A 57671-nucleotide genomic window follows, 5' to 3' on the forward strand; every position below is an offset into this window, starting at 1 on the left:
GGCAACGGTGAACAATGCACCCGCCGCAGCCAGCATCGGCCATGCCGGGGCACACCATTTCATGAAATGGTCAATGCTTGCGAGTGAAAGATGCAGGCTTGCCGCCGCCTGCAGGCTCGCAAGCAAAAGAAAGATCACCATCATGACCGGCATGAACCGGTTCAGGACTGGAAGCAGGCTTTTCATCCTGTGATTCTCCTGCAAATCCACATCAGGTCAGATTTTGTAACCTGACAGGGTGAGCGCGTCCCGTTCATTGTGCAATTACGGTCATGGTCAGATATTCATCGTGATGAATCGTTGGCAAAGCCATTGGCCCAAGAATTGTCAGAGCGCCGGGTTCAAGGCCCGCAGCGCCCGGGTCTGATACCGGGTTTACCTGCACCTCGCCGCTGATGAGGATGGGCAGGATGACAGAAACGGGCTTTCCGGAGAGCGGCACGATGCGTGTAACGGGGCCGGACTGAACCGAGACTGCTCCTCCGTGCCCGCCAGCATCGAAGAACGGCAAATTCACAAGCCGGTATTCACGCCTTTTAATGCCCGCAAGGATTTTTGCCTGCTCAGAGACTGAATAGCCGGCATCGCGTAAGGCCTTTGCCGCATGTTCGGGAGCGATAAGCGCAAATTCCGCCGCCACTGCTGGTCCCGCATGCACTCCGGGTGCAGGCTCGCTTACCCGTTGTGTGAGCGGTGCCGGGGATGGAGTTGAACTTTTACTGTTTATCCAGAATCCGCCGCCTGCGAGCACACTGATGCCCGCGATTGTCGCCACCATAACACGCAGTCCGGCGCCACTGCTTTCGGCTTCCGGGTTGGCCTTGCGAAGAGGATCGGGTGGCTGATTCATAATAACATCAATCAGACATCGCGCAGCATCCGGGCGCAAGAGAAGAGCGTTATAAATTCCGTGTAAGGTCGTGCCTTATCGTAACTGAATGTCGTGCGGGTGGGGTGTTCCATCATCATTTGAGTGACGGGGAGGCCGTCACTCTTGCGGTTGGCGTGAAAATGCCCTATCTATTGGAAATTCCTTTCATCTTCCGTTTTTTGGGGGGTGGCCCTTGTGGCCGCCTTTTTTGTTTTGGACGACGATCTTTCGACGCATACTGGTCTTGAAGCCCGGATCGCAGAGCAGATTATTCCGGGGCTTGCTGATCTTGGTTTTGAGCTTGTTCGCATCTCTGTGCTGGGGCGTGAAACGCCGACGGTGCAGGTTATGGCGGATCGTCTCGACGGGTCTTTGATAACCGTGGAAGATTGCGAGCGCATCAGTTATGCGGTCGGTGCCATCCTTGATGTTAATGACCCGATTCCCGGTAACTGGACGCTGGAGGTTTCGTCGGCTGGCATTGATCGTCCTCTGACGCGGCCAAAAGACTGGGATCGCTTTTCCGGGCATCTCGCGAAAGCGGAGATACTGGTGCCGATAAACGGACGGCGTCGCTTTTCCGGTGTTGTGCTCGGATCGGACGAGGTGGGCGGGCGTCTGCGTCTCGATGACGGAAGCGAGGTTGTTCTTCCGTTCAGGGAGTTGCGGAAAGCGCGGCTAATCCTTACGGATGCGCTGATTGAGGCGACGCGGCAGATGATGCCTCCTCCGAAATCGCCGCCTGAAGGAGGGTGTCCGGATGTCGTAGAAGCATCTGGTGCCGGTGAAAAATAAGTTGCGCCGGCGGCAGTAAGTCGCGAAGCGGGTGTGAGATTGCATATGAGTTATCGTATGCAGTTAAACGTAAAGTTCGGATTATTAGGTTTATTCTGATATTTTGCCGGTCTGGCCGGTTGAGTTTTCAGAATCTGATCTGTCTTGGAGTTCTGAAGAGTTATGGATACCTCCGTTTCACGTCCCGAGTTGCTTCTGGTGGCTGACGCTGTAGCGCGTGAAAAGCTGATCGATCGCGAAGAAGTCCTTGAGGCGATGGAGCAGGCTATCCAGAAGGCGGGTCGCGCTAAATATGGTCATGAAAAAGATATTCGGGCTACGATTGACCGTAAGACCGGTGAGGTCAGGCTGTCGCGCTGGACAGAAGCAGTCGAGGCTGTGGAGAATGAGGAAACTCAGATCCCGCTTCATATTGCACAGAAATTCAAGCCGGAAATACAGCTTGGCGAGCATCTGATTGATCCGCTGCCTCCGATAGATTTTGGTCGGATTTCTGCTCAGACGGCTAAGCAGGTTATCGTTCAGCGCGTGCGTGAATATGAGCGGAAACGTCAGTACGATGAATTTAAGGATCGCGTTGGCGAAGTTGTCAACGGAACGGTTAAGCGTACTGAGTATGGTAATCTCATGGTTGAGATTGGCTCAACCGAAGCTCTGTTGCGACGGGATGAGCTGATTCCACGTGAGATGTTCCGGAACTCGGATCGTGTGCGTGCCTATATATACGATGTGCGCGATGAACCTCGTGGTCCGCAGATTTTTCTTTCGCGTACGCATCCGGCTTTTCTGGCGAAGTTGTTTGCGCAGGAAGTTCCCGAGATTTACGATGGCATCATTGAGATCAAGGCAGTGGCGCGGGATCCGGGGTCCCGTGCTAAAATGGCAGTGATTTCGCGGGATGCTTCAATCGACCCTGTAGGTGCGTGTGTCGGTATGCGTGGTTCGCGTGTTCAGGCTGTCGTTGCTGAGCTTCAGGGAGAAAAAATTGATATTATTCCATGGAGTCCTCAGGCGGCGACATTTGTAGTCAATGCCCTTGCTCCCGCAGAAGTCTCAAAAGTTGTGATGGATGAAGATGCGGGCCGTGTTGAGGTCGTGGTTCCGGACGAGCAGCTCAGCCTGGCTATTGGCCGTCGGGGGCAGAACGTGCGTCTCGCGAGTCAGCTCACGCGTTGGGATATTGATATTCTGACTGAGGCCGAAGAATCGGATCGCCGGCAGGAAGAGTTCCGTCGTCGTTCGTCTCTCTTTGTTGAGGCGCTTGATGTAGACGATGTTATCGCAGGACTGCTCGTGACAGAGGGCTTCGATACAATTGAAGAGCTCGCTTATGCGGATGCAGACGAACTTTCCGGAATTGAAGGTTTCGATGACTCTGTAGTCGAAGAGCTGGTGCGCCGTGCCGAGGGATTTCTTGTTCGCAAGGAAGAAGAGCTCAATACGAAGCGTGCGGAGCTTGGAGTCACTGATGACATTGTTGCTTTAAACGCTTTCACAAACCAGATGCTCGTGACGCTGGGGGAAAGCGGCATAAAGACGCTGGACGATCTCGCTGATCTTGCTGGTGACGAGCTTGTCGAGATTCTTGGCACGGATGCGATTGATGAAGATGCAGCTAACGAAATTATTATGTTAGCACGTGCTCATTGGTTCGATGACGAAGTCGCGCAGGATCCGGATGCCGGGAAGGAGGTGTCTTCTGAGCACGAAGTCCCTCAATGAGAGCGAGTATCTGACAGGCACCAGAGAGGCTGTCCACGATGTGTTGTCAGGTCAATGCGACTCTGATGGCACGCCGGGTGATGTCTGTGATGCAGGAGAGCGTGGCTCATTGCGGCGTTGCTTAGTGACGCGCGTTTGTGGCCGGCCGGAAAGCATGTTGCGCTTTGTGGTGGGGCCAGGTCAGATTTTGGTGCCTGATTTGAACGCGCGGCTGCCCGGACGGGGAATGTGGTTGAGTGCGCGGCGAGATGTGCTAGAAACCGCCCGGACTCGTGGAGTCTTCGCGCGTGCTGCGCGATCGCAGATTATAATTCCACCAGATCTGCTGACTGTTATCGAGTTCGGGCTTCAGCGCCGTGTGGTCGAATTGCTTGGCCTTGCCCGCAGAGCCGGTCAGAGTGTGAGTGGCTATGCTAAAGTTCGTGAGTGGATTGATTTGCGGTGTGTCGGACTGATCGTGCAGGCATCGGACGGAAGTCCCGATGAGCGAACCAGACTTCTGTCAGGTGCGCGCGATTTGCCGGTTGTTATGCCTCTGGCGGCTGCGTCGTTAGGGCATATTTTTAGTCGTGAGCGTGTTGTGCACGCGGCGTTGCGGAAGGGAGCTCTGGCTATCCGACTGCAGCAGGAAAGTGAACGTTTTGCAGGGGTGGCCGGTACGGTTGCCTTGTGCGCGCCGGATATTGCCGGCGATCGGGTTGAACAGGCGGATAAATGAGCGAAGGCAACGATCAGGATCAGGGTAAGGGGCGGCTGTCCCTGCGGCCAGCAGGCCGTTCGGAGGTAGGGCACACGGTTGACGCTGGATCCGTGCGGCAGAGCTTCAGCCATGGTCGTTCAAAAGTGGTCCAGGTCGAGGTCCGCAAAAAAAGCAGACCAGGTCCTGGGGCGCCCAAGGCAGGGGTTTCCGGTGGCGGGCGTGGTCCTGGTGGCGGTCGCGCCGGTGCAAAGCGAGGATTGACGGACGCCGAAGTGGCGGTGCGTCAGCGCGTTCTCGATGAGCAGCGTCGCGAGTCGGCGCTTCGCGAAGCTCAGCGTGTCGAGCAGGAAAAGATTCAGATTCTTTCAGCTGCGGAAGAGGCTCGCAGGAAGGAAGAGGACGAACGTCGGCTTGCCGAAGAAAAGGTGCGCGAAGAAGCTGAAGCCAGAGATACTGCTCAGCAACAGGCAGAAAAGCCGGCATCTTCCGTTGAATCGATCGCTGATGAAACGGGTCCGGTTGTTTCTGACAAGCCAATTCCGGGGACAGTGACACTGGCTCCGCCGCCGGGTCGGCTGCGGCCTCTGGCGGAGCGTGCTATCCTGCCAGCAAAACCGCTGGTTCAGACTCGTCCTCCGGCTGCTCAGCCTTCCGCTCCTGCGGGTGAGACGTTGCGGCTGCGGGGTAATGGCCGGGATGGCGAAGATGATCGCCGTGGTCCGCCACGCAGAGGCGCAGCCGTGCCTCCGCGTAAAGGACCCGGGGCAGCTAAAAAAGACACTGGTCGCAGATCTGGCCGCATTGATGTTCAGGCCGCGATTGAAGGCGACGACGATAAGACACGCTCACTTGCGTCTGTCCGTCGGCAGAGGGAGCGGGAACGTCGTCAGGCGGAACTGGAGCGTCTTCGGACAGACCAGGTTCGTGTTGTACGTGATGTTGTTCTTCCGGAAACTATCACGGTTCAGGAACTCGCTAACCGTATGGCTGCCCGTCAGGGAGAAGTCATCAAGGCCCTCATGAAAATGGGTGTCATGGCGACGGTAACGCAATCTATCGATGCGGATACAGCGGAGCTGGTAGTCGAAGAATTTGGGCATCGCGTGCGCCGTGTCGCTGACAGCGATGTGGAGATCGGTATCGAGGGCGTTGAAGACAAGGATGAAGATCTGTTGTCACGGCCTCCGGTCGTCACCGTTATGGGGCATGTCGATCACGGCAAGACTTCATTGCTTGATGCATTGCGCACGACAGATACTGCTGCCGGCGAAGCTGGTGGCATCACTCAGCATATCGGCGCTTACCAGGTGAAGCTGGCGTCCGGTGCTAAGATCACGTTTATCGATACGCCCGGCCATGAAGCATTCACGGCAATGCGGGCGCGTGGCGCAGCTGTGACGGATGTGGTGGTTCTGGTTGTTGCCGCCGATGACGGGGTAATGCCGCAGACGATTGAAGCGATTAAACACGCCAATGCAGCGGATGCGCCTGTCATTGTTGCAATCAATAAGATGGACAAGCCCGGAGCCAATCCTGCCCGGGTAAGGCAGGATCTGCTCAGTCACGGTATTGTGGTTGAGTCGATGGGCGGCGACGTTCAGGATATCGAGGTATCTGCGCTTAAAAAGACAAATCTCGATAAACTGGAAGAGGCTATCCTGCTTCAGGCTGAAATCCTTGATCTGAAGGCAAATCCTGACAGGGCCGCCGAAGGTGTTGTCATTGAAGGGCGCCTTGATCGTGGGCGTGGCCCGGTTTCCACCGTGCTTGTCCAGAAGGGTACGCTCAGGAAAGGCGATATTGTTGTGGCTGGTGCGGAGTGGGGCCGTGTTCGTGCTCTGCTCGATGACCGTAACAGGACAGTGGCTGAAGCCGGACCGTCTATGCCGGTTGAGGTGCTCGGTATTGCGGGCGTTCCTGAGGCTGGTTCGCCGTTTGTCGTTGTTGAAAATGAAAATCGGGCACGCGAGATTTCGGAGTTCCGTCAGCGGAAGATCAAGGAACATGCTGTTGCGGGTCAGACTGCGGCTCGTGGAACACTGGATCAGATGCTGGCCCGCATTCAGGCTGGTGTGCAAAAAGAAGTTGCTGTTCTTGTAAAGGCGGATGTTCAGGGGTCAGCCGAAGCGATCAGGGCAACTGTCGAGAAGCTGGCACATGAAGAGGTTGCTGTTCGTGTATTGAACGCAACAGTTGGTCAGATAACCGAAAGCGACGTTCAGCTCGCTAAAGCATCTGATGGTATCATTATTGCCTTTAACGTTCGGGCGACTTCTCAGGCAAGAGAGATGGCGCAGCGCGATGGTGTGGATATTCGTTACTATTCGATTATCTACCAGGTGGCGGATGATATTGAGCAACTGGTCAAAGGTAAAATTGCACCTAAACATCGTGAAAAATTCTTGGGTTATGCTGAGATCCGGCAGGTATTCAACATCACGAAAGTTGGCAAAGTTGCCGGTTGTTACGTCACCGAGGGTCTGGTCAAGCGCGGTTGTGGTGTCCGTTTGTTGCGTGACGGTGTTGTGATCCACGAAGGTGATCTCAGCCAGCTGAAGCGCTTTAAAGATGATGTCAAAGAAGTGGCGCGCGGATATGAATGCGGCCTTTCTTTCGCGGGGTACAATGATCTGCGCGAAGGTGATGTTGTCGAGTGCTACGAGATGGAGCTCGTCCCTGCGTGAGCCACGGATCGTATCGTAAAGCAGATGGGAAAGGGCCAGCGGGGCGACTCGCTGGCCGTTCTGCGGCTGGTCCGTCACAACGTCAGTTGCGCGTCGCTGAAGAGGTTCGTCGGGTGCTTGCTGAGGTATTCGCAAGAACGACATTCCGGGACCCTGATCTTTCCGATGTGACAATTACGGTCACTGAAGTCAGAATTTCTCCTGATCTGAAGCATGCAACGGCTTTTGTGGCCCGTCTGGGCAGGACTGATATAGAAACTATTCTGCCTGCGTTAAAACGTGTGGCGCCTTTTCTGCGCACGCAACTTTCGCATACTCTTCGATTGCGTACAGCGCCGGAAATACATTTCCAGCCTGATACTGCCCTTGATTATGCTATGGAAGTTGATGCTCTTTTGCGGAAGCCGGAAGTTCAGAGAGATCTGAAAGACTAATAACCTGGTTTTTCTGCATGTGTTTAGTTCTGATCTCGATTTTTATATTTTGCGACTATATAATCCGCTCTGGATTTAATTGACCTGATGAAATTGTTTTAATTAATAAAACACTCAGCATTAATACCGAATCTTTCTGCTATAAATTGTATTGCTGAGATAATATGCGAGCTGCGGGACTCGAACCCGCACGTCCTTTTAGGACTCGAGATTTTAAGTCTCGTGCGTCTACCATTCCGCCAAGCTCGCCGGAAGTCGGTGGGGGCTTTTAGCATGACCCGACAGGGGCGTGAATAAGCGAAAATAAGTGTCTTAACCAGAGAGTCTTTTTGAGCCGGCGTGCATGAGTGCGGCGCCATGTAATCTGAGCCAGAGTTCAGCATCCATGCGATGCGGTGTCATTGAATCAAGCTTCTTCCAGAATGCAGCACTGTGATTCAGATGGCAAATATGTGCCAGTTCGTGAAAAATAACATAATCCTGAACTAATGGTGGTGTCATGATCAGGCGCCAGGAAAGCATGATACGGCCTGTGGCCGTACAACTCCCCCACCGGCTGGTGGTGTCGCGAATTGCAACCTGTGCAGGCGTGATACCATTTTTGCCAGCAAGCTCTGTGACACGCTTATTGAATTGTCGGGTTGCCATCTGGCGGAGGAAATCAGTGATCCGTCGGGGGATAAAATCCAGTTCACCGCTTACGTGAATCTCATTCTGTTCAAGCCAGGCGCCCCCTGTTCCCAGCGGACTGTGGCGAATGAGGTATTCAGCCCCATTGAGTGGGACGAGGCCGCCAGCCTCAAAGTCCGGAGCAAGTTCCCGACGCTTCAGTTGTTTTTCAATCCAGTCCGTGTGTCTTTGGAGAAATTTCAGGCCCATCTCTGCTGAGGCAGAGGCAGGGAGTGTAACGATAATCTGCCGCGCACGGGGACTGACCCGCAGTGAGACACGTCGTGCCCGGGTTGACTGGCGCCATTCGATCGGGAGCGGACCATCCGACATGGCGATGCTGCACGGAACTGACTGTGTCGGTTTTTCTGAATATGGACCGGACGACCGGATCATTACTGCTTATTTCTCCCGGTCACCGTCTGTGTCACAGGCACACTTCTTTTTTGGAGAAGCCTGTTTTGTGGGATCAAGCCCGGGCCAGGTTTCAATATAATCTTCGAGCACCCCTGCCTCACGCTCACTGATGCAGCGCCCTGCTGCCGATATGCCTGCCTGAACCACACTTTCGTAAGTTCCGGAGATGAGTGGATGCCATTCCGGCAGGGACTGCCCTTCAGAAAGAAGCCGGTAAGCGCATGTTGGCGGCAACCAGTCGATAGTACGAACCATTGCCGGCGTCAGTGTCACGCAATCCTGCACCTTACGATGTCTGCCTGCATAATCTTTACAACGGCATGTCGTGGTGTCGAGGAGTCTGCAGGCTACATTGGTATAATGCAGGCTTTCGTCATCTTCATCGCGTAACTTATGCAGGCAGCAGCGCCCGCAGCCATCGCATAGCGATTCCCACTCAGGAGACGACATTTCATCAAGGGATTTTGTTTCCCAGAAAGGCAACGCTTTTATCATGATTTTGATCATAAACGTGCCGCAGTTCCATCGGAACAAACTTTTTTGCCTTTGTCCGCGTGGCAAAGGCAAGGTTCCTGTCTCAGATCATTTCGAATTGCATATCAGCTGAATATTCTGAGGTGAGGCAAACGGGAATCGCATACGTGACAGATCAAAAAAGACGTAAGACCCGAAGATCCACAAGGTTGCTCGCAGTCATTTTTCTCTGTGCCTTCGGGGCAGGATGCGAATCGACGCGACAGGTGACGACGGATCGGGAAAATCATCTTGTAACTGCGGGTTTTGTGTCGCGTCCTGCGGATACGCCGGAAAGGCAGCTAATGCTGCGGCGGATGCCGGCTCATCGGTTTGTTATGCGCGTTTCGGGTGGCAAGACCACTTATGTATTCGCCGATCCGCTTGTTTGCGCCTGCCTCTATGTGGGTGATTCCATAGCTTATCGCCGTTACCGGCAATATCAGCAGATGCAGCAACTGGCCGAAGAACGTCGCCTGTCAGCGGAGACGTATTCTGATCCTGCATGGGACTGGGATGCCTGGGGTGGCGTTGGGCCAGGTTACGGCCCTGGCTTTGGCACAACAGTGGGGCCAACTTATGGAACAGGCTGGTAGGCGTAAGAAATTAGCGTATGCGCCATCAGGCCAGCAAGGAGCGTCCCGGAGGCAAACCCAAAAAGCAATCGTTTCCTGAGTAAAGGAAGCCAGAGAAAACGAATCCGTTCGAAGCTGTCGGCTCCGAGTCCTTTTGCTGTTCGTGAAAGATCAGGATGTGCGTTTGACAGTGCCATCATTGCTGGCAGTCCCAGAGTCGGACTGAGCAGAAGCCCCTGTAGCAATGAGACCGAAAGTGTAAGAAGCCTGCTCGTATCAGTCTCGTGTACATTAAGAAATAACGGGATCTGAAAAGCGATAATAATTGCCGGAATCCAAAGAGCAATAGATATTGTCAGCCAGTAATTCTTTCGGGCGAACATCAGAGAGATTGCGGCCGCTGCTGCTGCCGCCATAAGAGTTACGGTCGCATGGAGAAGGATGGTCAGGTCGGGGGAAAGATGAAGTGTCACGTATTCGCTGCCAGATCAGTGCTCAGCGAGCCATTGGCGGAACTGCTCCTGGAGGGCGGGCAGATGATCGCGCCAGAACGAGTTACTGAACAGAGATGCCGGGGATTCATGAGAAGCATCAGGATCCCGATTGTTCCTGTTTTCTGTCAGAAGTGATATTCGGGAGCTGAAGGTTTCCCGCTGTTCGGGTTTGATGATCCATGTGCGTAGTGCCTGAGCTGCCGCTTCTCCGCGCATAGTTCCTGCCGGAATAACCCAGTCATAGTTGATATAAAAAATTGACGACGGCAGCAGACCGAATCCCGGATTTGGGTGTTTGCTATTTGTTATGAAGACGTCGGCTGTGGCTGCAACCCCCATTAATGCGGCTCCGGTCGTCAGAATGCGCATTGCATCTCCCGGTGCCGTCCACCAGACGATGTAGGGGCGGAGCTGATTAAGACGCCTGAAGGCACGATTAACGCCTTCGGGCGTGCTCAGTACGCGATAAATTGCATCGGGGGGGACGCCATCAGAGAGGAGGGCAGCTTCCAGAGTGCCACGCGGATCAGCGCGAAGTCCGCGTTTTCCGGGGTGTCTTGCAACGTCCCAGAAGTCTTTCCAGTCCGGTTTGCCCCTAAAACGGGATGTGTCCCATGCGAGAGTAAAATCGAGGGAGAAGGCCGGGACATTACAGGAAGACGACTCACGTGTTGCCGGGTCAGCAGCATCAGTATCAGAAGACAAAAACGCGCCATCGTTGCATCCGGCCTGAGCGACTTCATCTTCCGTAAGAGCCAGAGACCAGCTGCGTTGAGGTGTGCCTGTTTTTTTTTCCAGTGTTGTCAGGTCGTTGTTCCGGATAATGGTCGTGATACGCTGACCGGTGATCCGGGTGAACGGTTGCCAGAAGATATCATTCAATATCGTATTAAGCGCGCCTGGAGGTGTGGCAACGATAATTGCGTTTAAATGAATGCTGCGAGCCTCGACACGGTGGCCACAGTCTGCCGTTATCACCAGAAAGAGTGCAGTTGCGCTTAAAAGACAACGGCGGGTAACAGACAGATGTCTGACCGGTGGATTGCCGTGTAGAGGGACGTGCTGGGGCTCGCGTTGCAATGGATGGCCTGAAACTCAAAATATTCTCTGAAGTTAACCCGGTTTTCCGTCCGACGGAAAGGCCAGTGCATTTTCGGCTCTCCAGGCAAGAAGAGCCGGGCTTCCTGCGGATATTCCCGGTCCAAGGCCACCCGGTGGACGATGGACAATCATTTCCGTCCCGTCTTCCAGCCGGAAACGCAGAAAAATGAAGTCGCCGAGGTGAACTGCTTCAAGAAGAGACGCGGAGAGGTAGCCGTGCGATTCTTCCGGAGAAGCGTCTCGACCACGCTGGAAAAGGGGAGCGATCTGGCCGGGGCGAACACAAAGGTCGGTCAGGTTCCCCCCTTTGAGCGCCGGGTCGGCTATGGCCTCCATTTCGCCGCCGCAGGCAAGCCGGACGCGTGCGATATCATCCTCAACGGACAAAACGATACCGACCAGGCTATTGGCGTTGCCCATTGAACGCGCAATTCGCGATGAGACAGGACGTTCAATAAGGTCCGAAGCTGTGCCGAGCTGAAGCATCGCGCCGTCCGCCACCACGCCGATGCGGAGTGCGGCCGTGAGCGCATCCGATCTGTCACGCGTGATAAGCAAAAGACTCAGCGCGCGGGCACGGCGTAGCCTTGTCAGCCTCAGATGGATATCACGGCGTGTTTCAGCATTCAGGCCGGCAAAAATATTATCGAGAACGATGATGGCGGGATCAGAGGCCAGAACCCGGGCCAGAGACGTTCTGATATATTGTCCGTCTGACAGGGCGGGCGGAAAGAGATCCGCGAGGCTATCCAGTCCAAGAAGAGCAAGATGTTCGTTTGTGAGACGACGGAGATCGGATGGCGCGACGCGTCTGACCCGTAACGAAAATGCGACGTTTTCACGCACGGTCAGGTGGTCAAATAACACTTCCCGGTGGCTCACGATGCCGATGCTGCGTTTTCCGGGAGGCCGGGCTGTAATGTCCTTGCCGGCAACAGTGATCTGTCCTGACAGAAGTGGCAGATACCCTGCGAGCATGTCAGTCAGTAGTCCGGGAGCTCTGGCCGGGTCAGATAAATCGAAAAGAGCCAGACACTCTCCCCTGTGCATGGAAAACGTCAGTGGTGCACAGCTGTAAGGGGTGGTGGCGTTGATGACAGAGAGAGAACTGCCTGCCTGCTCGGAAGGTTTGTGGCTTGTCATAAGGGTGTGCCGGGTCATCATGAGCATATGGAACCACAGACACGGGCGGGCGTTAAGATGTATACCGGTTGCGCCGGGGTGTAGCGTCTGCTCTCCGGTCATGTGGCTGAATTTTTAGGAGCAGGGGCATATGTCCGCTGAGAAGATCAGAAAGAATGCTGAGCAGACTGTCAGCGAAGCGACTTCAACCGCTCGTGAGGAACTGGAGTCACTTAAATCCCAGCTCGAACAGTTCCTCAATCACCATGTGGTTCCTACTCTTTCCGAAGCCGCGAATACGGCAGTCTCAAGCGCTCGTGATATTGCCGGGCATCAGAAGAAGAGTGTTGAGACAAATGTGAGCGCTAAACCACTCCTCTCCATTGGAATATCTGCGGTGGTCGGGTTTGTCCTGGGCAGGCTGTCGCGTTAAGGTCTCGCCCTGAGACATCCCTCTAAAGGCTGTCCGGGGCTGAATTATGGTATCTCTTCCCTTGAGGGGGAGATGAAACAATCTGCTTCGGGCGCTTCGGGGAGGTGATTGGTAATGGAAATGCCGGTTCATCTTCGATGCCGGCCTGAAGCAGGGTGGCCCGGGATTTATGCGCATCTTCGAAGTAGGCAAAGCTGCCGCAGTCGCGGAAATTGAGCTCCTTCAGCAGAAGGCAATGCGCATCGGACGGCAGGCGGCACTCCTGATTGTGGGAGCCGTTCTGGGTTTCTTTTCGCTGATTACGGGCCATGCTCTCTTATGGGCAATTTTTCTGTTTAAGTTTGGTTTCGGCCCTGTCGGCGCGCCGGCGGCAGTATTCGGCCTTGATATTTTTCTCGCGCTTGCATTTGTGTTTATGGGGCGGCGCTCTTATCTCCTGCCGGCTGAAGTTGAAGCGCGCATGAATCGTGACCGGCATTTTAATGAAATGCGGCAGGCTGCTTCTATCGCGGCGGTCGCGACAACAATGACGGGACCAGTCGGACGCTTCGCTGGTCGCAAAGTCTGGAATATCGTGGCGCGTCGCCGTCGCAACTGACACCAGCTTCCGATTTTGTTTGCGTGTAATAGTGAGCGGGCCTTCTGGCCCGTTTTTTGTGTGTTGCGGGTCTCTCTTCGAGGCGTGAATGAGAGCCATATAAGTATGCTGGCTGGAGCGATTAATTCTTGTCGGGCGTATATTGTTAGGATACGAATAATTCGTCTCCTTTCATTTTGGTGTCTGAAATGATTTCGTTGTGAGCGACTCCGTGAAAGAAGCAGAAGATATTGCCCGGGATATGCCTTTGCTCCGGCGCAAATTCGGCCATCGGCTTGCGCGTCTGGCGACACTCTGGCGACGTGAAATCGACCACGATCTTCGTCAGTTTAATCTTACCGATGCCACATGGCGCCCACTTTACTACCTGCGGTCACTGCCTCCGCCTGTGCGGCAAACGGATCTTGCCAGAGCCCTTTCTGTCGAGGCTCCATCGCTGGTCCGTGTTCTGGATGTGCTTGAAAAACAGAATTTTGTGTCTCGGGATGTCGATCCGGAGGATCGCCGATCTAAACTGATTGGTCTGACGGAGGCCGGTGCGAAAGTGGCAAACCAGGTTCTTCATACGGCTGATAGTGTCGGAGAGCGGTTGCTGGCTGGCGTATCGGAGTCCGCTCTGAATGAGTGCCTTTCCGTCTTTGATCAGGTTCGGTCCGGACTGCAGGAGGATCGGGAGCGGAACGCGGGGGAATCCGATACAGGTCGCGGCCAGCCCGGTTCACGGTTTCCTGTTCTGTGAGTGAAGCCGCGACCACATCTGAATCTTTATCCGCAAGCATCTTCCTGCGATTTCGTGCAATCGGAGATGCCATTGACAGAGAATGGCGATCCGACTGGGCACGTTTGAGCCCGACCGTTCTTTATGCTTTTCGTGTCGCGCTTTCGATCGGGCTGGCATTATGGCTTGCCGGTTTTTTTATGCTCGGTCAGCCAATCTCTGCGGTGACCACTGTGCTGATCGTTGCCAATCCGACGCCGGGCGCACTGATTTCAAAGAGCATCTGGCGTATTGTCGGAACGCTCATCGGTACGACACTCGGCGTCATGCTGATGGCATCATTTCCACAGCAACCCGTTCTTTTCTTTGCGGGACTTGCGAGTCTGATCGGCATGGCGTGCTGCGTCGCGACGTTGCTGCGTTTCTATAGAGCTTATGCGGCCGTTCTGTCCGGTTATACCATTATCATCATATCAGTGGGCGCTTTCGATGATCCTGACCGGATTTTTCTGAGCGCCATGTCGCGGCTGTCCGTGGTGGTGGTTGGTATCATTAGTACGGCCGTCGTCTTTCAGCTGACCTCCATGAAAAGTCCGAATACCGCCACGGCACGTATCGAACTTCTTCTTCGTGATGTCCTGGCGCAGTTCGCTGCGCTGTCGTCCGTCGAACGTGACACCGAAGCGCCGCGTTCCGACGAGGTCGGGCAGGAAGGGGCATTCCGGGAGATGGATACGGTCGCGTATGGCGCGCGTGCCCGTCTTCTGGCTCAGGCTGCGGCGGTGACGGAAGCAATCGAATATGCATCTTCTGTTGATTACGAAGTCAGCCGCCGGTCAGCAGCGCTTCATCAGGGAGTGTCACGACTGCTCGGCCTGCTGAGTGCTCATCATGCGGCCTGGCGACAACTTCCACCAGGCGACTCTGATCGCGTGATCCGTGCCCGCCTGATCTCAGGTCGTCTGATGCGGGAACTCGCAGATATGCCGGCAGACATGCTGCTACACGCCGATCCTGCCCCGATTCGTTCGCGGATCAGTTATGCGCGGGCCGAAATCGAATTTCTGGCGCGGGAAACATCAGATCTTTCCGGGCTGGCGGCTATCGACACGGAGCGCGATATTGTCGTTCAGCTCGGGCTGGCCGTGGATAATCTTTCAGACATAGCCTGGCGTGAGCCTGATGTCAGACTCATGCCTCTTTTTGAATGGCCTGCTGCCTTGCGCAATGCAGCACGAGCCGCTCTCGTCACGCTGACGGGGTGCCTGATATGGTATGTTCTGCGCTGGTCAGCCGCGCCGAGTATGCTGGTTTATCTGATTGCGGCTTCATGCCTGTTAGCCACGGCGCCCTCGGCAACGCGCGGTGCGGTCCTGCTCGCATCCGGTACTGTATGTGCTGTTCCGGCCTGCTACGTTTTCCAGACTTTTTTTCTGCCTCAGACTGACGGTTTTCCGCTGCTCTGGATTTCTCTGGTACTGAGTCTGCTGCCAGGGATATGGATTCAGTTCCATCCAAAATATGCGCTGTGCGGGTTTGGTTACGCAGTCTTTTTCAATGTGATGGCCAGAGTTCAGAATCCGGTACGTTATGATGATATAGCGCTGCTGAATGGCTGGTACGCATTCCTTGTCGCGGCGGCTTTGCTAGCGCTTGTATTTCGCGTCATTCTTCCTGCCGATCAGCGTCTGGATGCGGCTCGACTCATTACGGCCCTTTGTCGGTCCGTTCAGGCTTTTGCGGTTCTTCCACTTCGGGAAAAAGTCAGCTGGCCAGGGTGGGAGTATCTGCAGATGCAAAGGGTGCTCAGGCTGAATCAGCGACTGTCATTTGTTGAGTCGAGCGAGCGTGTATTTCACGTCACGGACGCAGCTCTGGCGGCAGTCGCTCTCGGGCGCGTGGTGATGCGCCTGCGAACATTGCTGCGTGAAGGGGGGGCGACTTCTGAACAGAAGGCGATTGTCATAAGCGCGCTTGTGTCATTACGTAATCTGAGGCGTGACCCTTTAGCCACAGCAGCAAACTTACGTGCGGCAGCGTCTGCGGTAAAGCCTGATCTCGCAGCTTCAGGGGCAGAAGAGCCATCGGCAGAGACCCGGACCTTTCGTGGTCTGGCGGAGGCGGCTTTCTCGCTGGAAGATGAGGGGGCCTCGGGTGATCGTCCGGCCACTGCAGCACGGCGCGCGCAGGAAAGACTACCTGCCCTGAGCACCGCCAGACGCATGGCAGCCTGTCTCGTACAGGCTGCACAGCTTATCGACGCCGCTCCGGGTTTCTTCCATAAGGAAGGTCCGATGCAGCAGGGCGCGGATGATCCCCGTGCTCATGCAGATTTGCGTTCGTTAGTAATATCACCTGCGAGACGATCTGACCCGAGAGTTGCCTGATGCTGACCGAGTTTAATCTGTTCGGCGTATTCATGGCGCCGATCGTGGTTTATGCGCTTGCTGCGCTGCCTGTTACGATGTTTGTGCGGTTTCTGCTCTGGTGGAGCGGAATTATGCGCTGGTTCTGGCACTTCGCACTTTTCGAGGTTGCGCTTTATACCTGTATCCTCTGTCTTCTTATTCTCTACGTCTGAGCTGTTTCTTTCGTCTGAAGGTTTTTGAGTCACCGCAATGCCGCTGCTCCGCACTCTGATTCGCGTGATTTTGACCCTAGCGGTTGTCTCGCTGGCTATCGTTCTAGGGATCACCCTGTGGAACACCTACATGATCGCACCCTGGACACGCGACGGTCGTGTTCGTGTGTATGTCGTCGATGTGGCGCCGGAAGTTCCTGGCACAGTTGTGCAGGTTCCGGTTGTGGACAACCAGTTCGTTCATAAAGGTGATCCGCTTTACGTACTTGATCCGGTCCGGTTCCGGCTGGCTATTCGTGAAGCTCAGGCCCGGCTTGACGGCGCGCTTGAAGATCTGAAGCTGAAGCAGAATGATGCCCGGCGACGTATGGGGCTGTCTGGTATCGTTTCTGCTGAAGAACAGGAAGTGTTTAACTCGAATGTCGCGACGCAGATAGCGGCAGTGGATGCGGCGCGCGCTGCTCTTGATGTTGCAAAGCTCAATCTGCAGCGCTCAGTGCTTTATTCGCCGGTAAACGGATTTATTACGAACCTCAATCTGCGGGTAGGTGATTACGCGACAGCGGGGCAGCCAAGGCTCGCGGTGATCGATTCGGATTCATACTGGGTTTATGGTTACTTCGAGGAAACCAAGATGTGGGGTGTCCATGTCGGGGACGTCGCCCGTGTGAAGCTGATGGGATATAAACAGATTGTCCCGGGTCATGTTGTGTCCATTGCCCGCGGTATCAATGACACGAACGGAAACCCGGATAAGCTGGGCCTTCAGGACGTTAATCCGATTTTCACCTGGGTCCGTCTTGCACAGCGTATTCCGGTTCGCATCCATCTGGACAGTGTGCCGGAAGGTGTAACGCTCGCCGCCGGGATGACCGCGACGATCAGTGTCGGGCCTGAGTCAAGAAGCCGCCGCGGCAAGTTGACCACATGGCTCCAGGACCACTTGTGAGCCAGCGGACCTGATGATGCACAGAACAATGGTTGCAGAACATTCGCGGGATGCAGAGTCTCCTGTGACTGAGGCCAGGAAGGGCAGGGCAGTAACGCGCCTTTCGGCCTCGTGGCATGCACGTTTTGTCGCAATACGCCGCAGGACTGTGCTCTTCCTCTCAGCGGGGTCTCTTCTGGCCGGGTGCTCGGTCGGACCAAATTTTCAGCCTGACCGGATGAAGTTACCACAGGGCTTTACAGAAGCTTCGGAAGAACGCCCCGCAACGCCGGAAGAGATTGCACATACCGATAAGGAAATGACGGAGTGGTGGGCGAGCTTTAATGATCCGATCCTGACGAAGCTCGTCGAGACGGCCATCAAAGGTAACTATGATCTTCAGATTGCCGGGCAGAGGATTCTGTCCGAGCGGGCGACGCGGGATAAAGCGGCCTCGGCATGGTATCCTCAGGTAGATGCCAATGCGGGTGGCGGAGACGCGCGCTACTCGCTCAATATCGATAACTGGCCGTTGCGTCCGGGAAATCCGTCAAACCGTCCTGAAGCATCAATGCTGACATATGGCATGTCGGCCACATGGGAAATCGATGTTTTCGGGCGTATCAGGCGTAGTGTCGAGGCGCAGGAACATGCGGTTGAAGCCTCTGTGGAAGGGCGGCGCGCGTTACTGATGACACTACTTTCCGAACTGGCGAACGACTACATGCTTCTTCGGGTCACGCAGCTTCAGATCCAGATCGCAACGAACAATATTGGTGTGGCGCAGGATGCTCTCAACCTGACAAACCGACTGTATTCGGAAGGGTTGGGGAATACACTGCAGATCGCTCAGGCTCAGGCTGAACTGGACGCACAGGTTGCAGCACGTGAGCCGCTGAAAACACGCGTTTCCCAGATTACGCATGCGATTTCGGTACTGGTGGGCGAGATGCCCGGCACTCTTGAAGAAGAGCTTAAGGTCGTTAAACCTCTGCCGGTTGTGCCTGCTTTTCCTGCAACGATGCCATCAATTGTGATTGCAAATCGTCCGGATATCCGGATGGCGGAAAGGGATTACGCTGTTGCCACGGCTCAGATTGGCGTGGCTGTGTCGGATCTTTATCCGCACTTTGTCATTCCGCTGAATTTTAATCCGAACGCTTCGGCCATGTATCAGCTTTTCCAGGTTAATGCGATGAGCTGGCAATTCCTGATGATGGCGAGTCTGCCGCTCGTTCATGGCGGCAAATATACGTCTGCGGTGCGTGCTGCCCAGGCCGCTGCGGAAGCTGCGCGACTCCATTATCGCCAGGCCGTGCTGACCGGCTTCAAAGAGGTCGAGGATGAAATGGCTGCCTGGCACGACGATATTGAGTATTCAGAGCAGTTGCATAAGGCAGCGGAAGACAGCGCTCTGGCCAGTGAGCGGGCGCGTAAATTGTATGCAGCCGGTCTGATCGGCTTCCTGGATGTTCTGACCACTGAACGGACGACACTGAACGCGCAGAATGCGGAAGCTCTGTCGAAACTCGAACGTCTGCGTGATGCTGTTAACTTGTACACAGCCATCGGTGCTGGCTGGCGTGGGGTTGCTCTGACAAGTTCAGCGCTGCCGGTCTCACTGGAAACGCAGAATATATGGGCGCGTGCGCTTAAGCAGTAAAAGCGCCTCATTGCGTTCGGGCGTTCTGTTTCAGGACGAGCCGGAGTCAGAGGCATTTTATGGCACCTGATGAACCAAATTATCTGCGTCGCCTGTGTATTATCCTTGGTAGTCTTTTTTTAGGATTTACGCTGGTTGTTCTCTCAGGCTGGCAACTGATCTATAATCCTGGCTCCGGAGATGCGTGGTGGCTCTGGTCTCTGCGCCGCGTGCCACTGGTGCTTGGCGTGGTGCTTCTGCTCACTGGGTTTGTTTTGCTCCGAAAACCGGTCGGGACAGATCCATCGTTACCGGAGGACGACGTCGACAATATGGACGGCGCCTGAAGTCATGATATGGGCTGCTACCCGAAATCTGTCACGCGGCGAAAGTAAGTCTCTTTGCCAGAGCCGAAAATTTGTGCCTGCGTAATTCGGAGCGGGCTTTGCTTCCGGTTTCCATATAATTGAGCTGGATCGTGTAGCGTGGACCCACGTAGCGGCGATGGCCATGCCAGCTCGTCGCGCAATTTGGAAAGACAAGCATAGTGCCATTGATAGGCGGCACTTCAACAGCGTAGTTCTCGACATCGTCCGGGCTGCGCAGAAGTCTCAGACACCCTTCCTGCCGCTGGAAAGCCGCCGCGGTTGGATTCAGATATAATAAGACAGTGACACGTTTTGCTGCCGAATCGCGGTGGATACGTCCGTCTTTTTCCCGCGTGCGACCGCGCAGGGTCAGCATGACCGGTGCATCATGCAGATCGAGATCGAATTTTGCGGCGATTAACCGACGCAGTTCCGGCCCCTTCAGTTGCGCAATCAGATTTTTTACGAGCGGTGAAAGTGCGAGTGCTTCGGGTGGAAAAGAGCCGCCGGAAGTAATTTCGGGCAGAGAGGCATGAAGAGCCCGGAGATCATCGGAGCGGATAAAATGCGGCACCACAACATGAGGGAAGGGGTTTGCAGATACCAATGTTTTCTGAAGAGCCGCATAATCAGGAGTAATTTCTGATGTGCTCATACCGCTTCTCCGTGAGGCATATAACTTCGATGATGTCCGATATTATCTGTTCGGCTTCCCAGCATATGCGTTCGTTCTGTCCCTGTCACATACGATGAAAGGAAAGAAAAGCTGGCAGAAAGACGATATTAACCGCTTTAGCCGAAAATTTTCCCAAATTCCGAAATGCAGGATGAGGGATGCACGCGGTCAGACGGTTCATGAAAGTAGCGATATTGCGCGCTGACTGGCTTACTGCCGGGCGAGCGCGGGCTTATTGCGAAATTTTTGGTTTATTTGGCTGGGCAACTTTTTTGCTGATGTTGCTGCTGCCGTGGTGGAAAACTGGCTGGAATGCACAACCACGATTCGGCGACTTTATCAGCTTCTGGGCTGCATCAGATCAGGTGCTGAACGGGCATGTTGTCGCAGTCTACAACACAACAAAACATCATATTGCCGAACTGGCCGCCTTTCCGAAAATGTCCTTCGGCAATTTTGCTTTCTTTTATCCACCGACATTTCTGCTGACCTGCACTCCACTTGCGCTCCTGCCATATGGAGTTTCCGCGTCTCTCTGGCTTGGCACTGCCAGTGTGGCCTATGTCAGTGCGCTGCGCCGCATTCTTCCATGGCGCTGGGCATTGATTCCCATTTTGGCGTTTCCGGGTTTCGTAATTGATTTTACTAATGGCCAGAATGGCCTTCTGACAGCAGCTCTGCTTGGCTGGAGTATGATGCTGATGAGGCAACGCCCTTTTGTTGCCGGTCTCTGTCTGGGGTGTCTTGTGATTAAACCCCAGTTACTGGTTGCTGCGCCGGTTATTTTGCTGTGTACACGCCAGTGGCGAACCATTGCCGGCGGCATTGTTTCCGGTGGCGGGCTCATCGTTGCATCATGGATTGCTTTCGGAACAGTTGCGTGGTCAGGGTTTTTTCGAATGGGACACTCTGCCCGGGTAACGTTTGAAATGGGATATGTTTCTTTCTGGAAGATGCAAAGTGTATTTACGGCAGTTCGACTGTTGCACGGCAATGTATCGCTGGCATACGTGCTTCAGACCACGACAACTGTTTTTGTGTTTTTTCTGGTCGGATGGTTGTCCTGGCGTATGAATCTGAAAAACGGCAACGGGTCGTTTGCTGGCGATTGTGCTCCGGAGATAGCGCTGATGATTGCAGCGTTACCGTTTTGCACCCCGTTTCTCCTTGATTATGACCTGGCTTGTCTTGCTTTTCCGATGGCGTGGCTTTTCATCCAGGGGCGCTCGACTGAGTGGCTGCCTGGAGAGAAAATTATTTTGTTTCTGGCATACATCTATCTTCTGGGGGCCCGGCTTTTTGGTATGGCAACGCTTGTGTGCCCGACTCCTTTTATCGCTTCAGCGTTATTGCTGGCCATAGCAAGGAGAATGGCCCCGGCCGAATGTGCGCATGCGATATCGGGTTTTAAATATGCAATACGCGAGCGAAGTATTTTTGTCAGAAAGAGGCAGGTATCCGTGTCCGGGGAGAAGGCCTGAGACTCTTCAAACAAAATGGCCCCGGGTGTTTTAGCTGTGGGGCATATCCTGGTGCCCTTCAGTTGCTCCCGGATTGTCGGCCTCAGGCGCAGAGTTACTGGCCTCGCGGGCTTTCAGAGCGCGCATTTCACTTATCTGCCACAGCAAAAGAACCGGGATGCCAATACAGAATTCGCGTCCACGTCTTAACAGTGCCAGCGCGAGGCCAACGGATGAAGGGAGGCCGAAGGCATGAGCCAGCGCCATGTAGGCTCCTTCCAGAACACCAAGACCGGCCGGAACAAGGAACGACGCTGACAGTAGGCCGCATGTCACGCCTTCGATGGCTATTGCATCAAGGAAGCTGAGGCGGCTCCCCAGCAGAAGAACCGTCAGCCATAACAAGGCTGCGCTACTGATCCATCCTGTGAAATGCACTGCGGCTGAAGCAGAAATGCGGGCCGGACGTGACCATGCATCTTCCATAAGCGTCTGAAGCGTATTTGCTCCGTCCAGCATGGTGGTCTGCCATTGTCCGGCGATATGCTGGCCCAGAAAGCGGACAGTACGTTTGACGGCACTGCCTCCTCTTTGTTGGGTCCAGATAAAGCCGGCGATGCCGATAGCAAGCAACAGAGCGCCGATGATAACGGGTTTTACCAGCGGGTTAGCTCTGGTCCCGAAGGCCAGAAGGGTAACGGCGAGCAGAATAAATACAATCTGACCAAGGACTTCGGTCGTAATATCGACGACGTTGGCGCACGCCGCTTCCGGCCATTCAACCGGTGACTCCGCGACATCATGAATGCCGGGATGCCGACACGTTGCCCGAATTCCAAGAACGATTCCCCCGAGCTGAGAAAAGGGAAGGCAGGTTGCGGCGGAATCACGCACCATTCTTGCTTTGAAAAGGTGAGGGAAGCTCATGGTGGGAAACGCTGCATGCCAGGCCGCGCCAAGTATCAGATCCACCGCGAGTTGCGCGATGATTGTGATAACAAAGCCGCCGATGCCGATACGCGTTACCGCATCAATAACTTTATCGACACCACTCCATGCTGTTGCTGCCGTGATTGCAGCCAGCCCGAGGAGGGTGAGCAGAATAGTGAGCTTCTTCAAGGCGCGGTCATGTCCACTGGTTGCGGCCCACCCAATCACAGGCAATGGCGGGTATACCTGTTGCTGAAGTGTCCTTCAAACATGCATTCAGGTCATGTGCATGCCGCTATTTAATCATACATCTTTGGATAAGGTTCTGTGACTACGCACAGTACCGAAGCAAGGCCAGCGTAGCTCCCCTGGCTGATAAGGCAGTCCATGCCTCACCTTTGGATATTAAATGATAAGCCGACGATCGGAACAAAAACAGTGGCCGCCCTTACACTAACATTTGTTGCAGCGCCAGTCCGGCAAGCACGCTGACGCTTCTGTCTCCACCGGTTAAGTCTGTTTTGTTTTCTCTGTGCCTCTGGTCTTTAGTGCGGCCATCGGGATAAGCAGTGATGCCTACCTGTTGCCGTAACGTTGAAGGAATTCGTTGCATGACTGCGCCGACACTCGTCACAGGTGCTACCGGTTTTGTAGGGTCAGCCGTGGCGCGCACGCTCCTTGAACGCGGGCACAATTTGCGGCTTATGGTCCGTGAGGGAAGCGACCGCAGAAATATTGCTGATATTCCGGCGGATCTGGTTGAGGGCGATCTGTCGCGCCCTGCAACATTTGCCCGTGCTGTCGCGGGATGTCGCTATGTTTTCCATATAGCCGCCGATTACAGATTATGGGTGCCTGATCCCGCGCCGATGATGGCGGCCAATGTTGAAGGTACGCGCCTGCTGATGCTTGCAGCAAAAGACGCTGGCGTGGAGCGGATCGTATACTGCTCATCTGTTGCGGCTCTTGGTCTGATCGGGGATGGAACTGTCTCAGATGAAGAGACGCCGGTTCATGAGCATTCGGTCATAGGCATCTACAAAAAGTCGAAATATCGCGCTGAACAGGAGGTGCTTCGGCTGACGCGTGAGCAGGGGCTTCAGGCTGTTATCGTCAATCCGTCGACGCCGGTCGGGCCGCGCGACATTAAACCTACGCCTACGGGACAGATGATTCTCGATTGTGCCGCCGGAAGAATGCCTGCGTATGTCGATACAGGCGTCAATATTGTGCATGTTGATGATGTGGCGGAGGGCCATGCTCTGGCTCTTGAGCGTGGCCGAATCGGAGAAGCTTACATTCTGGGCGGGCAGAACTACCTGCTGGGTGATCTGTTTCGCATGGTTGCCGAGATTGCCGGCGTGAAGCCGCCACGGATCAGTCTGCCGCAGGAGGTTATCTGGCCAGTCGCAGTCGCATCGGAGTGGTTGTCCCGCCGCTTCGGCATCGAACCGCGAGTCACACGTGAAATGCTGGCGATGTCGAGAAAAAAAATGTTTTTCTCTTCAGAGAAAGCTATCTGTGAACTCGGATATCATCCTCGCCCCGCGCGTGAGGCCGTTAAAGACGCCATCGACTGGTTCCGTGATGTCGGGATGCTTCGGTAAGAGAGTTCCGGTGATGATGGCCTTTTTTGCGGCGGTCTCTGCCGTCATCTGGGTTCTGCTCATTTTTTTTCATGGAAAATTCTGGCAGGCAGGGCCAGTGCTCAGGCGTGATGACTCTTCGCGCGCGCTGCCCCCTGTCAGTGTCGTAGTTCCGGCGCGGGATGAAGCTGAGTCCATTGGGGGGTGTCTGGAGTCTCTTCTTGCTCAGGATTATGCCGGACCTTTCGGTGTGGTTCTTACAGACGACGGGAGCGTGGACGGCACCGGGGGGCTGGCCCGGAAATTACCTGATCCTGCGGGAAAGCTGACGGTCATTGATGGCTTATCCCGCCCGCCAGGCTGGAGCGGAAAGCTTTGGGCCGTGCAGCAGGGCGTAATGCAGGTGCGCCGGGATAACCCTGAAGATGATGGCTACATTCTGCTGACAGATGCCGATATCGAGCATGATCCGGTCCACGTTTCCACTCTGGTTGAAAAGGCGGAGCGGGAGCAGCTGGACCTTGTCTCGGAGATGGTTGAACTGAACTGCGCCAGTGTTTCGGAAAAGGCATTAGTGCCGGCTTTCGTGTTTTTCTTTGCTCTCCTTTATCCGTTTGCCCGGGTTAATGAGCCTGCGAACCGGACAGCTGCTGCTGCGGGAGGGACAATTCTGATACGAAGGAGTGCGTTGACGCGGATTGGCGGAATTGAGGCTCTGAAAGGTGCTTTGATTGATGACTGCACTCTGGCCGCTCACGTAAAAGGTTCCGGCGGAAAAATTTATCTTGGACACTCATGTCTTGCGCGGTCCGTCCGCCCCTATCCGCACCCAGGCGACATCTGGAAAATGATTGCGCGCACGGCGTATGTGCAGTTGCGCTATTCTCCGTTGCTTTTGCTTGGAACGGTTATCGGGATGGTTCTGGTCTGGATTGCGCCGGTTTTTTTTGTAATTTTCGGTCGGGGATTGTCGCGAAAGCTCGGATTTGTGGCGTGGTCAATGGCAATGGCGTCTTATACCCCGACGCTTCGCCGGTTTCGGTTATCACCATTATGGGCTCTGTTATTGCCTGCTGTGGCTGTGTTCTACACGGCCGCCACCATAGGTTCAGCCTTTGATCATCACAGAGGGCGTGGCGTTCAGTGGAAGAACCGGGCTTATACAGATGCCAGCCACGATCGTTGAGAGCGGGAAGAAATTCGCAATGCGGCTCTGTCGGGCCTGTACTGGCAATGGTGTAGGAATCTGCGTCGAGAGCGTGTAAGCAGCCCGCCATGTTGTCTTCCTCTTCTCCTGCCGGGCTGAATGAGCCTGCTTCCGGAGCGTTGCCCGCTGAACCTGGCGGGGAGGCCCGCATTGATCCGTGGTCAGCTCCGGACGTCTCTTCCGGGAAAGGTGAGGCGGATGAAAATTTCCCGGTCGGATCGTTGCTTTTTCGGAAGAATCTCAGGGATCATATCCACGCTTATTATGACTTTGCCCGTTTTAGCGATGATATAGCGGACAGCGAGTTACTGACGCCGGACGAAAAGGTCGCGCGGCTTGATGCGATGGAGAAGATCGTTCGGGGGAGTGCCGTGGCTCCGGATCGGAAAGACGCCCGGTCAGCGGCGCGGTTGCGGCTGAGTCTGTTGAGAACCGGATTATCATTCGAAGTCGCGACGGATCTTCTGGTTGCGTTTCGTGAGGATGCGGTGAAATCGCGATACAGCACGCTGAATGAACTCAATCGGTACTGCCGTTACTCAGCCAATCCGGTCGGGCGTTTTCTGCTGAGTTTGCATGGTGAGAGCGCGGAGACTTTTGCCGCCTCGGATGCGTTATGCACCTCATTGCAGATTTTAAACCATCTGCAGGATTGTAAAGGTGATCTTCAGCGTCTGGACCGATGCTATATGCCGGTTGATTTGCTGGCGGCGCATGGGCTTGGAACCGATGTGTTGCTGGAATCCCGCACAGCTTCCGCGTTGCGCGACGTGTTTGATATTATGCTTGATGAAGTTGACCGGCTGAACGCGCAGTCAGTGTTTCTTGTGCAAAGAGTTCGGATGCCGGGGATGCGAATGTATTGCGGGGCTGTTATCAGGCTGGCGCATCTGCTGGCAGCGCACCTGCGAGCCGGTGATCCACTGGCGGAACGGGTGGCGCTGACGAAGATGGATTTTGCACAGGCAGCTCTGTCTGCGTTCCGCGTGTGGAAGAATTGAAAACAATGACCTTTGCAGAATTGACCCACTGCCGGTTGCACGGGGGAGAATGCCAGTGACTGACCCGATCAGAACGCATGATGAACCGACACCGCTTGGCTGCGATCCGGCTGACCTTGCGCGGGTCGAGGCGATCGTTCGCCAGTCCGGGACCTCCTTTGCCGCCGGGATGCGCGTGCTGCCCTCCTATCGCCGGTATGGCATGTATGCGATTTATGCGTTTTGTCGCATTGTGGATGATATCGCGGATGGCGATACGCCTTCCTCGTTAAGCGGCGCCGGGCAGATACAGGAGCGTATGGCGCAGCTGGAAGCCTGGCATGCGCGTATTGCCCGTCTCTATAATGATGAGACACGTGATGCACTTGATCGGGTTCTTCATGCGGCAATCCGTTTTTTTGCTCTCAGGAAAGAGGATTTCGACGCAGTTATCGACGGTATGACAATGGATGCCGGGAGTCCCATAGTTGCGCCGGATGAGGAAACACTCGATCTTTATTGCGATCGGGTCGCTTCCGCAGTCGGGCGTTTGTCCGTTCATGTGTTCGGAGACAGTTCCGAACACGCTAAACGTGTGGCATATCACCTCGGAAGAGCGTTGCAGCTGACGAACATTCTGCGGGATGTCGCTGTCGATGCCAGAACAGGGCGTCTTTACCTGCCGCGTGATCTGCTGATGCGGTTTGATGTTCCTGCCGATCCCCAGCAGGTTCTGGTCGCGCCTGGCCTTGCGGGCGTAATGCGGATTATGGCTGCCAGAGCACAGGATCATTTTCGCGAAGCTTTCTCCTCAATGAAAAAATGTGATCGCCGTGCCATGATTCCGGCGCGTATGATGGGAGGGAGCTATCTGGCCATTCTGAATGCTCTTGAGCGGCGAGGCTGGGACCACGTTCTGACACCGTCACCTGTTTCGAAGCTCGGTAAAGCAGCCGGTGTTCTTCGGGCCTTTGCGGCCTGAATTTATGGCGCGCAGGGTTCATATCATTGGGGGCGGCCTGGCGGGTCTTTCGGCCGCTGTTGAGGTGGCCGGCAGCGGGCTGCACGTTATCTTGCACGAGGCTGGTCCGGCATGTGGCGGGCGCGCACGCTCCTATGAAGACCGAAAGCTCGGCTGTCGTATTGATAACGGCAACCATCTGCTGCTGACGGCTAATCAGTCTGTCTTTCGGTATCTCGGACTGACCGGAGGTCTGGATACGATCACGGGGCCAGATCGTCCGATTTTTCCGTTCGTGGATCTTGCGGACGGTGATCGCTGGACTCTTGATCTGTCAGTCGGACGTATTCCGTTCTGGGTTCTTAACCCTCGCCGGCGGGTGCCGGGGATGCGGCTGGGTGAGCTTATCAGCCTGAAAAGGCTGCTGGAGGCCGACGCTGATGAGACGGTTTCAGCATGTCTGATGCCTGGGCCGTTCTCACGCAGATTGCTGGACCCGTTTTCTGTCGCCGCGTTGAATACACCGAGTCATGAGGCGAGTGCGGCATTGCTTGGACATGTTGTTCGTGAGTCCCTTGCGAAGGGTGGCCGGGCCTGTTTGCCACGGTTCCCGAAGACAGGTCTTTCAGAAAGTTTTGTTGATCCGGCATTATCTCACCTGTCCGTGCTTAAAGTTGAAATACGAACCGGACGGCGCGTAACTTCGATCGAGACGTCGGACGATCGTGTGACACAGATATGTTTTCCGGACGATGCGATCAGTGTTGGTGATGATGACGTCGTCATTCTTGCGGTAACAGCACCCGTTGCAGCCTCATTGCTGAAGCATGCTCTCCCTGATTTGCAGGTTCCAGATGCTTTTGAGGGGATACTGAACGCACATTTTCGTCTGGAGAAGCCACCGCAGTCTTTGGGAGCATTTGCTGAAGCACGTTTCATGGGGGTGATCGGTGCGTTGACAGAGTGGATTTTTCTGAAAGATGACGTAATTTCCGTTACGGTGAGTGCTGCAAACCGCTATGCGGCGCGCGATCAGGACGAACTGATGACTGTCATCTGGCAGGAAGTGCGTCGGGCGCTGGATTCAGTATTGAGTGTTCCGCTTCCGCTAGTCCCGATGGCTCAGCGTCTGGTCTGGGAGAAGCGTGCCACCTTTGCAGCTACGCCCGAACAGTTGCGTCGGCGGCCCGGTGCCCGAACGGCTCTTGCCAACCTTGCTCTGGCCGGAGACTGGACGGCAACGCATTTGCCGGCCACGATTGATGGTGCTGTGAGATCAGGCGTGGAGGCTGTCCGCGTTCTCGGGTTGCGGGGACCTTTATAACAAATCAACAGGAGCTGTCCGGTTTAGTCGCGGCATAGCCCTACGGAGGAAAGACTGCTGACCATGCTGGATGTAATGGATTCCGCCGCCACTTCAGAGATTGATCCGGGTCAGCTGGATCGCGTGGTCGGACGCGCGCATCAGGCTCTGGCCAGACGTCAGGATAGTGACGGGCACTGGGTGTTCGAACTTGAGGCAGACGCAACGATTCCTGCTGAATACATCCTGCTGGAGCACTTTCTTAACCGGATTGATGACGCAACTGAGCAGAAGATCGGTATATATTTACGACGTATTCAGGGGGAGCATGGTGGCTGGCCTCTCTATTATGGCGGCAAGTTTGATATTTCGGCTTCGGTTAAAGCTTATTTTGCATTGAAATGCCTGGGAGATGATGTTGCCGCGCCACATATGAGGCGCGCGCGCGAAGCGATTCTTGATCATGGCGGCGCGGAGCGGAGTAACGTCTTTACGCGTTTTCAGCTTGCCTTGTTTGGGGAAGCCCCGTGGCACGCAACACCAGTCATGCCTGTTGAGCTGATGCTGCTGCCACGCTCGGCATTTTTTTCCGTATGGAATATGTCGTACTGGTCGCGTACCGTGATCGCGCCGCTTCTCGTGCTGGCGGCACTGAAGCCTGTTGCGGTTAATCCACGTGGCGTTCATGTGCAGGAACTTTTTGTTACACCGCCAGATCAGGTCAGAGACTGGATACGTGGCCCCTATCGTTCGGTGTGGGGGCGAGCTTTTAAGGTTCTGGATCAGGTTCTGCGTCCGGCCACAAAGCTGATTCCGTCCTCGACGCATCGGCGTGCGATTGACGCTGCTGTGAAGTTTATCGAACTGCGACTGAACGGAACAGACGGTCTGGGCGCAATCTACCCGGCGATGGCGAATACCGTGATGATGTATCGGGCGCTCGGTGTACCTGACACCGATCACAGAGCTGCAACGGCATGGGAGGCTGTTCAGGCTCTTCTGGTGGATCACGAAGACGAAATTTATTGTCAGCCCTGCGTTTCACCGATCTGGGATACCGGACTCGCCGGACATGCAATGATGGAAGCTGCAAGCGGTCCGGCCGGGGTTGACCCTGGAGCAACCAAAGCCGGTCTGGATAAAGCGGCAGAATGGTTACGCGATCGTCAAATTCTGGATGTAAAGGGTGACTGGGCCATAAATTGTCCGGATCTGGAGCCCGGAGGCTGGGCGTTTCAGTATAACAACGATTACTATCCGGACGTTGACGATACCGCTGTGGTCGGCATGCTTTTGCATCGCCAGAATGATCCCGCGAATGCAGAAGCTCTTGAGCGTGCTCGTAAGTGGATTGTTGGCATGCAGAGCTCAAACGGCGGCTGGGGTGCTTTCGATGTTGATAATAATAAAGAACTTCTCAATTATATCCCGTTCGCGGATCATGGTGCATTGCTGGATCCGCCTACGGTAGACGTTGCAGCCCGTTGTATTTCTTTTCTGGCTCAGCTGGGGAACAATGAAGACCGTCCGGTTATTGAGCGGGGTTTACAATTTCTGCGGGACGAGCAGGAAAAAGATGGATCATGGTTTGGTCGCTGGGGGACCAACTATATTTATGGCACATGGTCCGTACTCTGTGCGCTGAATGCTGCCGGCGTTTCTCATGATGACCCGATGGTTGTCCGGGCTGTGGAGTGGCTTCGTTCTGTTCAGCGTCCGGATGGTGGCTGGGGCGAAGGGTGCGAGAGCTATGAAGATGGACCTCATGGGATCTATAAGGAAGGTCTGCCTTCTCAGACGGCCTGGGCTGTCCTGGGTCTGATGGCTGCCGGCCGTCGCGATGACCCGGCAACGGTACGTGGCATTGCGTGGCTGACCACTCACCAGGATGAGAACGGTGAGTGGGATGAACAGCCATATAATGCGGTGGGTTTCCCGAAAGTATTCTATCTCCGTTATCACGGGTATCGGCTGTTTTTCCCGCTCATGGCACTGGCGCGCTATCGTAATCTGGGAATCAGTAATACACGCCATGTGGCCTTTGGTTTCTGAAGAATTGTTTGATGGATGAACGTGTAAGACAGGATATTGGGTTCCTCGTAGGCCTGAAAGCGGAATCTAATCTGCTCCGGCGCTTCTGGCCTGACGCGCCGATCGCAATCAGTGGCGCGAGCAGCGCGGGCGCTGAGCGGGGTTGCGCGCGCCTTGTGGCCTGCGGAGCAAAGAATCTTGTCTCATTTGGTCTCGCCGCCGGACTTGATCCGGCCCTGAAGCCCGGTACGATCGTTGTTCCAGATGTCGTTATGGCCGGGAAGACGCTGTATCCATGCGATCCGGCTTTACGCCGTCGTCTCGGTGCGTCGCCGGGTCATGTGACTGCAGGGGCACTTCTGCACAGCGATACCGTTGTGCTGGATGCAGTCGTGAAGCAGAATCTTGCGCACGAGAGCGGGTGTTGTGCGCTTGATATGGAAAGTGGCTTCATTGCGAGGACCGCCCGGCAGAATGGCCGCTCATTTGCTGTTCTGCGTGCCGTCTGTGATCCGGCTTCACGAAGTTTGCCTCCGGCGGCGGGTATTGTTCTTTCTCCCGATGGCGACGTGAAAATTGCATTGTTGCTTCGTTCATTGCTGAATGCCCTTGGCCAGATTGGTGGTCTCGTCGAACTGGGGGTGGATGCTTTTAAAGCGCGTCGCGCTATGTCACGTTTTCTGACTAATAATTTTCCTGATTAATTTTCAAATTAGTCATTCGAATGGGCGATTAGCTCAATCGTTCTGTAACGAGCCTTATACTAAGCCGGAGAAGTTTTATGGAATATTTTTTTAACCGCAGGATTTAATCTAAAATGTAACTGTTTTCTTCCGGAATATATGGGTGAGATTCTTTCCAGGCTTTTGTTCATGCGATGCAGATTAATCGTTCTGACAAAAAACTGTGATTATTTAGCACGCGACGCGCCTTCGTGCGTGCAGGTGTCAGTGACGAGGATTAAATGAGCACTTCACAACCAGCCGCGCGGCGTCTGATCCGGTTTATAGGTTATTTTGATAGTATCGAAGGATCTCAGCTGCAGGGCTGGGCTTGTAACCTTGCTGCCCTGCGTGAACCTGTAAAGCTTCATGTCCTGGTCGATGGCCAGGAGGTGGGAATTGCTATCTGCGAGCAGTCACGACCGGATGTGCAGGCCAGACTTGGTATTACAACGTCAAAACTTGGATTTGTATTTAATATTCCACAATCTGTTCTGGATGGAAAAGAACATAGAGTCGGATTGCGTTTTCCTGATCGCTCTGTTGTGCCATCACTGGCACAGCATGATGGCTCGATTCACGAAGAAGATGTCCTGGCTTTTCTGAAACCACGTTATGTTTACGAATCTTTTTTGGACGGTTTTAAAAGCGGCGCGCTTTGTGGCTGGATACAGCGCATCGATCCGACCAGCGGCGAGCGAAACGGTAATTGTGAAATATCGATTTTTGTCGATGGTGTACCTTTTGCTCAGGTTCATGCAAAAAGATTTCGCGGCGATGTAATGAAAGCCATCGGCGGCGATCCGAACTGCGGCTTTCATGTGCCGATCCCACAGTCATTTAGTGCTGATAGTGTACATACAGTTCGTGTTGTCATCACGAATGCGAATATTGATGTGCAAGGCAGTCCTGTTACGACAAGTTTTGTCGGACATGAACTTGAGGGCCGATTGCTGTCTCTGGGGAAGACAGCAGACGATCTTTATCGCGAAATCATATCTCTGCGCGGGAAAATTGCTGACCTTTTGCCGGACCGGAAATACGGTCTCGATAATTATGATAAATGGGCAAAGATATATTTTTCGCAATTAAAGGAGCGGGTTGCATTATCAAGACAGAACGTCGGGTATCTGTCTGCTGAAAATCAGCCTCTGGTAAGTATTATTTGCCCTACCTATAAGCCAGATATAGTCGATTTTATGGCCGCAGTTGACTCTGTTGTTGCTCAGACATGGAGTAACTGGGAACTTATTGTGGTTGATGATGGAGCTAAATCACTTGAGGTTGCGGTCCGAGTTGCGGAATACAGCAGAACTGATCCCCGGATTACTTTAATCCGGCTTAAGCAGAATGCAGGGATTTCAGGGGCGACAAACGCTGGTATCAAAGCGGCTAAAGGCGACTGGATTTTATTTTTTGACCACGACGATTTGCTGGTCGACGTGGCGATTGAAATGATGCTTCAGCATGCATGTGACACGAGTGCTGAAGTAATCTATTCCGACGAAGATAAAATTGATGTGTCCGGATATTTGCAGGAACCGCATTTTAAGCCAGATTTTGACTATCGTTACCTGCTTGGTTGTAATTATATTTGTCACCTTACGATGGTTCGTGCTGAAACAGTTAGGCGCGTCGGTGATCTGCGGCCTAGATACGATGGTGCTCAGGATCATGATTTTCTGTTGCGGCTTACTGAAATTGTTCCACGAAACCGGTTTATGCATGTTCCGGAAATTCTTTATCACTGGCGCAAAACAGCTAATTCAACCGCGACGACACTTGCCAATAAAAATTATGCCACCGAGGCTGGCGTCCGATGCGTTTCCGATCATCTGAACCGTGTCGGATATGATGCAACTGTAAATGCAATTAATGGTGTCACTCTGTATAACGTGCAGTGGGCTCTTCCGAGATCACCACATGTTTCAATTATTATTCCTTTCAGAGATCAGATTGAAACTACAGGAGAGTGTGTAAATCGGATACTTGAACATACCAAATACGACAATTTTGATATTGTTCTTGTTGACAACTGGTCGACTGAAGAAAAAACAGCTGAATTTATTCGTTCAATCAGTCGAGATCCGCATGTCCGTATTCTTTCTGTTAAAGAACAGTTTAATTTTTCGCGATTAAATAATCTGGCTACCATTAATAATGGAGCTGAATTTTACGTATTCATGAACAATGATTTGTTTGTAGAGGACGAAAACTGGCTCGCAATTGCACTGGCTGAAGCGCTTGCTGGTGACGATATCGGTGCTGTGGGAGGAAAGTTTCTTTATCCCAGCGGAAGAGTGCAGCATGCAGGTGTTGTCGTCCATCCGGATACCGTCGCTACTCATGTTCATCAGGGACGGTCTGCAGAAGAGTATGGCTACATGGGACGTGCGCTTGTCAGTCATGAAGTGACCGCGGTTACTGCTGCTGCTGTCGTGGTAAGGGCGGAGGCTTTTCGCGAAGTAGGTGGCTTTGATGAAATTAATCTGAAAATTGCTTATAATGACGTAGATCTGTGTCTGAAGTTACGCGAAGCCGGATGGCGCATTATTCAGTGTAATAATTTCAAAGCTGTTCATTATGAAAGCTTTTCGCGAGGTGGTGATGAGACTGTTGAGAAGAGAGCGCGTCTGTCTGCCGAATCTCAGCATATGCGTGACCGTTGGAAGGACTCTCAATTTTACAAGTGTGATCCGGCGTATTCACGATATTTTGCAATCGATCAGAATTATTACGATTTGATTAATCCTGAATAATCTTCGAAAGATCTGATTCAAATCAGGTCAATGGTCTTACGATGTGCTAAATTGTTTGGAATGTCCGGAGTTTGGTCAACACTTAAAATGGACATACGCTGCATTCTTTTTTCATTTACCGGCTAATCAACATGTGTTCGACGCAAATTTTTAAGAGGGCGTAATTCGGGGGAGGAGAGCGGATGACAGGCCTTATTCTGACGCTAAACAGCGGGTCTTCTAGCCTCAAATTTGCTGTATATCGGCCTGTCGATTTTGGCGAACTGACAGAAAAAGATTGTGTTCTCCACGGAGCAATAGACGAAGTCGGAGAACACTCTGGTTTCAGAGCCTTCGACAATGCGGGCAACATCCTCGTCGATGAAACATTACCGGCAGAAATAAGTTGCGGAGATCGACCAGCACGGGGCGTAAGGAATGAAGTTATTATTCCCTGTCTGGAATGGATAGAAGCACATATCGGGTCCGAGGTGCTTATTGCCGCAGGACATCGGATCTTACATGGCGGACCGCACTATACCCAGCCGACAAGGTTTTCAAAACAGGTTCTGGCTGATCTTACGGCTCTCATACCACTGGCTCCTCTTCATCAGCCTGCCTGTCTGGCTCCTGTTTCAACTCTTGAAAAAACAAGGCCAGATCTTCAGCAGTTTGCCTGTTTCGATACAAATTTCCACCAGACATTGCCTGAAGTTGCAAAGCGCCTCCCATTGCCCCGCCGTTATAGTGAGACGGGGGTCAGGCGATATGGCTTTCATGGCCTTTCTTACGCTTATATTGCCAGTCGTCTGCCTGAAATCGCGCCTGATATAGCGACAGGCCGCGTCATTGTCGCGCATCTGGGTAATGGCGCGAGTCTGTGTGCGTTGCGCAATGGCGTCAGTATAGAGACAACAATGAGTCTCACAGCACTGGATGGCCTGATTATGGGAACAAGAACAGGGGCAATTGATCCTGGTGCGGTCATTTATATGCTCCAGACTGAGCAAAGGTCGGCCGACGATGTTGTTGATATCCTTTATCGTCAGTCCGGCTTGCTGGGTATTTCGGGCGTATCTTCGGATATGCGTTTGCTGCGAAAGGAGAATGGAAATTTTTCTGTAAAGCAGGCGATTGAATTATTTACTTATCGGATCGTCCAGGAAATCGGAGCTTTGATTGCTGTGCTCGGCGGGCTGGACGCTCTTGTATTTACGGCGGGCATTGGTGAACATGACGCTGCGCTTCGGCATGATGTTTGTTCAGCCTTTGCATGGATGGGCATTGTTCTTGATCAAAGTCGCAATGATCAGATGAGTTCTGTTATTAGCGCTGAAGATAGCAAAATATGTGTTTTTGTAGAGCCGACCAATGAGAACTTGATGATCTGCCGGGCTGTTCTGGGTTGCCTCAATGAGTCCCGTTCATCTTGAGCTGGTTAGAGTGTATCTTGAAAATAGGGAAAACATCTGGTGAGTCAGGACAGCAGGGTTGTAACGGACGGGTTTGATAAGCCTTTGTCATCAGACGAACTGGTCATTTTTAATCGCTGGTGGAGGGCTGCGAACTATTTATCTGTCGGGCAGATTTATCTTCTGACCAATCCCTTGCTGCGTGAACCTCTTAAGCTGGAGCATACAAAGCCCCGGCTACTCGGACACTGGGGCACGACGCCTGGCATCAATTTTATCTGGTTGCATTTGAATCGTGTAATAAAACAGCTTGATCAGAATATACTTCTCATTTGTGGCCCCGGACATGGTGCGCCGGGAATTCTTGCAAGTACATGGATGGAAAGAACGTATTCCGAATATTTTCCGGACATAACGCAGGATGAGGCGGGAATTGAGAGACTGTTCAGGCAGTTTTCTTTTCCCGGTGGTGTTCCCAGTCATGCCGCAGCAACTACCCCGGGTTCGATTCATGAAGGCGGAGAACTGGGTTATTCACTTTCTCATGCTTATGGCGCGGCTTTCGATAATCCGGGTCTGGTTGTTGCCTGTATTATAGGCGATGGAGAGGCCGAGACAGGTCCCCTCGCGACTTCGTGGCATTCTAATAAATTTCTTGATCCGATCCGGGATGGAGCTGTTCTTCCGATTCTTCATCTGAACGGATACAAAATTGCAAATCCGACTGTCCTGGCAAGAATTCCGTATTCTGAACTTGAGGCTTTATTGCGCGGATATGGCTACGATCCTGTTTTTGTTGAAGGGGATGAGCCGGATCTGATGCATCAGGCTATGGCTGCCGCCATGGACAAAGCATTTACACTGATTCGCTCAGTCCAGGCTGAAGCAAGGTCATCCGGTACATCGAAATCCCGGCCGGTCTGGCCCATGATTGTGTTAAAAAGTCCAAAAGGATGGACCGGACCCAAAACTGTAGATGGGTTGCGGACGGAAGGATACTGGCGGTCACATCAGGTGCCTGTGTCTGAACTGGCCAAAGGCGATCACCTTGCAATTCTGGAACGCTGGATGCGGTCTTATCGGCCAGAAGAGCTGTTTGATGAGGACGGACGTCTTCATTCGGATATCAGGATGCTTGCGCCATCAGACAGGAAACGGATGAGTGCGTCACCGTATGCTAATGGCGGACTTTTGAGGCACCCATTGCGTCTGCCTGATTTTTCAGGTCATGCTCTCGATGTATCCTCTCCCGGGCAAACAACCGGAGAAGCTACGCGTATTCTCGGGACATGGTTGCGCGATGTAATGACCGCAAATCTTGATCAGGCTAATTTCCGAATCTGGTCGCCTGACGAGAATAACTCAAATCGCCTCAATGCGGTGCTGGATGCGACGAATCGTGCCTGGGACGCTGAACGCTACGATTATGACGACCATCTTGCCTCTGACGGGCGGGTGATGGAAATTCTGAGTGAGCACACATGCCAGGGATGGCTGGAAGGATATCTGCTGACAGGAAGGCACGGACTGTTTTCCTGTTATGAGGCATTTGTCCGTATCGTAGATTCCATGGTCAACCAGCACGCAAAATGGTTGAAAACGTCAAGGGAAGTGCCGTGGCGTCAGCCTGTTTCATCGCTTAATTATCTTATTACATCACACGTCTGGAGGCAGGATCATAACGGATTCAGCCACCAGGATCCTGGTTTTCTTGATCATATAGCTACTAAAAAAGGAGAAGTTTCGAGGATTTATTTACCTCCCGATGCCAACACACTTCTTTGTACTGCTGATCACTGTCTGCGTTCATGTGATACACTGAATGTCATAGTCGCCGGGAAACAGCCAGAGTTACAGTGGCTTGATATGGATGCGGCTATCGCTCACTTTAGTAAGGGGCTGGGGATCTGGGAATGGGCAAGCAATGATAAGGGTGAAGAGCCTGATGCCGTCATTGCATGTGCCGGTGATGTGCCGACGCTGGAAGCTCTTGCTGCGGTCAAATTATTACGAGAGCATATTCCGGATGTAAAATTGCGGGTTATTAATATTATTGATCTGATGAAACTGCAATTGCCGGAACAACATCCACATGGCTTACCAAATGACATATTTGACTTGCTATTTACTGTAGATCGTCCGGTTATTTTTGCCTTTCATGGATATCCGTCTTTAATACACAGGCTTGTTTATAAAAGAACTAATGCGGCAAATTTTCATGTTCATGGATATCAGGAGGAAGGTACAACGACGACGCCGTTTGATATGACTGTTTTAAATGAGCTGGATCGATTCCATCTGGTAGCCAATATTGTAAGACGAATACCGCGACTCACAATCCGTGCGGCATATGTCGGGGAAGCTGTTCTCGATAAACTGGTCGAGCACAAAAGGTATATTCATAAATATGGTGAAGATATGCCTGAGATACGTAACTGGACGTGGTCATGATCATATCACTGACCTGAAGAGCAATATTTAGCGCCATTTCTAACCTGTTTTCGTAGTGGCCGGTTCATTGTCTGTTAGGATGGAGTTTCATGTGTGGCAGGACCGGTTCTTCAGAGGAAGAGAAAGGCGCCCGTTACGATTGATGTTTGCCGGTCCAGCCTTCATTCTTGTCTCAGACAATGCACAACTTCTTGCCGCCGGAAATTTCTGAAACCACCCTGACAACAAAGAATGCTACCTGTTCGGCATAAGAAATATATTCTAAAAATATTCTTATTATTTATTTCCTGCAATAGGGCTCTGCTCAGCGAGTAAATAGATATTCGATGAACAGAGCTGTTTAGATTTTCAATCAGATGTAAAGAAAAATACCAGTATTATGCACCCGCAAGACTATGTCCTGCCATTTTAAGGGGATTGACATATTTATCGAATATTTCTTCGTCAACACCGGATTCGATAGCTGCTTTACGCAATGTCTCGTTGTTCTCCATAGCGCGATGGGCAATAGCTGAAGCCTTATCATAGCCGATGGCTGGACTGAGCGCCGTAACGAGCATGACTGATTCTTCAACATAGCGCGCTATCCGCTCTTCATTCAGTATTGTCCCTTCTACTGAAAAGACCCGGAAATTACGGCATCCGTCAGCAAGAATACGAATAGCATGAAGGACATTAGAGATAATGACCGGTCGCATCACGTTGAGTTCAAAATTGCCCTGTGCACCGGCAAAGGCGACAGTTGTGTCGTTACCCATTACCTGCGTTGCGATCATGACCATGGCTTCACATTGAGTGGGATTGACTTTACCCGGCATGATAGAAGACCCGGGTTCGTTTTCCGGCAGATGTAATTCACCCAGTCCACAGCGTGGCCCGGACCCAAGCCATCGCATATCATTTGCAATTTTCATTAAAGTCACAGCAATCCCGCGCAGTCCCGCGGAAGCCCGGACCATGGCATCCAGCCCGCCAAGTGCAGCAAATTTATTTGGTGCAGTGACGAATGGTTTATTCGTCAATGTGGCAATTTGATCGGCAATAGCTTTGCCAAAACCCGCAGGAGCGTTAAGGCCTGTTCCTACAGCAGTGCCGCCTGCGGCAAGCTGGGCAAGACCACTTCGGGCCGCCTTCAAGGCATCCATGGAATCCTCAAGCTGCTGAGCCCAGCCTGACCACTCCTGCCAGACGGTTAAAGGTACTGCATCCTGTAGATGAGTGCGGCCAATTTTAACAATGCTTTTCCATTTATTGGCTTTTTTTCGAATGATGTCGGTCAGAGATTCAACCTGAGGTATCAATGTATTTTCGATTTCAAGAAGAGAGACGACATGCATAGTGGTAGGGAAGGAATCGTTACTCGATTGTCCCATATTAACATCGTCATTTGGATGAACCGGCTTTTTTGAGCCAATCCTACCCCCCAAGAGCTGAATCGCCCGGTTGGCAATGACTTCGTTTACATTCATATTTGTCTGAGTGCCTGAGCCAGTCTGCCAGACAAACAGAGGAAACTCGCTGTCCAACTGTCCTGTGGCGATCTCGTCGGCGGCTTTGATAATCGCATCTGCTTTCCATTGTGGCAGGCGACCATCTGCCGCATTTACCTGAGCAGCAGCCTTTTTTACTATTCCGTAAGCTCTGCACAATTCGATTGGCATCACGTCGCGCCCGATCGAAAAATGCACCAGACTGCGCTGCGTCTGCGCTCCCCAGTAGTGGTTCGCCGGAACTTCTATTTGTCCCATAGAATCAGTCTCGACACGAGTACCGCAGGCATCAATGCCGATCGGGATGTCACGCAGTGTATAATTTTCAGTCATGAGAACCTCCATGAAACAGATAGCTTTCATAAGAGGTAGACTTTTTCTGTAATGTTTGCCTGCGTACTCCCGCAACTGTGATGTTTGGGAACGCATTTCACTGTGAAGCCGTAACTGGCTGAGATCCTGGGCACGTCTGCTGTGGGCGATTTAGCCCCGGAATTTGCTGGAACGAATGATTGGTGAATCTATCAGGCTCTGAAGTCCGGACATTGCAGACATATTCAGCAGGCATGAGGCCGTTAAAAAGCCTGAGTGGCGAGCAAAGCTGTTAGTAGTGATGAAGTCGGTGAAGAGCGCCCGAAACTGATTGTGGTTGTCGTAATGGAGGCAGGTTCAGGTTGTCTTCCTTATTGTTCAGTTCACTCGCTCTCTCGGGTTATTAGTTTAAGAATTTATTACGTAATATCAGATGCTTGATGATTTTTACCTTCTGAAGCTCTCTGATCGTGGCCAGATGCATTCCGGTGCGTGGCTGATGGCACCGAAGAGATGAGGCCGGCCTTTTATATCTGCCTGATACCAATGCAGAAGAAGCCGGGTAGTCTGTCTGAAGCGTCGCCGCTTCGACTCGTTGCCACCGAATGTCAGGCAAACAGGAGATGCCGGATCATCACCGGCAGGGCAGATGAAGCAGTCATTATCGCTTCTTCCGCCCGGGAGATTATCATGGCTTTGCCCGTTTTACTGACCATCAGGCGGCCGATATTTTCGCTGCTTTGCTGCCGTCTTTGTGCTGGTTTGTAATTTCGGTTCAACGTCGCAGGCGAAGTTTCTGATTGTTATGTCACTATCCTGAGGATGTGCGTGGACTAAAGTGTTGTCATGACGAATGGGCCCCGCAGAACTTCTTTCGCACTTGTGGGAGTAATACATCATTAAAGCAGTGACCACATAGCCAAGTGTATTCTGCTCTTGCAGGACACCCAGCGATTCCGCTTGCAGTCAATATGGCTCAGTGAGCAACCCGATCGGACAAAACCGTTGCAACCATAAGAAGGCCAACAACGGGGACAAAAGCGAACATAGATACAGCAGCGAGAGTGCTCACCGGGTTGGCGATGAGGTTCAACATTTCATGGATAAGCATATTCATAACTCCGAATAAATGTGTAGCCGGAAAAAACATATTCCTGTGGTGGAAGGCAAGACTTAGAGTTGAAGGGCAGGGTTCTCGAATATGCATATTAAGACAGGATAAACCGTAAGTCTTTGTTATAAAATGGTTTAATAGTTTCGGTTTCGAATGAAATAATATCCGCAGTAATGCGGATCTAAAGTTTCTTGGATTTATGATTAATAAATAGGCAGTAATCTGACTCAGATTGATTAATTTATAATCATATAATTTTGTATATATTTTGTGCATATCATGCTGATATATTTTAAAGAGAGCAAAATACCTAGCGGGGCGATATCCTTAAATGATGTATTAAGAATGTGATCAGTATGTTCGTGGGGCTGAGAAGCTATCAGGCGGGTAATTTGTCCGTCCTCTTGTAAACAGAAGGTAGCGATCCATATATCTTCATGTGTGGCTGCCATACGGGGCCATTTCTGTCTCGCTCATCAGAGGAGGCTGCAATGTCAGGCAGAGTTTTTGGATCGCCAATGTTTCTGGGATTCGACCATCTCGAAACCATGCTCGAGCGTGCGTCGAAATCATCGGGGGAAGGCTATCCACCTTATAATATTGAACAGATCAGGCCGTCCGCTCTGCGGATTACTCTGGCGGTAGCCGGATTTACGATGGAAGATCTGCAAATCACTCAGGAAGATAACCAACTGGTTATTCGCGGACGGCAGTCCGAAGATATCCAGGGGCGCGTTTTCCTTCATCGTGGCATCGCGTCCCGACAATTCCAAAAGTCATTCGTTCTGGCTGAAGGCATCGATATAGGGGGCGCCTGGCTTGATAATGGCCTGCTGAATATTGATCTTTACCGACCTGAGCCCGAAGTGAGGGTGCGGCGGATTGATATCACCAGGGGTAGTAATTCTCGAAAAGAAGCAGATGAAGGTGTGCCCTCTTCGGCGCCCCGGGTCGTGCGCAGCATAGGTGATGACTGATCTATACGCACGATAAGTAATTTTTGTCCTGAATTCTATGAAACCTGGCACAATCAGTGCGGGGAGGCATTATGCAAGGAAACATGGCGCGTTATCAGACTGTCGTTGCACGTGAGGGTTCAGATACGTCTGAGGGGATCGATATTCGTAAACTGACAGACGATCAGTTTCTGACTCTGGGGCTGCCTGAACTGGTCTATATCCGCAAAGGGAATAGCGCGGACAGTGATGTTTTCTCCATCCACGCTGCAAACGGGCAGATTATGGGGATTGCGGAAGACATGGAAGCAATTTTTGCTGCCATTATTCAGCATCAGATGGTTGCGGTGACCATTCATTAAATCACGAGGCAGATATCCTTCGGACAAGACGCACCGTTTATTAAGGAGTAATGCGTCTTGTTTCGACAAAACAGTAAAGACGGACAGGATTAGCTGGTTTAGTGGTCACGCGACTCCTGGGTCAACCCAGCCAATATTTCCGTCATCACGTCGATAAACGATATTGATCTGGCGATTGACGCTGTTGCGGAACATAAGAAGGCTGCGATCAGCGAGATCAAGACGCATGACCGCTTCGCTGACACTCAGGAGTGCGATTTCGGTTGTTTGCTCGGCGATGATTGTTGCGTATGGGCCTTCCGCGCTTTCATTCGAAAGTGAAGTCGGAGGATGTTGGTCATTTGGCTGAAGGACATAGGTACGACCGATTTCCGGGCCAGGGTGCCGCGCTGTTGCTCGGGAGTGTGTCCGGACCCGGCGGCGATAACGGCGTAATCTGCGGGCAATATGCTCTGCGGCATCATCGAAAGCGGTTGGTGCATCTGCCGCTTCTCCCTCGCCCCTCAGAATGAGACCTCGACCTGCATGAACATTAATATCACAGGTGAAAAATGATCTTGCCCGGCTGAACGTGACATTAGCTTCCATCGCCTGATCGAAATAGCGGTCGGCGATGGTGCCCAGATGCATGGTTACCCTGTGTTTAAGCGCTTCAGACAGATCGATCTGTTTACCAGAAACGTGAACGTGCATTCTGACAGGCTCCCTTTTGCCGAAGAAACCGGTCGCCTCTGATTTCTGACAGCACAGCACGCCATCAGACAGGGGCGGCTCTTTCTCGTTTGCGCTGCACGGAACTCGCGATGTGCAGTGTGTCACGGTATTTGGCCACTGTTCTGCGCGCGATGTCTATTCCTTCTTTGCGGAGTCTTCGCATGATATCGTCATCTGAAAGGATTGTGTCTCGCGTTTCTGTATTAACCATTTTGCGTATTTTAAAACGAATAGCTTCAGAACTAAGATCTTTACCGCCGTGCATATTCCTGATGGCTGTTGTGAAAAAGTATTTCAGTTCGAATACACCCTGCGGCGTGGAAATATATTTTCCGGATGTCACCCGGCTGACTGTACTTTCGTGAAGGCCAGTCGTGGCGGCAATGTCTCGTAGTGTGAGTGGATGAAGGCCGGGCGCGCCCTGATCCAGAAAATCGTACTGATGTCTTATAATTTCAGATGATACCTGCAGCATTGTCCGACTGCGCTGCTCAAGGGCCCGTATCAGGCCGTTAGCATTGGCAAGTTGTATCCTGATGAATGCCTGATCGTCCTTCTGCCCGGTTGAAGTAACGCGCGCCTGCAGCTTTTTGTCCAGATACAGGTGCGGAACAGCTTCATCGTTAAGCTGAACCGACCATCCTCCTCCATCTGGTATGCGGTGGAGATAAACATCCGGGATAATTGTGGCTACGGTTACCGGATCAGGCTGAAACCCCGGTTTTGGGTCAAGTCTTTTCAATTCAGCAAGCATGTCTGCTAAATCGTGATCATTGACACCACAGAGCGCTCGTAGTTTTGCGTAATGTTTTCCCGGGATGAGTTCAGCGTGTTTCAGGAGGGCTGCCATCGCCGGATCAAAACGGTTTTGCGCGACAAGCTGCGCGGCGAGGCATTCCTGCAGATTGTATGCGAAGAGGCCGGATGGCTCAAACTCCGTCATCATCAAAATCCGGAGTGTTTCAACGGCTTCTTCGGGAACATTGAGGTCGGAGGCTATGTCTCCGGATGAAGTGTCCAGACGGCCAGTTGCGTCAAGCCGCGCAATCAGACCAGCCCCGATAAAACGTTGTTGCGGGGTCAGTTGTAGCGTCATCCGTAACTGCTCGTCGAGCTTCTCTGCCAGCGAGACGGGACAGGCCGCCTTCCTGTCTGCCTCTTCCCACTGAGTGAGACCGTGCTGTCGATAATCGACGGGTGCGCCGTCAGTGCTGTAACCGTCGTCAAATCCGCCGCTGCTGGCTTCTGTATCGTAATCCGTATCAAGCGGAGCATCAGCGGAATCGGGAAGAGTTTCGCTTTTGAGAGAATCCGACGAGGGCAGGGGAAGGGACGGCTGCTTTATAATCTGATCTGGTGCAGGCTCATCTGAGTGAGAGGTATCCCGTTCGTTGCAGATCAGCAAAGGATTACGTTGCAGCTCTTCTTCAATGAGCGTTTTTATCTCCGGGCTGCTTAACTGCATGATGCGAATCGCAAGGCGCAGATGAGGCGTCATAACGAGATTATGCGTTTGTCTGAGCTGGAAGCTTGGTATTGTCGCCATACGGCGAAGATTAGATTTTAAAAGTTTCTCCGAGGTACACGCGACGCACGTCTTCGTTTTCTACGATTTCTTCCGGCAGTCCCTGCATCAGAACCTGCCCGCCATGCATGATATAGGCCCGGTCGATGACCCCCAGCGTCTCGCGGACATTGTGATCGGTAATCAGCACGCCGATTCCGCGATCCTTCAGGTGCGAAACGAGATCGCGGATTTCTCCCACGGCGATCGGATCAATACCCGCCAGCGGTTCGTCGAGCAGAATGTAATGGGGCTGACTGGCCAGTGCGCGCGCGATTTCGAGACGTCGGCGCTCTCCACCGGAAAGAGCAAGAGACGGCGACCTGCGCAGTTTGGAGATGCCGAATTCACCGAGCAGCCCGTCCAGCATCGCATCCCGTTTATCAGGGTCCGGTTCGACTACCTCCAGTGCCGCCATAATGTTCTGTTCGACATTCAGCCCCCTGAAGATGCTGGCTTCCTGAGGCAGGTAGCCGATTCCCAGTCGGGCACGGCGATACATTGGCAGGCGGGTGATATCCGCTCCGTCTAGGGTAATTGTGCCTGTATCAGGCTGAACAAGCCCGACGATCATGTAAAAGCTGGTCGTCTTTCCCGCGCCATTCGGACCCAGCAGGCCGACTGCCTCGCCGCGATGTACCTCGATCGAGACATTTTTCACGACCTCACGCTTTTTGTAGGACTTTCCGATCCCGTCAGCGAAGAGACCGTGTCTCCGGTCCCGGTCAATCTGGTTTCCGTCCCCGAAGGAAGAGGGTTCGATTATGACGTCCTCTTCGATAATTTCCTGAATATCCGTCATCAGTGGCCACCACCGCTGCTGCCATCATTGTTTGGAACGACAAGTCCGCTCACGCGCGCGCCCGGGCGTTCGGTCATTGTCGCAATGCCTGTGTGCATATTAATAATGGCCGCTGATCCCTGAAGCTGGTTCTGGCCGCGAGTAATATGGACAGTGCCAACAATCCTCGCAATTCCGGTATCCGGGACATAAACGCCACGATCACCGGTTACAACTTCTGTCGGAGTGCGAACCCAGACATGGCCGAATGCGTTTACTTTTTCCAGTTTACCTGAACCATTGGAGACAGGATCACTTCCCGGCTTTTTTACCGGGGCAGGCGTAGTATCACCCGCTGGTTTGTTATCAGGCGGAGCACTGTAGCCAACCAGAACGTCCGCACGGATCTGCTTGGCTTCATTTGTCGTCACAGTGGCATCGCCACGACCGATCGAAATTCTCGTATCTGAGTAATATTCCATCGAATCGCGGGCAGTCAGAACATCCTGAGGCGTCGTGAGTTTCATCGCGTGCCCCGTCATGACCAGTGTGGCTTTGTCGATATCATAAACGGCTTTGTCGCCCCAGGCCTGATCGGTCTGGGTGAAAATATGCACGTGTCCCATAGCTTCCAGGCGGTAAATTTCGTTCGAGCCGGAACTGTCCATGCCGCCAGCCCCGGGAGCGGACGCATTTGCTCCGCCTTTGTCGCCGGGTGCTGCCGGGCTGGCGAGAGGAGGGCTGTTCCCTGGTGGCTTTTCCTGAACGTCACCGGAAGAACTGACCGGCGACGGAGCCATCGGGTTTACAGCATCCGGCGTTACAGCCTTTTTCCGATAATAAGCAATCAGGCGGTCGGCTGTAACAGTCACATCTCCACGCACCGCCTGAGCCTGGTCATAAGCAGTGACCTTCTGGGCATTCTGATCCCAGTCGAAGCCACCGACAGCCGTCACTGTGATCTGACCGCCGTGAGACAAATCGATTGCCTGCGCACATGCGCGCTGCGAGGGAAAGGCCAGGTTAAGAATGATCACCGCCGTGCCGAGTAAAATCCCTGGCGAGGCATTGATGAGCGTCCCGGCTGTCATGCGGGAGGGGAAGCAGAGCAACATTCAACTGGCCTTATCGTGCGAGCCGTTGCGATCATCGTTCAGGATGAGCCTTCCCGGACCGCGAAACTGAGCAATACCATCGTGTTCAGCCAGGAAGTAACCTCTCGCGTCCAGGACGCCAAACGGCCCTTCAACATGCACCCAGTCATCGGAAGCAACAACGCCTTCATGCATCTCCACGTCGGCAACGGGCCCGCGCATCATGAGCCCATCGTCGCGATAAAGCGTCACCTCATTCGTGAGATCCAGAATTTGCTCGTGCTGCATATAAACGCCGCTCTCAGATTGCAGGTAAAGCCATTGACCGCTCTGGGTCAGTGTATCTGCTGCCGGTGAGATAAGGTCGATTCTGTCCTGATCAATCTGGTGCGCGGTTCTGGCCGTTATCATAAACGGACGGTCATGAGAATCGACACTGCGATAGATTGCTCCTTCCAGATTGCCGCTTTCAAGTTTCAGGCGGGTCGCTTCTGTCAGAGCCGTGTGGCTGGCATTCATCATGCGGTCGATTTCCGGCCACACGGCAATAGAGGCCAGCAAAAGGAGAGCAAGTCCTGGCAGTACCCATTTTGCCCACCGTAGCATAGCGCGACGGCGCGCCAGTTCGGCAGCGGCGGGTGCCCGGCGCGCGGTCACAGCCGCAGCCTCGATTACATTCCGCTGACGGCGCGCCGTCTCATCAGAGCGATTGAAGTCCTGTCGTTCAGCACGCGCAGGGGGGTCTGGTTGTCGGGGTGTGCGATCGTCCGGTGTATCCGCCATATTACGCCACGCCTGCCCGAAGAAGATCATGCACATGAACGACACCGATCACGTGTCTCTCGGTATCCAGAACAAAAAGCGATGTGATCGGTTTCGGCCTGTCATTCATCACGCGTAGCGCTTCGGCTCCCAGAACATCAGCTCCGATCGTCAGCGGTTCGCGATTCATCACCTCATATGCGCATGTCCGGGCCAGATCGCGGTCAAGCGCCGCGCGCAGGTCGCCATCAGTAACAATGCCGGCCAGTGTGCCATCTGCATCGAGTACAGCCACACACCCCAGCGCCTTGCGGGTGATCTCGACGATCACGTCCCGGAGCGTTGCGGAGAGAGGGACTGTCGGAACTGATTCTCCTGTGCGCATCAGATCGCGGACCGTCCGGAGTTTTACGCCAAGTCTGCCGCCCGGATGAAAGACGCCAAATTCGCCGGCGGTAAAACCGCGCTGTTCCATCAGCGAGACAGCGAGCGCATCTCCGAGCGCGAGTTGCATAATGCTGCTGGTCGTGGGGGCCAGCCCCATCGGACAGGCTTCCGGCATTGAAGGTGTCAGCAATACAACATCGGCGGCTTTAGCCAGTGCGGAAGTCCTGCAGGCCGTAATCGCAAAAAGCGGTAGTCCGTACCGGCGGCTGTGTGCGACGATGTCAGCCAGTTCGGAAGATTCGCCCGAATTGGATAAAGCGAGAATGGCATCGCCTGCCGACAGCATCCCAAGGTCTCCATGGGATGCTTCAACAGGATGAACAAAAATGGCCGGAGTACCCGTGGAACTCAGGGTGGCCTGAATTTTTCGCCCGATATGGCCTGATTTCCCGATGCCGGTCACGACGACACGGCCGTCAAGCCGCGCGATGAGATCAATCGCCCGGGCAAAAGCTGCGCCCAGCCCGTGTGTGTCAGCCATGGTCTTTTCGAGTGCAATCAGACCGGCCGCTTCGGCGGTTAATACGGCACGGGCAGCGGTAATCGGATTGCGGGGAAAGTCCCGGGGCATGTCGACAGGCGGATTTCCTGCGGTATTGCCTGCCCGTGAGGGCGTTGCCTGCTGTGCAGATGGCCCGGAAAGATTGGGAGAGCTCATGCCGGTTTCTATCATCCCTCGGGACGCTTCGGTCAATTGCGTCTGATCGGAACAGCCCGCAGATTCAGGCGCGATGGGAGAAGATGTCCGGATCTTCATATCCGAGTAAGTCCAGCCGTGCACGGGCGGGCAGAAAATCGAAGCAGGCCTGCGCCAGTTCACGACGGTTCTCCCGCACCAGCAGCGCTTCCAGTTTGCTCCAGAGCATATGCAGATACAGAACATCGGATGCCGCATATGCAAGCTGTTCAGGAGTAAGCTCAGGCGCTCCCCAGTCGGAACTTTGTTGCTGTTTGCTCATTTCGGCCCCCAGCATCTCACGGCAGAGAGCCGCCAGACCATGCCGATCGGTAAAAGTTCGCACCAGCCGTGCCGCAATTTTGGTGCAGACAGTGGGACCCACGGTAATGCCGAGCGTATGTTGCAGGATCGCTACATCGAAGCGCGCAAAATGCATAATTTTCAGAATGGAAGGATCTGACAAAATGCGCCTGAGATTCGGACAGTCGGCCGGCTTCCCTCCGGGCTGATCCGGAATGATCTGAACGAGATGGGCCGTACCGTCACCAGATGATAATTGTATGAGACAGAGCCGATCCCGATACGGATTCAGACCCATGGTCTCCGTATCGACGGCAACACGCGGGCCAAAATCAAGGCCGTCTGGCAGATCATTGCGATGCAGCGTGATCGCACCATCGGTTGGGATCTGCCTGCCGGCCATGCGTCGTCCATCAGATTTTTAGAGAAACTCTGGTGCCCAGAAGAAGACTCGAACTTCCACGACCTTGCGGCCACAGGTACCTGAAACCTGCGCGTCTACCAATTCCGCCATCTGGGCAAGATGACAGCCCGTTTCCGGGTTGCTGGAGGAGGCGTGTAAACGGGCGGAGCGAGACGGTCAAGGGGCCTTTCATGCGATTTGTAACATCTTCCACGCTGGTGCCACATGTGGTTCCCTCGTCGCAACAAACATCCGGGATCCGACATGCGCCACTCGCTACTCCTTGCCTCAACGCTGTTCTGTGCTGTCAGTCTGTTTGCCGGGCCAATCCGATACGCACGCGCCGAAGCTCCGTTCTCGTTCAGTGCCACGCCCGGTCAGTTGCCCAAAAACGTGGTGCCGTCAGCTTACGACATCGCACTGACCACTGATATGAAAGCGCTGACCCTCAGTGGTCATGAGGCGATTTCGGTATCTGTATTTGCCGTAAGTGACACAATTACGCTGAATCAGGCCGGTCTTGCTGTGCGGTCCGCGACGATTGACGGCCAGCCGGTGGTTGTGAGTGCGGACGAGGCAGCGCAGACGCTCACGCTGCGTCCGGAGCAGCCGCTCGTCGCCGGGCAGCACAAAATTGATCTGTCCTGGACAGGGCCGATTCCGCAGACTCCGAACGGCATTTATTACGATGATTATCATGATTCCACAGGCGCAAAGAAGCGTATGCTCGTGACACAGTTTGAGGTCGCCGATGCGCGTCGTATGTTCCCGTGCTGGGATGAACCGGTCTTCAAGGCGACGTTCCGGCTTAACGTCGCCCTGCCGAAAGCATGGGTCCCGATCAGCAACATGCCGGTCGAATCCACCGTGGCTGCATCGGGTGGCATGCAGCGCGTTACCTTTGCGGTGACGCCGCGCATGTCCACCTACCTGCTCGCACTTGTTGCGGGTGACCTTGCTGCAACTCATGGGCATGGCGACGGGACGCCGGTCAATACATGGGCGCCGGCAGGCGAAGAGCGGAATACGGAGTATGCCACGCAGGCCGCTTCTGCAATTCTGCCTTATTACAATGACTATTTTGGAACGGCTTATCCTCTTCCAAAACTTGATCTGATTGCTGTTCCCGGAAACTATGAAGCCGGAGCAATGGAAAACTGGGGTGCCATCACTTTTATTGATGAAGATCTGCTTTACGATCCCATGCACAGCTCTCCCGGCACGAAAGAGCTCGTCTACCTCGTTGTCGCGCATGAAATGGCTCATCAGTGGTCGGGTGACCTGGTCACTATGGCCTGGTGGGACAATATCTGGCTGAATGAAGGCTTTGCGACCTGGATGGAGACCAAGGCGCTCGATCATTTCAATCCGGACTGGGAAATATGGCCGCGCGAGCACGCGGGGCGTGAGGAAGCGATGGCGCAGGATGCGCTCTCGACGACGCATCCGATTCAGCAGCCCGTTCGGGATGTCAGTCAGGCAAGCAGTGCGTTTGATCGTATCAGCTACCAGAAAGGTGAGCAGATCATCCGGATGGTGGAGACGTGGCTCGGTCCGGATACTTTCAGGGATGGTATGCGGGTGTATATGAAAGCGCATGCTTACAGTAATGCGACCAGTGCTGATCTGTGGAACGCTCTTTCAGGTGTATCACATCAGGATGTCGGGGTGATTGCCAGAACTTTTACGGAACAGCCGGGTATTCCTCTTGTCAGTGTTTTGGAGAGTTGCCGCGATGGAAAAACGATTGTCGCTCTTCAGGAAAGCCGTTTTACGATTCATGATCCGAAAGCCGCCCCGCTTCACTGGCGTATTCCGGTTGTGATGGGTGGCCCCGGCGTTGCGGGCCGGAAAGTGGTTCTGGCCGACAACATGACGATGCGTTTCCCGGGCTGCACTCCGGCGATCAAAGTCAATCTGGGGGAAAGCGGTTATTATCGTGCTTCCTATGATCCGGCGACTTTCAGAGCACTGAAAAATAACTTCACCCACTTTGATGCAACCGACCGGGTCAACCTTCTTGGTGATCAGTTCGCACTTTTTGAGGCAGGCAAAGGAGAGCTTGCTGATTATCTTGATCTTGTGTCGGGTCTGACCCGAAATGGCGAAACCAGCGTAGCTGTATGGCAGGACACGCTCGCTCATCTTGAGCGACTGGACGATCTTGAACAAGGTTCACCCTCGCGCCCGGCTTTCCGGGCTTTTGTTCGCGAATTGCTGACCCCGCAACTTGCACGTCTGGGCTGGAATCCCCGGCCAGGTGAAAGTTTCCTGGATACACTGCTGCGGCCGCAGATTATTCAGATTCTCGGCGTAATGGATGATCCTGTCGTCGCGGCTGAAGCCGCAAAGCGATTTGCTGCCTGGCGAAAAGACCCGGCATCGCTTGATCCGGGTCTTGTGCAGCCCGTGATGCAGACTGTGGGCCTTCATGCGGATGAAACGACATGGACTGTACTGGCGGACGTTGTTCGTAAAACACCGGATACTGAGCGGAAGCGGCGTTTCTTTGCCGCTCTTGCGCGCTCGCAGGCGCCTGAGCTTATCCGCAAAGCCGTGCGGCTGGCCTGGAGTGGCGCGATCCCGAATGGCCGCATTGTCCGTTCGCTGAGTGTTCTGGCACATAACAGTGAGAACCCTGATCTGGTCTGGGAACAGGTTATCGCAAACCAGGCGCAGATCAGCAGACTCCTGACTCCCCAGGGTCGCGAAGATCTGCTGCCTGCAATCGCGTCGGCAACCTTCAATCCGGCAATCGTACAGCAAATGAGAGCTGCTGCGGGCAGTTCCGCTACGTCCGGCGCACGTATTGCCGCTGACCGCAGTGCGGAACAGGTGGCCACAAACATAGATCTTCGGCTTCGGGCTCAGCCGGCTATCGCGCAATGGCTGGCTGCGTCCGGGTTTGCTGCGGAAGCGCACTAAGCGCACGATCACATCGGAGGCAGTGGAAGAGCAGGAGACGCATTCGCTCGCCGCTGTCTGGCGCTGCTCACGCGCGCATGATCAGCGGGGCTGTGGACAGGAGAGGTTCCGGATGTATCGTGTTCGCCGAAAGTCGGGGGTGACGTTTTCGTGCGCGGTCCTTTCGATCATGATCCAGGGTTATTTCCGGAACGCTCGGGGAGTAAAATGATGACAGGTCAGCGTGTTGCGACTGTCTTCGGTGGTTCAGGTTTTCTCGGAAAATACGTCGTCCGCAAGCTGGCGCAGGATGGATATGCCGTGCGTGTGGCCTGTCGTCGTACCGATCTTGCGAACAGTCTCCGTCAGCTTGGGGCGGTTGGCCAGATATCGCCTTTTTATGCACCCGTTCAGAGTGACGATGACGTGAACGCCGCTGTGACGGGCGCGGACGTTGTCATCAATCTTGCTGCCATCCTCTCAGCCCCAACCGTCGCGAAGCTGGAGGCGGTGAATGTAAAAGGTGCTGCCCGTGTTGCCAGGCTGGCCGCCGCGCAAGGGGTTGGAACACTGGTCCAGATGTCGGCTATCGGCGCATCCACTTCAGCCGGATCGGCCTATGCGAGAAGTCGGGGAGCCGGTGAGGAGGAGGTCAGACTGAATTTTCCTGCCGCAACGATTGTCAGGGCATCCGTGCTGTTCGGACCGGAAGATCATTTTCTTAATCTCTTCGCCGCGCTGGCGCGGTATGTTCCTCTGGGGATGCCGGTTTACGGTTTCCATACGCTTGTTCAGCCAGTTTACGTAGCGGATGTGGCGGAAGCGATCCGCCGCATTGTTGCCACCAGTGCCGACGTGCGTCCCTCGGAGACAAGTGTTTGTGAGCTGGGTGGCCCGGAGGTATTGAGCATGGCTGATGTTTGTCGCCGTGTGCTTTCGATGACGGCCCGGAGTAAGCCGGTTTTCGCTGTGCCTTCTTCCCTGGCGGCGCTGCAGGCTGCAATTCTTGAGCGGCTCCCGGGGCGGATGCTGACGCGTGATCAGCTCAGGATGCTGGCTGTGGACAATGTCACTTCCGACGGGATGCCTGGTTTCCAGAATATTGGAATGGCCCCGGTATCGATGGATCTGATTGCACCAGCCTATCTGCAACGTTATGCGGCTGGTGGAGGGGAGAAAAATTTTATTATAAATCAAATGGTTGATTTGAAATAAAACCAGATCGGACCTTTTTGTGCATTCCTCCGATGTGTGTTGCGGATATTTTAGCGTCCACTTCCGGTAATAGGGCAGTTTTGCTGTCTTTTGTTTCGCCGCACCGTGAGTTATCGTTGTTTTTTCCTCCTGAAGCAGAGGGTGGCCGGTCGGTCGCGTTCACTCTTCACCGGGATTTCGCGCCCACAAGGAACTGTTGCGCATGTCCGCAAAAATGCTCTCGTTCGTCTCTGTTTCCCAGGTTCAGCCGCCAAAGCGGCTGGCTGGTGAACGTCGCGCTGATTTTGACGAAATTTATGAGGATTTCGCAACCGGACAGGCGAGTGTGCAGGCCAGTCGCTGTTCGCAATGCGGGGTGCCTTTTTGTTCGATTCATTGTCCGTTGGGAAACAATATCCCCGACTGGCTGATGCTGACGGCGGAAGGGCGGCTGGAGGAGGCCTACGCGGTGTCTCAGGCGACCAATACGTTTCCGGAGATATGTGGCCGTATTTGCCCGCAGGATCGTCTCTGTGAAGGAAACTGCGTGATCGAAAAAGGCTTCGAGAGTGTTACTATCGGAGCTGTTGAGCGCTACATTACTGATACGGCTTTCGAAAAGGGCTGGGTTAAGCCGGCGATGCCTGTCCATGAACTGGAAAGCTCGGTGGCTGTTATCGGGGCGGGTCCGGCCGGTCTTGCGGCCGCCGAACGACTGCGTGCCGCCGGGCACAAAGTTCATGTTTATGACCGTCATGACAGAGTCGGTGGTCTGCTGATCTACGGCATTCCCGGGTTCAAGCTTGAAAAAGATATCGTTGCCCGCCGGGAAAAGCTTCTTGAAGATCAGGGTGTCGTGTTTCATCTCAATCAGTCGGTTGGTATCGGAGAGGGTGAGATCTCTCTGGCGCAGTTGCGAAGAGACTATGACGCGGTGCTGATCGCGACAGGTGTTTACAAAGCCAGAGAGACAGGTGGCCCCGGTTCGGGTCTCCCTGGCATTGTTCGTGCTCTGGATTACCTCACCGCCTCGAACAGACGTTCTCTCGGGGACAGGATTCCGGACGGCGAGCTTGAGGCCGCCGGAAAAGATGTTGTGGTGATTGGCGGAGGCGACACGGCCATGGACTGCGTGCGTACCGCGATCCGGCAGGGGGCGCGTTCGGTAAAGTGCCTTTATCGAAGAGACCGTACGAATATGCCAGGCTCAGTACGCGAAGTGAAAAATGCCGAAGAAGAAGGTGTTGAGTTTGTGTGGCTGGCGGCTCCCGAAGCTTTTCTGGGCGACAGCGTGGTAACGGGCGTACGTGCGCAGCGCATGCGTCTCGGATTGCCGGATGCGACCGGGCGTCAGTCTATTGAGCCGGAATCGGATGGATTGTTTACCCTCAAGGCTGACCTCGTCATTAAAGCGCTCGGCTTTGATCCTGAACCGTTGCCGGAACTCTGGGGTGCCGATGATCTTGAAGTCTCCCGCTGGGGGACGATAAAAATTGATCGAGAGCGCTTTGAAACTTCTGTTCCTGGCGTGTTTGCCGCAGGAGATATCGTACGTGGCGCCAGTCTGGTTGTCTGGGCGATCCGTGATGGTCGTGATGCGGCTGAACAGATTGATCAGTGGATCAGAGAACCGGCTCCGGCTTCTCTGGCTGCGGAGTAATGACCATGAAAACTACATCTGGATTCTCTTCCGTGTCCGAAAGTGGCGTCATTTTTACCGAAACGTGGAAACGTAATGCTGCAACGCTCGAGCAGGGACTTTACCGGCCTGAAGATGAGCATGATTCCTGTGGTGTCGGGCTGGTTGCGGCTCTCGACGGGAAAAAGCGTCGGGATGTCGTTGAGGCAGGTATTGAGGCTCTGAAGGCTATCTGGCATCGCGGTGCGGTTGATGCGGACGGTAAAACGGGTGATGGTGCTGGTATTCATGTTGAAATCCCTCAGGATTTCTTTGCGGACTCTATCCGCGTGGCCAGTGAGCCTCTTCCGGCCGGGACTGTTATCGCCATCGGGCAGGTTTTTCTTCCAAAGACGGATCTTGCTGCTCAGGAGCGATGCCGCCAGATTATCGAAACTGAGATACTTGCTTTTGGCTATGGAATTTATGGCTGGAGGCAGGTTCCGATCGACACATCCTGCATAGGTGAAAAAGCAAACGCTACGCGGCCGGAGATCGAACAGATTCTGATCCGCAATAAATCCGGCCGGTCAGAGGCTGAGTTTGAGCGTGATCTTTACATCGTCCGGCGACGGATTGAGAAAGCCGCGATTGCCAATCAGGTTGATCTCTATATCTGCTCGCTCTCATGTCGTTCGGTTATCTACAAAGGTATGTTTCTGGCGGAACATCTGACAAATTTCTACCCGGATCTGCTGGACGAACGATTTGTCAGTCGTTTTGCGATTTATCACCAGCGCTACTCGACCAATACGTTCCCGACATGGAAGCTGGCTCAACCTTTCCGGCGTGTTGCACATAATGGCGAGATCAATACGATTTCCGGCAACATAAACTGGATGCGCAGTCATGAAACCCGGCTCGCCGATCCGGAACTGGACCCGTATATGGGCGACATCAAGCCTGTCGTGCAGGTCGGTGGCTCGGATACGGCAACGCTCGATAACGTCTTCGAATTGCTGACCCATGCAGGGCGTGATGCGCCGGCCGTGAAGGCTCTTATGGTTCCGGCAAGTGTTGGTGCGCACTCATTCATGAAGGCTGAGCACAGGGATATGTATTCCTACTGCAATGCCGTCATGGAACCGTGGGACGGACCGGCTGCATTGTGCGCGACAGATGGTCGCTGGGTGATAGCTGGTCTCGACCGGTCAGGACTGCGGCCGTTGCGTTATATACAGACTTCTGATGACCTGCTGATCGTTGGCTCTGAGACGGGCATGGTCAAAGTACCTGAAGCCGGGGTTATCAGTCGTGGCCGCCTTGGGCCTGGCGAGACCATTGCGGTCGATCTTGATGAAGCAAAATTGTACAGTAATGACGAACTGCTGGATCTGTTGTCCGGGCGCCAGAATTTTGGCGAATGGGTCAAAAAGATTCAGAAAATAGGCTCTGTCGTTCGTAACGATGTTGTTGAGCCTGTCATGTATTCGTCGGAGGAACTCCGTCGTCGTCAGCTTTCAGTTGGAACAACTCTGGAGGAACTTGAGCAGATTCTGCAGCCGATGGTAGCGAGCGCGGCTGAAGCGATCGGTTCAATGGGAGATGATACGCCACTGGCAGTTCTCTCTGAACGCTATCGTGGTCTGGCTCATTATTTTCGTCAGAGTTTCAGCCAGGTTACGAATCCGCCGATTGATTCGCTCCGTGAAACCCGGGTGATGAGTCTTGTCACGCGTTTGGGAAACCTGGGTAATATTCTGGCTCAGAGTGAGGATCAGTGTGATCTTCTGCAATTGCCGAGCCCGGTTCTGACGAGTGGTGAATTTGAAGCTCTGCGGAATTTCTGCGGTAGCGGGGCATGTACTATTGATACGACTTTCCGGGCGGCTGATGGCGAAAAAGGCCTGCGGGAAGCTATTACACGCATCAGAAGAGAGGCAGAAGAGCGTGTTCGTGAAGGGTGCGCACATGTCTTTCTGACTGACGAAAATCTGTCAGCCGAACATGCGGCGATCCCCACTATTCTTGCTACGGCCGCAGTGCATACGCATCTCGTCCGGAACTCACTGCGCACTTTCACATCTCTCAATGTTCGCTCGGCCGATGTGCTGGATGTCCATGCTGTCGCTGTAACCATCGGTGTCGGCGCCACAACGGTGAACGCGTATCTTGCACAGGAAAGTATCGCTGATCGTTTGCGTCGCGGTCTGTTCGGCAATATCAGCCTGCGGCAAGCGGTTGAGCGCTATCGTAAGGCTGTCGATAAAGGCCTGCTCAAGATCATGTCCAAGATGGGGATCTCGATTGCAGCATCCTACCGTGGCGGTTGTAATTTTGAAGCACTTGGTTTGTCGCGCGCGCTCGTCGAAGAGTTTTTTCCGGGGATGCCATCGCGTATCTCCGGTATCGGGCTGGCCGGCATAGCACGGAATGTTCTCAGTTTTCATCAGCAGGCATGGGGAACTGCCACAGCAGTTCTGCCGGTTGGTGGTCTTTATAAAATGCGTCGGAGCGGGGAAATACACGCGTTTGACGGAACATTGATCCATATGCTGCAAACTGCTGTCTCCAGCGACAGTTTTACAATATACAAACGCTATGCGGATGCAGTTCAGCGTCAGAAACCGGTCGCTCTGCGTGATCTGCTTGATTTCCGTGGTGGCCGGACACCGATCTCTGTTGAAGAAGTCGAAAGCATTACGCAGCTGCGTAAGCGTTTGAACGCGCCGGCGATTTCACTGGGTGCGCTTAGTCCGGAAGCGCACGAAACGCTTTCAATCGCAATGAATCGTATCGGTGCCAAGTCGGATTCCGGTGAGGGTGGTGAAGATCCGGCAAGGGCAAAGCCGCGGCCAAATGGCGATAATGCTTCATCTGCAATCAAGCAGGTTGCATCAGGACGTTTTGGTGTTACGGCGCAGTATCTGAACGATTGCCGCGAGATTGAAATCAAGGTTGCGCAGGGAGCAAAACCGGGTGAGGGGGGGCAGCTTCCAGGTTTCAAAGTCTCTGAACTGATCGCGAAGCTTCGTCATGCAACGCCTGGTGTGACATTGATTTCGCCACCACCTCATCATGATATTTATTCAATTGAGGATCTGGCACAGCTTATTTACGATCTTAAGCAAATCAATCCGGAAGCGCGCGTTACG

48 protein-coding genes and 2 tRNA genes (2 of these 50 cut by a window edge) are annotated in these 57671 nt (G+C 53.6%); 31 read left to right on the forward strand and 19 right to left on the reverse strand.

Annotated elements, in window-relative coordinates:
- Positions 1-186, reverse strand: partial view of an AAA family ATPase gene (locus GOB90_RS09055; protein ID WP_146886386.1) — the 5' end (the start) only. 1086 nt of this gene lie to the left of the window's left edge; the window shows 186 of its 1272 coding nt (coding positions 1-186); the start codon lies at positions 184-186; the stop codon falls past the left edge of the window.
- 67 nt (positions 187-253) lie between these two features.
- The gene (locus GOB90_RS09060) at positions 254-850 is read right to left on the reverse strand and encodes a hypothetical protein (RefSeq protein ID WP_242011911.1); all 597 of its coding nucleotides are present in this window, start codon (positions 848-850) and stop codon (positions 254-256) included.
- Between the two features lie 207 nt (positions 851-1057).
- Between GOB90_RS09060 and rimP the strand changes: the two genes are divergently transcribed.
- The 5 genes from rimP to rbfA all read left to right on the forward strand — a co-directional run bounded on the left by rimP (position 1058) and on the right by rbfA (position 7206).
- On the forward strand, positions 1058-1666 hold the full coding sequence (rimP, locus tag GOB90_RS09065) for a ribosome maturation factor RimP (protein ID WP_146886388.1): 609 nt from the start codon (positions 1058-1060) through the stop codon (positions 1664-1666).
- A gap of 162 nt (positions 1667-1828) precedes the next feature.
- A complete protein-coding gene (gene nusA, locus GOB90_RS09070; RefSeq protein ID WP_146886390.1) occupies positions 1829-3388 on the forward strand; it encodes a transcription termination factor NusA in 1560 nt (519 codons plus the stop codon).
- Positions 3345-4106 carry an RNA-binding protein gene (locus GOB90_RS09075; protein WP_375790359.1) on the forward strand — a complete coding sequence of 254 codons (762 nt, stop codon included), beginning with the start codon at positions 3345-3347 and terminating at the stop codon, positions 4104-4106. Before nusA ends, GOB90_RS09075 begins: the two co-directional genes overlap by 44 nt.
- Positions 4103-6772: a translation initiation factor IF-2 gene (gene infB, locus GOB90_RS09080; protein ID WP_146886394.1), complete on the forward strand. Its 2670-nt coding sequence runs from the start codon at positions 4103-4105 to the stop codon at positions 6770-6772. Before GOB90_RS09075 ends, infB begins: the two co-directional genes overlap by 4 nt.
- Positions 6769-7206: a 30S ribosome-binding factor RbfA gene (gene rbfA / locus GOB90_RS09085; protein WP_146886396.1), complete on the forward strand. Its 438-nt coding sequence runs from the start codon at positions 6769-6771 to the stop codon at positions 7204-7206. Before infB ends, rbfA begins: the two co-directional genes overlap by 4 nt.
- 165 nt (positions 7207-7371) lie before the next feature.
- Here rbfA and GOB90_RS09090 read toward each other — a convergent pair.
- From GOB90_RS09090 to GOB90_RS09100, 3 genes are all read right to left on the reverse strand, one after another.
- Positions 7372-7455 (reverse strand) — tRNA-Leu (locus GOB90_RS09090).
- Positions 7456-7518: 63 nt separating this feature from the next.
- Positions 7519-8271, reverse strand: coding sequence for a M48 family metallopeptidase (locus GOB90_RS09095; protein WP_146886398.1), 753 nt, complete (start codon positions 8269-8271; stop codon positions 7519-7521).
- 6 nt (positions 8272-8277) lie between these two features.
- Positions 8278-8787, reverse strand: a complete 510-nt coding sequence (locus GOB90_RS09100; RefSeq protein WP_146886400.1) for a YcgN family cysteine cluster protein — start codon at positions 8785-8787, stop codon at positions 8278-8280.
- A gap of 323 nt (positions 8788-9110) precedes the next feature.
- Between GOB90_RS09100 and GOB90_RS09105 the strand changes: the two genes are divergently transcribed.
- Positions 9111-9401 (forward strand): hypothetical protein, encoded by a 291-nt coding sequence (locus tag GOB90_RS09105; protein ID WP_242011913.1) that lies wholly within the window; start codon positions 9111-9113, stop codon positions 9399-9401.
- Here GOB90_RS09105 and GOB90_RS09110 read toward each other — a convergent pair.
- The 3 genes from GOB90_RS09110 to GOB90_RS09120 form a co-directional block, all read right to left on the reverse strand.
- Positions 9383-9853 (reverse strand): hypothetical protein, encoded by a 471-nt coding sequence (locus GOB90_RS09110; RefSeq protein WP_146886402.1) that lies wholly within the window; start codon positions 9851-9853, stop codon positions 9383-9385. The genes GOB90_RS09105 and GOB90_RS09110 overlap by 19 nt on opposite strands.
- Positions 9854-9868: 15 nt before the next feature.
- Positions 9869-10756, reverse strand: a complete 888-nt coding sequence (locus GOB90_RS09115) for an extracellular solute-binding protein (RefSeq protein ID WP_173572012.1) — start codon at positions 10754-10756, stop codon at positions 9869-9871.
- 231 nt (positions 10757-10987) lie between these two features.
- Entirely contained in the window at positions 10988-12118 is a 1131-nt protein-coding gene (locus GOB90_RS09120) for an ABC transporter ATP-binding protein (protein ID WP_173572013.1), read from the reverse strand.
- Positions 12119-12248: 130 nt separating this feature from the next.
- On the opposite strand from GOB90_RS09120, the gene GOB90_RS09125 reads away from it, so the two are divergent.
- The 8 genes from GOB90_RS09125 to GOB90_RS09160 all read left to right on the forward strand — a co-directional run bounded on the left by GOB90_RS09125 (position 12249) and on the right by GOB90_RS09160 (position 19344).
- On the forward strand, positions 12249-12530 hold the full coding sequence (locus tag GOB90_RS09125; RefSeq protein WP_146886408.1) for a DUF883 family protein: 282 nt from the start codon (positions 12249-12251) through the stop codon (positions 12528-12530).
- Positions 12531-12699: 169 nt separating this feature from the next.
- Positions 12700-13128, forward strand: a complete 429-nt coding sequence (locus GOB90_RS09130; protein WP_146886410.1) for a hypothetical protein — start codon at positions 12700-12702, stop codon at positions 13126-13128.
- A 241-nt stretch (positions 13129-13369) separates the two neighbouring features.
- Positions 13370-13867 (forward strand): MarR family transcriptional regulator, encoded by a 498-nt coding sequence (locus GOB90_RS09135; protein ID WP_146886497.1) that lies wholly within the window; start codon positions 13370-13372, stop codon positions 13865-13867.
- Between the two features lie 104 nt (positions 13868-13971).
- Positions 13972-16233 (forward strand): FUSC family protein, encoded by a 2262-nt coding sequence (locus GOB90_RS09140; protein ID WP_242011914.1) that lies wholly within the window; start codon positions 13972-13974, stop codon positions 16231-16233.
- The gene (locus GOB90_RS09145; RefSeq protein ID WP_146886412.1) at positions 16233-16427 is read left to right on the forward strand and encodes a DUF1656 domain-containing protein; all 195 of its coding nucleotides are present in this window, start codon (positions 16233-16235) and stop codon (positions 16425-16427) included. Before GOB90_RS09140 ends, GOB90_RS09145 begins: the two co-directional genes overlap by 1 nt.
- 37 nt (positions 16428-16464) lie before the next feature.
- Positions 16465-17376, forward strand: coding sequence for an HlyD family efflux transporter periplasmic adaptor subunit (locus tag GOB90_RS09150; protein WP_146886414.1), 912 nt, complete (start codon positions 16465-16467; stop codon positions 17374-17376).
- A gap of 133 nt (positions 17377-17509) precedes the next feature.
- The gene (locus tag GOB90_RS09155; RefSeq protein WP_261765925.1) at positions 17510-19018 is read left to right on the forward strand and encodes an efflux transporter outer membrane subunit; all 1509 of its coding nucleotides are present in this window, start codon (positions 17510-17512) and stop codon (positions 19016-19018) included.
- Between the two features lie 59 nt (positions 19019-19077).
- Positions 19078-19344 carry a hypothetical protein gene (locus tag GOB90_RS09160; protein WP_146886418.1) on the forward strand — a complete coding sequence of 89 codons (267 nt, stop codon included), beginning with the start codon at positions 19078-19080 and terminating at the stop codon, positions 19342-19344.
- Between the two features lie 31 nt (positions 19345-19375).
- Here the strand turns inward: GOB90_RS09160 and GOB90_RS09165 are convergent, their stop codons facing one another.
- Positions 19376-20020: a 2OG-Fe(II) oxygenase family protein gene (locus tag GOB90_RS09165; RefSeq protein ID WP_146886420.1), complete on the reverse strand. Its 645-nt coding sequence runs from the start codon at positions 20018-20020 to the stop codon at positions 19376-19378.
- Positions 20021-20481: 461 nt separating this feature from the next.
- Between GOB90_RS09165 and GOB90_RS09170 the strand changes: the two genes are divergently transcribed.
- Positions 20482-21522, forward strand: coding sequence for a glycosyltransferase family 87 protein (locus GOB90_RS09170; protein ID WP_242011920.1), 1041 nt, complete (start codon positions 20482-20484; stop codon positions 21520-21522).
- A 30-nt stretch (positions 21523-21552) separates the two neighbouring features.
- Here the strand turns inward: GOB90_RS09170 and GOB90_RS09175 are convergent, their stop codons facing one another.
- Positions 21553-22620: a flippase-like domain-containing protein gene (locus GOB90_RS09175; protein WP_146886424.1), complete on the reverse strand. Its 1068-nt coding sequence runs from the start codon at positions 22618-22620 to the stop codon at positions 21553-21555.
- Positions 22621-23042: 422 nt separating this feature from the next.
- On the opposite strand from GOB90_RS09175, the gene hpnA reads away from it, so the two are divergent.
- The 10 genes from hpnA to GOB90_RS09225 all read left to right on the forward strand — a co-directional run bounded on the left by hpnA (position 23043) and on the right by GOB90_RS09225 (position 37822).
- A complete protein-coding gene (gene hpnA, locus GOB90_RS09180; RefSeq protein ID WP_146886426.1) occupies positions 23043-24038 on the forward strand; it encodes a hopanoid-associated sugar epimerase in 996 nt (331 codons plus the stop codon).
- A gap of 13 nt (positions 24039-24051) precedes the next feature.
- Entirely contained in the window at positions 24052-25203 is a 1152-nt protein-coding gene (locus GOB90_RS09185; protein ID WP_146886428.1) for a glycosyltransferase, read from the forward strand.
- A gap of 89 nt (positions 25204-25292) precedes the next feature.
- Positions 25293-26225, forward strand: coding sequence for a squalene/phytoene synthase family protein (locus tag GOB90_RS09190; protein WP_173572015.1), 933 nt, complete (start codon positions 25293-25295; stop codon positions 26223-26225).
- 49 nt (positions 26226-26274) lie between these two features.
- A complete protein-coding gene (hpnD, locus tag GOB90_RS09195; protein WP_146886430.1) occupies positions 26275-27186 on the forward strand; it encodes a presqualene diphosphate synthase HpnD in 912 nt (303 codons plus the stop codon).
- Positions 27187-27190: 4 nt separating this feature from the next.
- Positions 27191-28489, forward strand: coding sequence for a hydroxysqualene dehydroxylase HpnE (gene hpnE / locus GOB90_RS09200; RefSeq protein WP_146886432.1), 1299 nt, complete (start codon positions 27191-27193; stop codon positions 28487-28489).
- Between the two features lie 75 nt (positions 28490-28564).
- The gene (gene shc, locus GOB90_RS09205; RefSeq protein ID WP_373322153.1) at positions 28565-30520 is read left to right on the forward strand and encodes a squalene--hopene cyclase; all 1956 of its coding nucleotides are present in this window, start codon (positions 28565-28567) and stop codon (positions 30518-30520) included.
- A gap of 11 nt (positions 30521-30531) precedes the next feature.
- Positions 30532-31203, forward strand: a complete 672-nt coding sequence (locus tag GOB90_RS09210; RefSeq protein WP_146886436.1) for a phosphorylase family protein — start codon at positions 30532-30534, stop codon at positions 31201-31203.
- Positions 31204-31463: 260 nt separating this feature from the next.
- Complete coding sequence (locus tag GOB90_RS09215) at positions 31464-33980, forward strand: glycosyltransferase family 2 protein (RefSeq protein WP_146886438.1); 2517 nt, start codon at positions 31464-31466, stop codon at positions 33978-33980.
- A gap of 182 nt (positions 33981-34162) precedes the next feature.
- Positions 34163-35392, forward strand: a complete 1230-nt coding sequence (locus GOB90_RS09220) for an acetate/propionate family kinase (protein WP_146886440.1) — start codon at positions 34163-34165, stop codon at positions 35390-35392.
- Between the two features lie 39 nt (positions 35393-35431).
- Positions 35432-37822, forward strand: coding sequence for a phosphoketolase family protein (locus tag GOB90_RS09225; RefSeq protein ID WP_146886443.1), 2391 nt, complete (start codon positions 35432-35434; stop codon positions 37820-37822).
- Positions 37823-38199: 377 nt separating this feature from the next.
- Here GOB90_RS09225 and fumC read toward each other — a convergent pair whose 3' ends face one another.
- Positions 38200-39645 carry a class II fumarate hydratase gene (gene fumC / locus GOB90_RS09230; RefSeq protein WP_146886446.1) on the reverse strand — a complete coding sequence of 482 codons (1446 nt, stop codon included), beginning with the start codon at positions 39643-39645 and terminating at the stop codon, positions 38200-38202.
- Between the two features lie 1584 nt (positions 39646-41229).
- On the opposite strand from fumC, the gene GOB90_RS09240 reads away from it, so the two are divergent.
- Positions 41230-41715, forward strand: coding sequence for an Hsp20 family protein (locus tag GOB90_RS09240; RefSeq protein ID WP_146886448.1), 486 nt, complete (start codon positions 41230-41232; stop codon positions 41713-41715).
- 83 nt (positions 41716-41798) lie between these two features.
- The gene (locus GOB90_RS09245; RefSeq protein WP_173572017.1) at positions 41799-42056 is read left to right on the forward strand and encodes a DUF1150 family protein; all 258 of its coding nucleotides are present in this window, start codon (positions 41799-41801) and stop codon (positions 42054-42056) included.
- A 105-nt stretch (positions 42057-42161) separates the two neighbouring features.
- On the opposite strand, the gene hpf is transcribed toward GOB90_RS09245, so the two are convergent.
- From hpf to GOB90_RS09285, 8 genes are all read right to left on the reverse strand, one after another.
- Positions 42162-42749, reverse strand: a complete 588-nt coding sequence (gene hpf / locus GOB90_RS09250; RefSeq protein ID WP_146886452.1) for a ribosome hibernation-promoting factor, HPF/YfiA family — start codon at positions 42747-42749, stop codon at positions 42162-42164.
- Between the two features lie 64 nt (positions 42750-42813).
- Entirely contained in the window at positions 42814-44316 is a 1503-nt protein-coding gene (rpoN, locus tag GOB90_RS09255) for an RNA polymerase factor sigma-54 (protein ID WP_146886455.1), read from the reverse strand.
- Positions 44317-44326: 10 nt separating this feature from the next.
- On the reverse strand, positions 44327-45136 hold the full coding sequence (gene lptB / locus GOB90_RS09260) for an LPS export ABC transporter ATP-binding protein (protein WP_194300889.1): 810 nt from the start codon (positions 45134-45136) through the stop codon (positions 44327-44329).
- The gene (locus tag GOB90_RS09265) at positions 45136-46206 is read right to left on the reverse strand and encodes an LptA/OstA family protein (protein ID WP_146886503.1); all 1071 of its coding nucleotides are present in this window, start codon (positions 46204-46206) and stop codon (positions 45136-45138) included. Before GOB90_RS09265 ends, lptB begins: the two co-directional genes overlap by 1 nt.
- A 24-nt stretch (positions 46207-46230) precedes the next feature.
- Entirely contained in the window at positions 46231-46992 is a 762-nt protein-coding gene (lptC, locus tag GOB90_RS09270; protein WP_146886457.1) for an LPS export ABC transporter periplasmic protein LptC, read from the reverse strand.
- Between the two features lies 1 nt (position 46993).
- Complete coding sequence (locus tag GOB90_RS09275) at positions 46994-47989, reverse strand: KpsF/GutQ family sugar-phosphate isomerase (RefSeq protein WP_146886505.1); 996 nt, start codon at positions 47987-47989, stop codon at positions 46994-46996.
- A 151-nt stretch (positions 47990-48140) separates the two neighbouring features.
- A complete protein-coding gene (locus GOB90_RS09280; protein ID WP_146886459.1) occupies positions 48141-48800 on the reverse strand; it encodes a ribonuclease D in 660 nt (219 codons plus the stop codon).
- A 30-nt stretch (positions 48801-48830) separates the two neighbouring features.
- A tRNA-Leu gene (locus GOB90_RS09285) sits at positions 48831-48917 on the reverse strand.
- 147 nt (positions 48918-49064) lie between these two features.
- Between GOB90_RS09285 and GOB90_RS09290 the strand changes: the two genes are divergently transcribed.
- From GOB90_RS09290 to gltB, 4 genes are all read left to right on the forward strand, one after another.
- Positions 49065-51725: a M1 family metallopeptidase gene (locus GOB90_RS09290; protein WP_146886461.1), complete on the forward strand. Its 2661-nt coding sequence runs from the start codon at positions 49065-49067 to the stop codon at positions 51723-51725.
- A 210-nt stretch (positions 51726-51935) separates the two neighbouring features.
- Complete coding sequence (locus GOB90_RS09295) at positions 51936-52919, forward strand: complex I NDUFA9 subunit family protein (protein ID WP_146886507.1); 984 nt, start codon at positions 51936-51938, stop codon at positions 52917-52919.
- A gap of 202 nt (positions 52920-53121) precedes the next feature.
- The gene (locus tag GOB90_RS09300) at positions 53122-54558 is read left to right on the forward strand and encodes an NAD(P)-dependent oxidoreductase (RefSeq protein WP_146886463.1); all 1437 of its coding nucleotides are present in this window, start codon (positions 53122-53124) and stop codon (positions 54556-54558) included.
- 5 nt (positions 54559-54563) lie between these two features.
- Positions 54564-57671 carry the 5' portion of a glutamate synthase large subunit gene (gltB, locus tag GOB90_RS09305; RefSeq protein ID WP_373322152.1) on the forward strand. The gene runs 1449 nt beyond the window's last position, so only the first 3108 of its 4557 coding nucleotides appear in the window; the start codon lies at positions 54564-54566; its stop codon lies beyond the right edge, outside the window.

The sequence above is a fragment of the Acetobacter oeni genome, from assembly GCF_011516825.1.
Classification (GTDB): Bacteria; Pseudomonadota; Alphaproteobacteria; order Acetobacterales; family Acetobacteraceae; genus Acetobacter; species Acetobacter oeni.

What these genes read in the sequence shown, in the direction of transcription:
- lptB (WP_194300889.1), bottom strand. Translation starts at nt 45,136, where the DNA reads ATGACGGATATTCAGGAAATTATCGAAGAGGACGTCATAATCGAACCC.
- GOB90_RS09280 (WP_146886459.1), bottom strand. Translation starts at nt 48,800, where the DNA reads ATGGCCGGCAGGCAGATCCCAACCGATGGTGCGATCACGCTGCATCGC.
- GOB90_RS09210 (WP_146886436.1), top strand. Translation starts at nt 30,532, where the DNA reads ATGGATGAACGTGTAAGACAGGATATTGGGTTCCTCGTAGGCCTGAAA.
- GOB90_RS09075 (WP_375790359.1), top strand. Translation starts at nt 3,345, where the DNA reads ATGCCGGGAAGGAGGTGTCTTCTGAGCACGAAGTCCCTCAATGAGAGC.
- lptC (WP_146886457.1), bottom strand. Translation starts at nt 46,992, where the DNA reads ATGGCGGATACACCGGACGATCGCACACCCCGACAACCAGACCCCCCT.
- shc (WP_373322153.1), top strand. Translation starts at nt 28,565, where the DNA reads ATGGATTCCGCCGCCACTTCAGAGATTGATCCGGGTCAGCTGGATCGC.
- GOB90_RS09190 (WP_173572015.1), top strand. Translation starts at nt 25,293, where the DNA reads ATGTTGTCTTCCTCTTCTCCTGCCGGGCTGAATGAGCCTGCTTCCGGA.
- hpnA (WP_146886426.1), top strand. Translation starts at nt 23,043, where the DNA reads ATGACTGCGCCGACACTCGTCACAGGTGCTACCGGTTTTGTAGGGTCA.
- GOB90_RS09215 (WP_146886438.1), top strand. Translation starts at nt 31,464, where the DNA reads ATGAGCACTTCACAACCAGCCGCGCGGCGTCTGATCCGGTTTATAGGT.
- fumC (WP_146886446.1), bottom strand. Translation starts at nt 39,645, where the DNA reads ATGACTGAAAATTATACACTGCGTGACATCCCGATCGGCATTGATGCC.
- GOB90_RS09150 (WP_146886414.1), top strand. Translation starts at nt 16,465, where the DNA reads ATGCCGCTGCTCCGCACTCTGATTCGCGTGATTTTGACCCTAGCGGTT.
- GOB90_RS09295 (WP_146886507.1), top strand. Translation starts at nt 51,936, where the DNA reads ATGACAGGTCAGCGTGTTGCGACTGTCTTCGGTGGTTCAGGTTTTCTC.
- GOB90_RS09160 (WP_146886418.1), top strand. Translation starts at nt 19,078, where the DNA reads ATGGCACCTGATGAACCAAATTATCTGCGTCGCCTGTGTATTATCCTT.
- GOB90_RS09170 (WP_242011920.1), top strand. Translation starts at nt 20,482, where the DNA reads ATGTCCTTCGGCAATTTTGCTTTCTTTTATCCACCGACATTTCTGCTG.
- GOB90_RS09120 (WP_173572013.1), bottom strand. Translation starts at nt 12,118, where the DNA reads ATGACAAGCCACAAACCTTCCGAGCAGGCAGGCAGTTCTCTCTCTGTC.
- GOB90_RS09095 (WP_146886398.1), bottom strand. Translation starts at nt 8,271, where the DNA reads ATGATCCGGTCGTCCGGTCCATATTCAGAAAAACCGACACAGTCAGTT.
- GOB90_RS09100 (WP_146886400.1), bottom strand. Translation starts at nt 8,787, where the DNA reads ATGATAAAAGCGTTGCCTTTCTGGGAAACAAAATCCCTTGATGAAATG.
- hpf (WP_146886452.1), bottom strand. Translation starts at nt 42,749, where the DNA reads ATGCACGTTCACGTTTCTGGTAAACAGATCGATCTGTCTGAAGCGCTT.
- nusA (WP_146886390.1), top strand. Translation starts at nt 1,829, where the DNA reads ATGGATACCTCCGTTTCACGTCCCGAGTTGCTTCTGGTGGCTGACGCT.
- infB (WP_146886394.1), top strand. Translation starts at nt 4,103, where the DNA reads ATGAGCGAAGGCAACGATCAGGATCAGGGTAAGGGGCGGCTGTCCCTG.
- GOB90_RS09300 (WP_146886463.1), top strand. Translation starts at nt 53,122, where the DNA reads ATGTCCGCAAAAATGCTCTCGTTCGTCTCTGTTTCCCAGGTTCAGCCG.
- GOB90_RS09240 (WP_146886448.1), top strand. Translation starts at nt 41,230, where the DNA reads ATGTCAGGCAGAGTTTTTGGATCGCCAATGTTTCTGGGATTCGACCAT.
- hpnD (WP_146886430.1), top strand. Translation starts at nt 26,275, where the DNA reads ATGCCAGTGACTGACCCGATCAGAACGCATGATGAACCGACACCGCTT.
- GOB90_RS09165 (WP_146886420.1), bottom strand. Translation starts at nt 20,020, where the DNA reads ATGAGCACATCAGAAATTACTCCTGATTATGCGGCTCTTCAGAAAACA.
- GOB90_RS09245 (WP_173572017.1), top strand. Translation starts at nt 41,799, where the DNA reads ATGGCGCGTTATCAGACTGTCGTTGCACGTGAGGGTTCAGATACGTCT.
- GOB90_RS09220 (WP_146886440.1), top strand. Translation starts at nt 34,163, where the DNA reads ATGACAGGCCTTATTCTGACGCTAAACAGCGGGTCTTCTAGCCTCAAA.
- GOB90_RS09135 (WP_146886497.1), top strand. Translation starts at nt 13,370, where the DNA reads ATGCCTTTGCTCCGGCGCAAATTCGGCCATCGGCTTGCGCGTCTGGCG.
- GOB90_RS09290 (WP_146886461.1), top strand. Translation starts at nt 49,065, where the DNA reads ATGCGCCACTCGCTACTCCTTGCCTCAACGCTGTTCTGTGCTGTCAGT.
- GOB90_RS09105 (WP_242011913.1), top strand. Translation starts at nt 9,111, where the DNA reads ATGCTGCGGCGGATGCCGGCTCATCGGTTTGTTATGCGCGTTTCGGGT.
- GOB90_RS09125 (WP_146886408.1), top strand. Translation starts at nt 12,249, where the DNA reads ATGTCCGCTGAGAAGATCAGAAAGAATGCTGAGCAGACTGTCAGCGAA.
- rpoN (WP_146886455.1), bottom strand. Translation starts at nt 44,316, where the DNA reads ATGGCGACAATACCAAGCTTCCAGCTCAGACAAACGCATAATCTCGTT.
- GOB90_RS09275 (WP_146886505.1), bottom strand. Translation starts at nt 47,989, where the DNA reads ATGCCCCGGGACTTTCCCCGCAATCCGATTACCGCTGCCCGTGCCGTA.
- GOB90_RS09130 (WP_146886410.1), top strand. Translation starts at nt 12,700, where the DNA reads ATGCGCATCTTCGAAGTAGGCAAAGCTGCCGCAGTCGCGGAAATTGAG.
- GOB90_RS09185 (WP_146886428.1), top strand. Translation starts at nt 24,052, where the DNA reads ATGATGGCCTTTTTTGCGGCGGTCTCTGCCGTCATCTGGGTTCTGCTC.
- GOB90_RS09060 (WP_242011911.1), bottom strand. Translation starts at nt 850, where the DNA reads ATGAATCAGCCACCCGATCCTCTTCGCAAGGCCAACCCGGAAGCCGAA.
- GOB90_RS09265 (WP_146886503.1), bottom strand. Translation starts at nt 46,206, where the DNA reads ATGACAGCCGGGACGCTCATCAATGCCTCGCCAGGGATTTTACTCGGC.
- GOB90_RS09145 (WP_146886412.1), top strand. Translation starts at nt 16,233, where the DNA reads ATGCTGACCGAGTTTAATCTGTTCGGCGTATTCATGGCGCCGATCGTG.
- hpnE (WP_146886432.1), top strand. Translation starts at nt 27,191, where the DNA reads ATGGCGCGCAGGGTTCATATCATTGGGGGCGGCCTGGCGGGTCTTTCG.